We start from the raw sequence: 40,888 nt of genomic DNA, 5'->3' as shown, positions 1-40,888 counted from the left end.
GGCCTTTAAATTGTGCATGTCTACAAGATAACACAAAATATTTAATTGTAAAGCTTATTTTTTAACAAACCCTTAGCATGGTATCTCCCTTAATCCTGCGTCGATGGCGCCTCGGGGCCTTCACTGGCGACCTCATTCAGGACCGGCAATATACGCCGGAATAGATTCACATAGAAGGCATATTTGGCAATATTGGCGCAGTCGGCCAAGCGGGGCCGAGCGTTCCGGCAATGCCTCAAATTCTCAAAAAATTGTCTTGTTTGTTTCTGGGACAAGCACTATTGTTAGACGTACCTAAATTTTATTTTAGGTCATCGGCTAAAGAGACCCAAAAATGAGCTGCTCAGAATTATCGAACGGAATGAATGCTGGCAAGGACAGCCTGAACACAGTGTGACACGATGCTGCTTCGCTCAGTTGGAGCAACACAACACGATGCGGAGATGAAAAAATGATAGATCCATTATTTGCCCTGCTGGCAGCTCTCGGGCTGTTGGCGCTGGCGGGAACAGTCTTCTGGCCCAACTACGGGTTGGTCGCGCAATTGCACAAACTCAACCGCACCACGCAAAAGGTGTTGATCGAGGACGCGCTCAAGCATCTCTATCATCAGGAAGAGAAGGGCCGGAAGGCAACGCTGGAGAGCCTGTCCGGGGCGCTGAGCATCAGCCGCGACCATGCCGCCCGGCTGCTCACCAAGCTCGAAACCGTCGGTTTGATTGTCTCCCAGCAAAACGGCTTTGGCCTGACGCCGGAGGGCCGCTCCGATGCCCTGCGCATCATTCGCGTGCACCGCTTGTGGGAACGCTATTTTGCGGATGAAACCGGCTTGGCCGCCACCGAGTGGCACAACGAGGCGGAAAAGCGCGAGCACATCACCACCGCGGAAGAGGCGGAGGAACTGGCGCGGCAGATGAGCAATCCGCTGCACGATCCGCACGGCGATCCGATCCCGACTTCGGGCGGCGAGTTGCCGCCACAGGAAGATCAACCGCTCACTGACTTGGAGGCCGGCACGCTTTGCCGCATCGTGCACATCGAAGATGAGCCGGCAGTGATCTACGCGCAACTGGCCGCGCAGGGCTTGCATCCCGGCATGATCATCCGCGTGTTGGACAAATCGCCCGAGCGCATTCAATTCATCGCCAATGGCGAGGAAATCAAACTGGCGCCGGTGGCAGCCGCCAACGTGAGTGTGGTGCCGCTCGCCAACGGCCATGAGATGGAAGGCCCGTTCGAGTCGCTGAGCGCACTGCAGACCGGCGAGGCCGGGGTGGTGCTCGGCATCTCGCGGAATTGCCGCGGCCAGCAGCGCCGCCGCTTGATGGACCTGGGGATCGTGCCGGGCACGACGGTCTCCGCGGAGCTCTCCAGCGCCAGCGGCAACCCCATGGCCTACAACGTACGCGGCGCGCTCATCGCGCTGCGCCAGGATCAAGCGAGCTTCATCTACATTCAGCGAAAGGAGAAGGAGGCATGAGTCTGCCGGTCGCACAATCTGGCTGCGAAACCTGCCCGGTGCATCACACGGGGAATTTGATCAAGCTCGGCGTGAACATGGAATCGTTCGACTACGTCGTGGCGCTGGCGGGCAACCCCAACACCGGCAAGAGCACGGTGTTCAACGCCCTGACGGGCCTGCGGCAACACACTGGCAACTGGCCCGGCAAAACTGTGACGCGCGCCGAGGGCGGATTTGTCTATGCGGACAAGCGCTACAAGATCGTGGATTTGCCGGGCACCTATTCGCTGCTGTCCACCAGCACCGATGAGGAAGTCGCGCGCAATTTCATCCTGTTCGGCCAGCCCGACGTCACGGTGATCGTGGTGGATGCCACCCGGCTGGAGCGCAATCTCAATTTGGTTTTGCAGGTTTTGGAAATCACCAATCGCGCGGTAGTCTGCCTGAATCTCATCGACGAAGCGCGGCGGCACCGCTTGACGATCGACGAACGGCTGCTGGCCAAAGAACTGGGCGTGCCGGTGGTGCCGGCGGCCGCGCGCCGCGGCTTGGGCATGCCGGAATTGCTGCAGCAGTTGCAGGCGGTTGCCACCGGCGAATTCGTGTGCAAGCCGCGCCGCATCAAAAGCGAGTCGCGCGGATTGAAACATGCGCTGGAACAATTGACCGCCATGCTCGCCACGAGATTCCCCGGACTCTCCAACGCGCGCTGGGTGGCATTGCGGCTGCTCGAAGGCGATCCGCGCATCATCGAAGCCGTGCGCAGCGGTGAGATGACGGCGCTGGCCCAAGCCCAGCAACTGCAGCCGGCGGCCGCCCTGGCAAAAACCTGAAAGGCCAGCGATCCGCGCGGTAATCGCGAGGCAAATCGCAGCCGCGCAGCTCGCGCCAGCAGATGCAACCCAAACTCGCATTGACACAGGATATCCCGATGAGCACCGACAGCAAACCCGCTCCAGCGTCCTCCGAGACGATTCTGGCGACCGCCAACCACCTGCGTTGGGAGGTCGGCGAATATCTGCATGATTCCCTGATGGACACGATCTATCAGGAGGCCTCGCGCATCGCGACGAAAGTGGTGACGCCGGCCGGCGAAAAGCCGAGATTCAACTGGGATCGTGCCCTCGACCGGTTACTGACCAGCCGCCTGACCGGCGTGCCCGTGATGCTGCTGCTGTTGACGCTGGTGTTTTGGCTGACCATCGCGGGCGCCAATGTGCCCTCCGGTCTGATCGCCTCGTTTTTGATCGACACGATTCACCCAATGCTCAAAGGCCTGGCCACTACGATCGGCATGCCGTGGTGGCTCGACGGCCTGCTGTTCGACGGCATCTATCTCGCCGCGGCCTGGGTGATCAGCGTCATGCTGCCGCCCATGGCGATTTTCTTCCCGCTGTTCACGCTGCTGGAAGACTTCGGCTACCTGCCGCGCATCGCATTCAACCTGGATAATCTCTTCCGCAAATCCGGCGCGCACGGCAAGCAGGCGCTGACCATGAGCATGGGCTATGGCTGCAACGCCGCCGGCATCATCGCCACGCGCATCATCGACAGCCCGCGCGAGCGCTTGATTGCCATCATCACCAACAATTTTGCCCTGTGCAACGGCCGCTGGCCCACGCAGATTCTCATGGCTTCTCTCTTCATCGGCGCGATGGTGCCGGCCGCCTGGGCCGGGTTGGTGTCCGCGGCCGCGGTCGTGGGCGTGGCGCTGTTGGGTATCTTTTTGACATTCGTGACCTCCTGGTTTCTCTCGCGCACGATTCTCAAAGGCGAAGCCTCGACTTTCAGCCTGGAACTGCCGCCCTATCGCCCGCCGCAGATTCTGAAAACATTGTACACCTCGCTGATTGATCGCACGATCTTCGTGCTCTGGCGCGCGGTGGTGTTTGCGGTGCCGGCCGGCGCGGTGATTTGGCTGTTGAGCAATATCAGCCTCGGCCAAGCCAGCCTCGCCGAGCACGTGATTCACTTCTTCAACCCCTTCGGCCTGTTGATTGGGTTGAATGGCGTGATCCTGCTGGCCTACGTCATCGCGATTCCCGCCAACGAGATTGTCGTGCCCACGATTCTCATGCTGTCGGTGCTTACCGCCAAGATCGCGGGCTTTGGCGCCGGCGCCGGCGTGATGTTCGAGCTGGAAGACGCTTCCGCCTACATGGCCGTGTTCAACGCCGCCGGCTGGACGACAATGACCGCGGTCAATCTCATGCTGTTCAGCCTGGTGCACAATCCCTGCTCGACGACCATCTACACGATCTACAAGGAAACCGGTAGCGCCAAGTGGGCGGCCTTTTCCGCGCTCATGCCGATCGTATTGGGAATGGTGATTTGCTTCTTCGTGGCGCAGGTGTGGCGGTTGGTGGGTGGGATGTAAGAAAGCCGCGCGGCCGCATGGCCTGGAAGCCTCCTCAAACTGAATGAAACGCGCTACCGTTCAGGACGAAGTGCCCGGGCGATGGTGTTTTCTGACGGGCGCTCGACCAATTCCCAACTTGCCTTTCAGATTGAATTTTTGCATAATTTTGTCAGCAAATTGACAGAATTCATAAGAATCCGGTCCATGTACATAGCGCAAGCACAAATTGAGAACTTGAAGGCAGTACTCGAGCCGGGAAAGGTCGTTGTGCTCTATGGTGCTCGGCGAGTCGGCAAGACGACCTTGATCCGCAATTTCCTCGAGCACTGGCGGCGGGAAAATCCCGCCGAGGCTGAGCGTGTCTTGTTTGTGAATGGTGACGACATCGTCGTTCGCCAGTTTCTGGGCAGCCAGTCCCTCCAGCGACTGAGAGAGTTTGTTGGCGAACACTCGCTGCTGGTGGTGGATGAGGCCCAGTATGTCGAGCAGATTGGCCTCAACCTCAAGCTCATTGTCGATCACCTGCCCAGTATCAAGGTAATCGCCACCGGCTCGTCTTCATTTGAACTGGCCCGGGACGTCGGAGAGCCGCTGACCGGCCGCAGACACGTCTTGCGATTGTTCCCGCTGGCGCAAATGGAAATCGCCCGGTACGAGAAGCGTCATGAAACCGAGGCCAATCTCGAAACGCGGCTGCTTTATGGCTCCTATCCTGAAATCGTGACCATGGCAGGCAAGACGCAACGGGAAGAATATCTGCGGGAGCTGGTCAATGCTTATCTATTGAAGGATGTTCTTGTGCTCGAGGGGATTCGGCACGCCAACAAATTGGTGCAGCTTCTGCAATTGCTCGCCTTCCAGATCGGCAAACAGGTTTCTCAACAGGAGCTGGGCAGCCAACTGGGCATGTCGAAAAACACCGTTGCGCGTTACCTCGACCTGCTGGAAAAGGTGTTCGTGATCTATCCCCTGCCCGCCTTCAGCCGCAATTTGCGCAAAGAAATCGCCAAGAATCAGCGCTACTACTTCATTGACAACGGCATCCGCAACGCCGTGATCAGCAATTTCAATCCCTTCCCCATGCGAAACGACCTGGGTCAACTGTGGGAGAACTACCTGATCACAGAACGAATGAAACGGCAGGAGTATCTCAAGCAGTTTGCCCGTTTCTGTTTTTGGCGCACGTATGACAAGCGGGAGATCGATTTGATTGAAGAGCGGGAAGGCCGGTTGTTTGGCTATGAAATGAAATGGCAGCCGCAAGAGGCCAAGCCGCCCAAAGACTGGCTGTCCGCCTATCCCGAGGCGAGCTTCCACACCATCCACCGCGAAAACTACCTCGATTTCATCTGCTGAACCGCAGGCACACCGCCGCGCACTTGCCGCCCTCCCCTCACTTCCCCTTCACAATCGCCTGCGCCACCGCTGCGACGAACCGCTGGCGAAACTGATGCGAGCGCATGTTCATCAAGTCGCCGGAATTGGCGAGATTGGCGGCCTCCAGCAGCACCGAGGTCGGCACGCGGCTGTAGCGAATGATGCCGGGCGTCCACTTCCGGCCGCCGCGATAGACGTATTGTCGAATCGGCTCATAAGTGTGCACCGGCAGCCGCGCGCGCCGGAACGAGGCAATCAAGCTGCGGGCAAAGTCTTCGCTCGCGGCCTCCGCTTCATGATTGTCGCGCGCGGCATATGAAATCGTGCGATTGCGACTCTCCGCATACTTGTCGTACACGCCATCCCACCACGCGCCGTAACTCTCGATGCGTTCGCGCGCGCCGGGGTAATACACCATCGCGCCGTTCACCGCGGGATGCAGATGATCGAGATGAATGCTGATCAAAAGGATGTTGGCCTTAGGCACGCCCGAGCGCAGCAGCCGCTCGTAGATGGCATCGATGAGATTGATGCGCAGATTCAACGCGACGCGGCTGTCCTCGATAAAATAAGGCGGCGTGACCAGCACGTAGTTGTGGCGTTTGTCGCTGCCGCCGTTGCTCGTGGCGGCGTTGGCGCGGCTGCCCACCAGCGGATGCACCACCACGCCGGCCGGCTCGAGCTCGCGCTGCAGCCGGCGCATCAAATCAAACGCCAGATCGGCCTCGCGCCAGCCGCGCATCATGGTGCCGGGATCATTGCCGCCGTGGCCGGCATCCAGAATCACATGCAATTTGCCGGGCCGCCGCTGCAAGTGCGGCCCCGGCTCCTCCTCACCGTCCGCCAGCAGCGCTTCATCCACCAACCGCAGCGGAATGCGAATGGCGGTGCCGGCGGGAATCGCGGTCTCATCCCGGATGCCATTCAAGCGCATGAGCTGGCGCGCAATCTGGTTGACTTCATCGGCGTCGACGCGGCCGGTGAAGCGCACCACCACGGCGCTGTACAGCGCTTCGCCGCGTTGCAACTTGTAAACGCCAAACCATTCACCGCCGATTTTGCGGAATTTCAACGCCGGGTCGCGTGAAACCGGCCGCTCCGCTGAGCGCGTTGACCGCACCGGCACCGCCGCCGTGTCTTGCGGCAGCGCCACAAATTCCGGAAACGAAGTATTGCGCAATGACTTTGCCAGCAGGCTGGTGGGAATGCGCAGGCGCTGCCCGCGGCTCAAGGGCGTATGCGGCGCGAGATTGTTTTCCTTTTCCACCGCGGTGTAGTTCCGGCCGTCGCCGGTATAGGTTTCGGCGATCGCCCACAAGGTCTCGCCCTTGTAATGCACCACGTGCATCCACCCCTCTTCGTTTTCAACATTGGCCGGAAAGACCTGCAGCAGAGCCTTGCGCTTGTATTCATAATTCAACAGCGCGAACGGCACCTCGACAAAGTCGCCTGAATCAGTGCGGGTGAGGGTGGGCGAAATCGTTGACCACGTGGCAGGATCATACAAAATGCGATCGCCCAGCGCCGCATTTCGGCCTTCCGCCGAATTCACCTTGATCAAAACAGAAACGCGATTGTCCTTGAATTGCGCGACGATCTTGTCTTCGCTCGGCAAAGCCTCGGGCAAAAGCGTGTCGGGTTTGCTGGGAATTTCGACGGGAAGCTCGGCAGGCGCGACGGTATCAGCGACAACAGCGACGTGCAGACTGTCCGGCTGCGGGGCATGGGTTTGCGGCAGGCGCTGGTAGGGCTGCAGACAGCCCGCCAGGTTGAGAACAAAAACAAAGGCACCGCTCCACAGCGTGAGTGTTCTTATGAGAGTGGCCACCGGGGCATAACATTCCTTGAGCAGTTTCATGCCATCCTTGCTGCCTGAGTTCATCCTGAAGAAACGGGTTGATTATCGTAGAGCCGCCGGTGAAAGCGGCGAATTTCCTCCTGCCATTCCGCCTCCTGCGCATAGAAGCGAACCGCAAGATTGGGATCGGGATTGCCGGTAAGCATGCGCGTCAGAAAAATTCCCTGTTCGCACAGGCACAAGACCGGCCGCCGGTGCTGCAGCGCAATAGCAATCTCATAGCCCACGCCCAGCGAGGGTGTGCTGACTTCGGCGAGCAGGCCATCACTGCTCGCCACCAGGCTGAGGTCGCGGCGAAAGATCTCCGCCGCGCTGAGCTGCGCTTCCTGCTGCAGAACCTGGGCGTGCGCCACGTGTTCGCTCAACACCTCTTCTCCCATGTCCTTGAGAAAGGCGACCATGCGCTGGTAAAGCGGCTGGCGCTGCCGGCCGCCGCTGATGGCGCCGGAGAAGTAGATCTTCAATGGTCGAGTGATCGCAGCACCTCGTGGATTTCGTCATCGCTCATGTTGCGATTCATGCTTTTGGCGGCGCTGAATATCGCCTCGATGCGCGGCCGGCTCGGCTCGAAGCCGTGGGCGGTGAGCCAGTAGATCACGTTCGATTCGCCGCTCATGTGGCCGATCTCGATTTCCTGCCGGCGGCCGAACCAACTCGCGGGCACGCCGGAATAAACCAGATCCGCAAGCCAGTCCTGCCCCTTCTTGCGTGCTTTGATGATGGCTGCCGCATGCACGCCGGTGCCGGTGCGAAAGGCGTCGCGGCCAAACACCGGATAGTTGGCAGGCACCGGCACGCCGCAAGTGCGCGCGACCAAATCGCAGTATTCCTGCAGCGCGGTCAGATCATTGTCGATCCAGCCCAGCAGTTTGCAATTCACCAGCATGAGATCGAGCGGCGTATTGCCGACGCGTTCGCCGATGCCGAGAATCGTGCCGTGCACGCGATCGGCGCCCGCCTCGATGGCTGCCAGCGTGTTGCTCAGCGCCAGGCCGCGATCGCGATGACCGTGCCAGTCCACTTTCACCGCGGGATTGATCGCCTGCACGGCTGTGCGCACGAATTGCACCAGGCTGCGCACTCCGGCGGGCGTGGCGTGGCCGACAGTATCGCAGACCACCACCCGCGTCGCGCCGGCCCGCACCGCCGTGGTGTAGAGCAGCTCCACCGTGGCCGGATGGGAACGAATGGTATCTTCGGTGACGAACATCGAAGGCAGCCCCTGCTTGACGACGAACGACACCGCCTTCTCCACCGTGTGCTGCAGGAAATTGATGTCCCAATTTTCCGCGTAGAGGCGCACCGGGCTGGAGCCGAGAAAGGTCGCGGCTTCGATGGCAATGCCGGCCTGTTGCGCGATTTCGACGATGGGAATGATGTCAGTCTCCACCGTGCGCGCGGCGCAGTTGGGAAAGATGCCGAGATCATGGTTCGCGATCTCGCGGGCCAGGGCCAGCACGTCGGCGCGCGCGCGCGGGCCGGCGCCGGGCAGGCCAATGTTGGCGGCCTGCAGCCCCAGGCGGTGCATGAGATGCAGCATGCGCAGTTTCTCGGCAATCGGCGGATCGGTTACGGACGGCGATTGCAGCCCGTCGCGCAGCGTTTCATCATCGAATTCGACCGGCTGGCTGGGTTTGAAGCTGCCGGCGACGGTGTTCCAATCATAGATGAGTTCCTGTTCAGTGGGATTGGCCATGGCCTGCCTCGGTTGACATTTCGTGTCCGTCCGAAATCGTGAACTCTTGCGAAGATGCTCCTGCGACGGCTTGGCGGTGGCATCAAAATTCTCAAGATTTTCACGACACTAGAAGTTTGGGAACCTCGGCAACGCCGAGGGTGGAACAATTTCAGACAGACACCACTTGCACTGCCTGGCGGCCGCACGATGCGGCGCCGCCCGCTCGACCACACCATCAGGAATCAACGCGCCGACAATACTTCCTCATAGAACAATTGCCACTCGGGCATGATTTTTTCGATATCGAACTGCGCGGCGCGCGCGCGCGCGCTTTTGGAAAAGGCAATATGCCGCTCGGGATCGGAAAGCAGCTCCAGGGCGGCCTCGGCCATGGCCGCAGTTTCGCCGACCGGCAGCAGAAAGCCATTTTTGCCGTGTTCCACCACCTCCGGCAGGCCGCCGGCATTGGTGCCGATCACCGGCACGCCGCAATTCATCGCCTCCAGCGCCACCAACCCGAAGCTTTCCTGTTCGGTCGGCAGGAAAAACAAATCCGCGCAGCGCAGGATGTCTTCGAGATAATCCACCGCGCCGAGAAAGCTGACAGCGTCGCGCAGCCGCAATTCCTTCACAAGCTGCTGCACGAACAGGCGCTCCGGGCCTTCTCCCACCAGCAGGAGCTTGCAGGACAATTTTTCATGCAGCCGGGCGAAGATCCGCACCACGTCGCCGACCCGTTTCACCGGGCGGAAATTGGAGGCGTGCACCAGCAGCTTTTCGCCGGCGGGCGCAAACATCTCGCGCTTGCAAGGCCCGGCTTGGGCAGGCCGGCCTTTGCTCAGGTCAATGAAATTGTAGATGCGCCGGATCTCGCGCTGAATGTTGAATTCATCGCGCGTGCGCTGCACCAGGTAATCGGACACCGCGGTCACGCCGTCGGATTGCTCGATGCTGAATTTGATCACGTTGTAGAACGATTTGTCGGCGCCCACCAGCGTGATATCGGTGCCGTGCAGCGTGGTGATCACCTTCAGCCTGGTTGAATGGAGAATGTGCTTGGCGAGATACGCCGAGGTCGCGTGCGGCACGGCGTAGTGCGCATGAATCAGATCCAGGCCGTACTCCTGCACCACGTCCACGATCTTGTTGGCCAGGCCGATCTCATAGGGCGGATATTTGAAGAGCGGATAGGTGACGACATCGACCTCGTGAAAGAAGACGCGGGGATGAAACTCGCGCAGGCGAAAGGGAACGGCGTGACTGATAAAATGGACTTCGTGGCCGCGTTGCGCCAACGCCATGCCGAGTTCGGAAGCTACGACACCGGAGCCGCCCAGCGCCGGATGACTGACCATGCCGATTTTCATGCTGTTTCTCCCGGAGGCGGGAAGGCCTCGCCGTTGTTACTGCGCCCGCAGCGAGCGCGCCACCAAACCGATGCCGCCCGCCAGCAGGGTCAACATGATCAGGGTGTTGAACAGGCTGGTCGGACGAAAGTAAATGTCAATATGAGACAAAATGCCCGCAATAATGATCACGAAGCCGGCGCCGGTCAGCAGCCAGCCGATCATCGAACGGCCGTTGAAAAAAAGCATGCCAATGCCCACGATCAACGGCAGCAGCGACAAGCCGAACGCGTTGTATCCAAAAATCATCCAATAACCGCTGGTGACCGTGACCTGATTGAGCAGCAAGTAGCCGCCCGCCACCGCCATCATCATTCCAAGAAAGAATTTTCCGGCGCCGCCGGAAGTGCCGCCGGCGCCCTGGGGAAATTGCATCACCACCACTCCTGCCGATTTTGTGAAACAAATGCCAAACCACGGCTGCGGGCTGCCGCCTCAGGGAATCGTCTCGGCGCACCAGTCACCGAAAGCCGCCACCGGATCATCGAGGCGCACGCTTTCGCGCACGACGAAGGCCTCGCCGTATTGCACGCCAATCATCGCGCCCCACCTGCGGTTTTTCGCGGCAATGAATTCGAGGAAAGCCGGCCGCGAGATGACGGTCTGTTCCTCGCCATATTTGTGCATCTGCTCGCCGTGAAACTGCGATTCGTGCGCGCGAATCGCGGCCATCTTCTCTGCGAAGGTATCCGAAATGTCCACGATAAAACTCACCGGAACCTCGTAGCGTTCCGGCATGTAGAGCACGCGCAACGGCCGCCAGTGGTCCGGCGCTCCAGCGACTTCGCCGTTGGCTTGCAGCGGCCCCAGGTCGAGATTCTTCAGCCCGGAGATCAAAGCGGCATCGCGCACGAGATGCGCGGTGTGAATGTGATCCGGATGCCGTGCTTCCCAGTGCATGGTCGCGACCAGGCGCGGCCGCAATTGCCGCAGCAGGCGCACGATCTTCAGGCGGTTGAGCTGGGTTTCCTCGAGGCCGGCATCGGGAAGGTCGAGCATGCCGTAGCGGGCCACTTGCATGATTTTGGCCGCGGCGTGGTACTCCTGCTCGCGAATGGCCTGGGTGCCGCGCGTGCCGCTTTCGCCGCGGGTGAGCGTGTAGGCCGCGGTGCGATAGCCCAGGCGGGCGAGTTTGATCAACGTGCCGCCGCAGCCCAGCTCGATGTCATCGGGATGTGCGCCCAGAGCGAGGAAATCAATCGACATGGTTTGGTTCAATCCTGTTGGGAATCTCAGTCTTTAGGGCTGCGTGGCTTTCCGGCGCATACCATCGTCTGCCCGCCGCCTATGGTTCAGAGCGGCTCAGTCTCTTCGTTCAGAATCGCCAGATGGCGATCGTAGGCGAAGATGCGATGGCGGCGTTGGCCAGTCAACTCGCGCACCACGCCCAGCCGAACCAGATTCTCCACGCCTTTCGCAGCCGTGGGAAAAGTGATGCCGGCCCGGCTGCAAATCTGTGGCAGGGTCAAGAGGGGAGGTTCGCAGAACGTGCGGTGAACACGCAGCGTGTTGGCCGCCAACCGGCCGAGCTCCTCCAGCGTTTGCTCATCTTCCCGAAAAATCGTCACCAGCCGCTTTGCGGTTTGCACTGCTCGAGAAGCCGTCCGGTCAACACCTTCGAGAAAAAAATCCACCCAGGCCTCCCAATCTCCTTCGGAGCGGACCAAATCAAGCAAACGGTAGTACTCGCTGCGATGCTGTTTGAAAAAGAGACTCAAGTAAAGCAGCGGTTGCGAAAGCACGCCCTCAGCGTGCAGGACGAGAGCGATCAAGAGCCGCCCCAGCCGTCCATTGCCATCGAGAAAGGGGTGGATGGTTTCGAACTGTACATGGGTGAGCGCAGCCTTGATCAACGCCGAATACGGTGACTGCTTCTCATGAAGGAAACGCTCGAGCGCAGCCATGCCATCCTCCACCGCTCCGGGCGGCGGCGGCACGAAATGGGCATTGCCCGGTCGGGTACCGCCAATCCAGTTTTGTGTGCGGCGGAATTCTCCGGGAGCCTTGCTGCTGCCTATGCCGCGGGAGAGCAGCTCAACTTGCATCTCACGCAGCAGCCGGTTGGAAAGCGGAAAGCCTTCTTTCAGCCTTTTCAAACCATGATGGAGCGCGGCAACGTAGTTCGACACTTCACCGACATCATCGAGCGGCACGCCCGGCGTCTCTTCGAGCTCGAAAAGCAACAGGTCTGCCAAAGACGACTGCGTGCCCTCGATTTGGGAGGAGAGGACTGCTTCGCGACGCACATAGGAATAGAGAAACAAATCCGGGTTTGGCAGCAGAAGGGTAATACTGTCCAATCGCCCCAACGCCAGGGTGGCCCGTTCCAAACATTGCTGGCGGTCGGGCGTCATTTCCAGGGGCGGGTTGGGCGGCAACGGATACGGCAGAAAAGCTCGCACTTCCTCTCCGCCGATGGTGGTCACTTCGTAGTGGCCGGTCATACCACGCTGCATCGTCGGCACCTTGTTGATGTGCTGTTTCCGGTCTTCAAGCAAGACTGAACGTCAAATTGTGTGTGTGCCCGGATAGATTCTGCTTTTTCGACTAGCATTCACCTCGAATCACTCTCTTGGCGTATGCGACCGACAGTGCTCCCCAAAACTTCGTCTAGTCAAGACGAAACCAAACGGAAGTCTGCGGAGCTGCGATCATTGCAACCTCGTTCATCAGCGGCGCACTTCGTGAACCGCGCATATTAAAGATCCTTTAACACGTCCGGCGCCAATTAAAGGGAAAAACCGAATCGTCCAACTGACCTGGTGGCTGGCCGGCCACCCTTCCGCGTGGCCGCACGTCGTTTCATAAGCACACGGCCTGCTATCCTGCGTCGGCAAGTTCCGCCAGCAGCGTCTTCGCCTCCTGCAAATCGGCAGTGTCGAATCCTTCCGTGAACCAACCATAAATGCCCGATAGCAGATCGTGCGCTGCGCCGCTCCTTCCCTGCGTTTGCCACAGCCGGCTCAGGCTCATGGCCGCGCGCAATTCCCATGATTTTGCCTGTTGCTTGCGTGCAAGCGCCAGGGCCTGTTGGAAGCAGGCTTCTGCCTGGCGCTCATTCTCCTCGGGCGCGCGCGTCGGGTGCAGGCGATAAAGCTCGCCCTTGATCCGCCACTGCTCGGCCTCATCCTGGCGTTCGCCGCCACTGCGCGTGAGGGCGAGCGCCTCGTCGATCAAGGCCAGCCCTTCTTGCAGACGGCCCGTTTTGCCATAAGCTAGGGCACGCTGCGCCTTGCCGCCGGCCTCGCCGATCTGAGCGCCACCGGCCTGCAGGGAGGCAATGGCCCTGTCGATCATGCCAATGGCTTCTTGCTGCCGGCCTTGCTCGAACAGCAGAATGCCTTTTTGAATTTCTCCGCAGGCGCGCCAAAACGGAAACCCCTGTTCTTCCGCGAGCGCGATCAAGGCTTCGGCGCGCGCATGCATGAGATGACGTTCGCGCCGCAGCTCATGCGTACCGGCAGTGAAGTGGAGTGCGATCGCAAGCGTGAACGGATGCGCCAGCTTCTGTGCCAATTGCAGGGCTTCTTCGCTGTATTTCAGCGCCTGATCCGGATAGCCCAGCATCCAGGAAACGTGGGCAAGATAGATGAGCGCCACCACGCCGGGGTCTTCGCCGTAATCGTAAATGTCGGTGTGATGATCCGAGGGCAGGTAGAGATGAATGGCTTCGCGCAGATGCTCCTGGGCGGTGAGCAGCTCGCCGGCGCTGGCGGCAGAGACGCCCAAGGTCAGGTGCGCGGTCAAAAGTAGTTCGAGATCCTGCTTGGTTTCGGCGAGCAGCATGCATTCCTGCGCCAGCGCGTGCGCCTGTCGCAGATCGCCGCGCACCAACGCGGCTTTCCAGAGGCCGAGCATCGCCGAGGCCAGCCGCGGGGTTTGATTCAGGCGCTCGCACAACGTGCGCGCCCGGCTGTAGATCTTGCCCACCTCCGGCGAAGTGTAGCCCTGGCTGGCGGTCATCGCCACGCCCAGGTAAGTCAGCAATTCGACTTCCAACTGGTCGTGCTGGGCGTTTTCAGGGAGAAGCTGCAGCAGTTCCAAACCCTTGCTGAGATGGCCGATCGCCTCGGGATGCGCGGACCGCTGAATCGCTTTTTCACCGGCCCACTGCCAGTAGGCGATCGCGGTGTCATACAAGCCGGCCTCGGTATAGTGATGCGCCAGCAGCTCAGGCTGTTCGCAGGCCGTGTCATAGAACTTTTCCACCAGCGTTTGCGCGATGCGCTGATGGTATTGTTGCCGCCGGCTTTTCAGTAGCGATTGATAGGCGGCCTCTTGAATCAATGCGTGCTTGAAGGCATAGGTCACACTGCGGCTGCCGGCGCCGGTCTGCGGCTGCAGCAAACCGGCACTGGCCAACTGCGCCAGCCCCTGGCGCAGCGTCCTCTCCTCGACCAGGTCGACGGCGTTGATCAATTCGTAGGAAAATTCCCGGCCGATGGCCGCCGCCAGTTGCGCCACTTCTTTCACCGGCGCCAGACGATCCAGCCGCGCCATCAACCAATCCTGCAGCGTTGCCGGAATCGCCAACGGCGGCAGCGGGCCGATCAACTCGAAACGACGGCCTCCCTCGCGCAACAGGCCGGATTCGAGCACCATTCGCGTGAGTTCTTCCACGAACAGCGGAATGCCGTCCGTCTTGGTCACGATCTGTTTGAGCACGGGCGCAGGCAGAATTTTGTCGCCGGTGACCTGCGCTACCATCGTCTCGATCTGTTCCTGAGTCAAGCGATTCAGGTTGATCTGCGTGACGCGGGCATGGCCATGCCAGCCCGGCACGAACTCCGGCCGGGAAGTCAACAGCAACAGCAGGCGAGCAGGCGCTGGCATGTGCAGCATGCTCTCGAGCATGGCCAGCGTCGAGGGATCAGCCCAGTGCAGATCTTCAACTGCGAAGACCACCGGCTGCTGCTGCGCCATCTGCAGCAAGATGGCCTGCCAGGCTTCGAGGGTTTTCTGCTTCAGCCGTTGGGGGTTGAGGTTGGGCGCGACATAATCATCTGCCAGCGGCACCGCCAGCAAAGTGGCAAACAGGGGAAGAGCCTCGGCCACCGGTTGTTCTTGCTGCCGCAGCCAATCTTCGAGTTTGGTGATTCTGCGCTCGGCAGTGTCGTCCCGGCAGAAATCGAGCAGGCGCTGCAGCACTTCGATCAAGGGATGCAGCGCGCTGTTTTGATAGTAGGGCGAGCCTTGCGCTTCCAGCCAAACATGCGGCGTGCCTGCCAGGCTTTGCTTGAACGCCAACAGCAAGCGCGATTTGCCGATGCCGGCCTCACCATTCACCAGCACGGCCTGCGGCTCGCCGGTGATGACGCGCTGCCAGGCGGTCAGCAACTCCTGCATCTCCCGGTCTTTTCCCACCAGCGGCGTCAAACCCGACAGCATCGCCGCTTCCAGGCGGGTGTGCGCGCCGCTTTCATACAACACTCGATAGACCGCCAGCGGCGCGTTGAGGCCCTTGAGCAACTGCGTGCCCTGCGACTGCAGCTTGAAAAAGCCCTGCACGAGATGATGCGTGGCCGAGCTGATCACGACGGTGTTGGGCGCCGCCAGGGTCTGCAAGCGCGCGGCAATATTCGGCGCCGTGCCGAGTGCGAGCAGCTCGCGCTTGTCGCCGACGCCCATTTCGCCGATCACCACCAGGCCGGTATGCAAACTGACCCGCACCGCCAGGCTTTCGTTCTGGCGCGCGCGGAGCGACTGCATCTCCGCGACGATATCCAAACCCGCGCGCACCGCGCGGCGCGCATCATCCTCATGTGCCACGGGATAGCCGAAATAGACCATGATGCCATCGCCCAAATATTGTGCGATGTGGCCCTCATGGCGGCTGACGATCGCGGCGCACAGTGTTTGATAATGCCGCACCACTTCCCGCAGCTCTTCGGGATCGAGCCGGGCGGAGAGCGCGGTCGAGCCGACGAGATCGCAAAACATCACGGTGATTTGCCGGCGTTCCGGCTCGCGTGGCCGGAGGCGCTCGAAGGGCGCCGGCTCCGCCGCGGGGCCGAGCAAGCGCGTGCCGCATTGTCCGCAAAAGCGAAATTGTGGCGGATTCTCAAAATCGCAGTTTGCACAGCGCGCCGGCAGCGCCGCGCCGCACGCATCGCAGCATTTCACTGCCGCCGGATTTTCCTTGCCACAACTGGGACAGCGCATGCTCTGCACACTCCGGGTTGGGGGAGGCGCGCTTCCTGCCTTCGGAGAATCGCGCCTGCACCGCCGCCTACTTTCGAACTTGCGCCAAGCTCGCCGAAATAAAGCCCTGCTTGCCGTCGGGCAGCTTCACCTTGAACCACTCTTTGGAGGATTCCAACAGCTCCAGCTCGATGCCGCCCGGCACCTTCACCAGCGTGGCGCTCGCCGCGTTGGGCTCGGTTTTGATTTCGTGGCGCGTCGAGGTCGACCCCTTGGTGACCACTTTGGTCACCGTCGCCGAGGCCAATTCCACCGGGTTCGCGTTGAATTCATGCTCGGCCAGCACGATGCCGAGTGTGTTCAGTTGATCCCAAAAGGCGGCTTGTTTCGTCAGCCGCTTCTGCGCGTCGCGATATTTGCCCTCGTCGCTCTTCAGGCTGAAGGCGAAGCCGTATTTCTCCTGCGCCTTCTTGTAGTTGCCGACCGCTTCATGCAGCACGCCTAGATTGAAATTGGCCGCGTGATTGTAGGGATCCTGCTCGACGATGGCGGCAAATTGCAGAAAGGCGGTGTCAAGATCGTAGTCCTTGATCGCGCGCTTGGCGGTTTCGGTCTGGCGCTTGTAATCGTCGCCCATGTCATACTCGAACTTCAGCTTCTGCAGCACGAATTCCGGCGCGAAATAGTCCACCAGCTCATCGGCGACTTTCTCCAGGCACTGATCCACCATCGCTTCGGGCAGCGGCAGATCGCCGTAGTCGCCCTCGCATTTCTTCTTCTCCTGCTTGCTCTGGCTGTCATGCGTGCCGATCACCTCGCCGGTTTCCACTTTGATGAGGCGAATGCTGGCGCTGACGTTGGCGTCGCGCTTTTCACAATTGACTTGATATTTCTTCTTGTCCTTCTCGCGCTGTTCCTGGACCCAACGGTCTTGAAAAGAGACGTTCACGTTGCCCATCACGATGGCGTCGACGCCCAGCACCCGCCCGACTTGGGCGGCGGAGGATTCGTCCAGCAGGCCGGTTTGCGCAAGCTGCAGCTCGTTCATCACCTGCTGAATTTGCGAGCGCTCGATCACGCGGAAGATGTTGGTATAGGCGCCGGTTTGAAAGCTTTTGCCCTCTTTCGAACCCAGCCCGAGAAAGCCGGTGCTCACCGCGCCAACGCCGCGGTCTTTTTTAATGAGCGCCGCCGTCATCAAATCGGACAATTTGCGGCCGGCGTCATTGAAGCGGGCTTTGTTGCGCTCCGCGGCCGCGCCCTTTTCCACGGCGCCGAGAATCTTATCGAGCGTGTTCTTGCGGCCGGGCGCCTCATCCTCGGCAAAACTCGAGGTCACGTTGAAATCAGCAATCGCAATTTGCTTGACGCCGGTGAGGATTTGATCCGGCGGCGTCAAAACAAAACACTGCAGATCCTGGCCGGTTGCCCTTCCGGTCAAAAAAACCGCCAGCGTACAACACAGCCAGAAGTACCAAACGCGTTTGGGCTGAGACCACATAGCCTTCCTCCTTCGGTGTTTACAGGGATTTGTGATTCTGATATCTTGCGGGCGGGATTTGCCGCCGCCTGCACGGCCACACTTTCAAAACAACTCGATCACTTGATGGTCAAAACGCTGCACGTCCATCTGCTCGTAAAGCTGGCGCACCAAGCCCTTGCCGTGCTTGCTCAGGAAGGGCACGAGGCTGAATTCCCGCTCCTGCAGTTGCTGGCGGGGATAAAGCGCGTGCGCGGCTTTGAGTATCTGCTGCGTCAGCGTCTCATTCTGCCGTTTGGTCGCCTGCAGCAGTTTGTTTTCGATGATTTCGAGCTGGTGGAAAATCTTGCCGCGTTCCTTGTCGATGAAACCGGCCAGCGTGGCGTCCAGTGCGGTGGCGCGCTGTTTAAGCTCATCGAGGCGTTGGCCCAGGGCATCACGCGCCGCAGCCACCGGCTCGAACACGCCCTCGGGCGCGTGCTGCCGGGCAACCCGCGACACCAGTTCCTCCGGACGGCTCCAGAAGGCGGTGAGCGGCAGGTTGTATTTGTCCTGCACGCGTTTGATTCTGCCTTCCAGCAGCGTGAGCGACTTGCGCGGAAAGATGGCCGGCATGGGCACGCCGAATGCTTCATACACTCCGCGCAACTGGGCGAAGTAAGCGATCTCTCCCGGCCCGGCAATGTAGGCCACATTGGGCAGCAGCGCATCCTGCAGCAGGGGCCGCAAAATCACGTTGGGAGAGAATTGCTGGGGTGCGTCCTGCAAGCGATGCGCCAACTCGCGCACTGAAAACGCCACGCGGCCGTCCGTGCTGACCACGCGCTCTGCTTGCTTCTCGAGAGCATGCCGCACTTCATCGACATAGAAGGCATTGAAGCGGCCGGGCCGCAGCGGCACTTGCACACCGAAACCCGCCTGCTCCAGCCGCGCGCTGGCGCGCAAAGCGGCAGCAGTCGAGGGACTGTCCTGTTCAAACTCGCGCAACAGCAGCGGCCGCGCCAGGCGCCGGATCTCCAGGTCCGCGGGATTCAGCGGCACCAAGCCCCACTCGCCCAGGAGATAAAGCACCCAGCGCGCGAAGGCCTCCGGCAGCGAGCGGCCCGCGGCATAGGCCTGTGCCAGCGCCGTGAGGATCTCTCCTTTGAACTCCGATTCGCTCAAATTTTCCGCCAGCGCACGATGGCACTCGGTCATGGCCTCGGCCAGGTGAACCTGCGCCGCCGGCCGGCGCGCCGTGGCATCGAGTGGGCAGGAGAATGAAACCAACTCATTCTCCGGCGTCATCAGCAGCACGTGGTTCATCTCGGCAAGATCATCGTCATCTGCCGCCAACCAGAACACCGGTACCACCGGTTGCTGCCACCGGGCCTGCAAGGACTCGGCAAGCTTCACGCAAGTCAGCGCCTTGTAAAGTGTGAACAGTGGGCCGCCGAAGATGCCGACCTGCTGGCCGGTGACCACTGCCAAACTGCCCGGCTGCGCCAGCGCGGCAATGTTGGCAAGCACTTTCTCACCGGCACCCCAGTGGTGATTTTGGCGGTGGAGCGCATGGGCAAGCGCTTCCCGCGGATAGCTGTGCTTGGCGACCGTGCGCGCATGCGCCTCCAGGTTTTCCAGCGTGCGGTAATCCACTCCGAAAAACTCACGCACTGCCTCAAACTCCTGCAGATAAGTCAAAGCGAGCCGATTGAGGCCGGGCAACGCGGCCGCGGGTATGTGCATGCGCAGCAGTCCTTTCAAAGTTTGGTTTGATAAATAGTGAAAAATTGCTTAGGATACAAACGAATTTTGCCCGGCCTCAGAGGCGGCAGCGGAGCATGCCACCGCCAACGACTGCGATATCTTGCGCCGGCCAACCGGCACTCGTGCGGCAGGCCGTCCGCCGGCAATGATCTGAATTCTCGCGTGTGTGCTGTATGGTCAGGAATGGAGGTGGGCATGATCTTCCGTGAAGGCTTTGCCTGTGCCGGCCCGTGGTTGATCGAACAAGTGCATGAGATTGAACAGTTTCCCCGGGAAGGCGGCCACGCAACCGTCAACCATGAAGCAAAAGCAATCGGCGGGGTGTTCGGAGTGATCGCGGCCTTGCGGCGCTTGCAGGCCGAATTGCCGTTGTATGCCCTTGGCCTGCTGGGAGAAGACGACAACGGCCATGTGATTCTCGACGCCTGCCATGAGCTTGACGTCGACACTTTTCAGTTGCTGGTCGATGAGCAAGCGCGCACCGCCAGCGCCACGGTGATGCAGTCACTCCGCAGTGGCCGGCGCACCAGCTTTCACAGCGCCGGCGCCAACGACCTGCTCGACCTGGCGCATTTTGATTTTCGCCATTGCCTGGCGAGTTGGTTTCACCTGCACGATCTGGCGCAGCTTGCCATTCTCGGCGATTTGGATCGCGCCGGCATGCCGGCGCGCGCCCTCTTCCAGAGCGCGCAAGGTGCCGGAATGACGACTTCGCTTTTTTGCGGCGAGCTGCATGCGCCGGGCCAGGCCATGGGCATGCTCGCGATGCTCGATAATGTCGATTATCTGTTGCTCACTGCGAAGGCGCTGGCACAATGCACGGGCCTGCCGGCTGAACGCGCAGTTTCCTGGCCGCGCGCCGAATTGAATGCAGCCGCCGAAGAACTCGTCGCAACCGGTGGCTTGCGCAGCCTGGCGGTTGCCGGTGAGGCCGGCATTTGTATCGTGCACCGCGCCGGGCATTGTGAGTGGCAGGAAGGCAGGCCGGCCGGCGGGGAAGGGAGAGCGGCCGTGTGGTGTGCCGCGTTTATTTATGATTGCTATTGCCGCGAGCGCCAGGCGGTGACGGAATAGCGGAGCGCGCGTTCATCGGCGCGGCGGCACGACTGTGCGCGGCGGGATTACGATTGTTCGCCCGCCTGCGGCTGACCCAGGAATCTCACCATAATAAAAAAAGGCCACTCGCTTGCAGCAAGTGGCCTGATGATGGTCACGAACAAATCGGCCGGATTTCCCGGCGGGTGGCTACGACACCACGCCTTGCGCGACGCCTTCAGTGGGGGTCAACGCGATGACGCTGAGGATCCGGCTTTGCTCTTCCACGGAGAGCCCTTTTTCCAGGGCGTCCCACACGCGATCCTGCCGGTCTGCATCCTCCATGCCTTCAAAGTCTTGCGAGACAAAATAGCCGGTCACCTTGTGGCCCTCACGGTCGATGTCGAGCTTCAGCGTCTGCGCATCAGGGAATTCGTCGTAGAGCACCGTGCGGACGTGGCGCACGAGGCGGTCCCAATCGACGTTGTCATTGTTCAGAGGGTGGGCATTTTTTTCTTTCTGGAGCCGGTCGATGAGGTCCTGCCACGTGCTGCCCTCCTCCATCTGAGATATGATGTGTTGCGCTTTTTGCTTCGGGGTATCCAATGAAGCCTCCTCAATCATGCGAATTTTGTGAACTCAGCCATTTCGAAAGGACTTGCGACAAACAAGGTCGCCAAACGCGAATGAGCTTCCTTTCCTCCACGGTGCGCACCAGGCGCCGGTGGCGTGGCCCCATCCGTTTTAGACACGCATGGAATTTAATCCTCTGCCGGACAAATGCAAGGGAAAATCCAGACCGCGCGTGATTACTTCACAGATTCCGCGCACGGGTATTGCCCCGCCCTCTCGCCATCGCCGGCGGCCTGTGGAGAAATTGCGCCGCAGCGCGAATCTGCCCGGGCCGCCGATGACGCCCGGATTGATGCTGCAACAGCAAGCGCGCTGACACCATCGTTTGCCGGTGGAATAATGTGTTGACATTTGAGCTGCGAACATGTATAATTTTTCAATTCCGATAGAATTTGCGCGGCCACTGCGTTTCCTCCAGCCGGTTCATGACTGCCACCAGGACAGCACCGCCTCCAACCGGGCGCAGACCCGCACCAGCAGGATCGTTCTGGTCGAATCGTCAGCCGCCTCGAAGTCCTGTTCAAATTCCATCGCTGCACGTTCTCTGGCAGCGGTTTGCCGGCGCAGAATGCTCGTGATGAACCCAAAAGGCCCCGCATGTCCTACGTTCTACCAGGCAACGACACTGAGCGACGTTCATTCCCGACCACTGAGCTGAGCCGATTGACGCACAATCAACTCATCCAGCAGCTCGCCCTGCAGCCGCGGGACAATCTTCTCTGGCAGGAATTCAAGCATCGCTACGACCAACACCTCCGCCGCGTCATCTTCGTGGTGTGCCAGCGTAAGCGCTACGCCGGCATCGCCACGCTCGACGACTTTGCCGCAGAAGTGTATGCGAAGTTGATGGAAAACGACAATCACCGCATCAAGGAGTTCAACGGGCTCTTTGAAAACTCAATCTTCAATTATCTCAAGATCATCGCCATCAACGTGGTCTTGAACGGCGTCCGCCATGACCGCGCCAAGAAACGCCCGCCCGCCAGCCGGCGCGTGCCGCTCCAGGATGATTCGCCGGAACGTCCGAAAAACCTGGCCGAGATTCTGCCTTCGCCCGAAGCGCTGCGCCAGCATGAACTGATCGAACTGGAAGACGCGATCGAATTCTGCCTCAACCGCATCCTGCACGGCAAGAAGCACGCCCACCGTGACAAGCTCGTCTTCAAATTGCACTACTTCAAAGACTTCTCCGCTGAGCACATTGCCCAACTCCCCGCCATCAACCTTTCGGGCAAACGGACCTACGGCCTGCTCAAACTCCTGCTGGGAAAAGTGCGGGATTGTCTGCGCAAGCAATTGTAAGAATGGCCAGATTTCCTGAGAGAACTCCCGCGAATCTGCGTCTTCTAGTCCAGGATGAATAGGGTAGACACTGGCAGGGTGTCCAGGAAGCCCACTGAACCACGAGCCACCTGTTTTATTGGGAAGGAAATTTGATCATGGCAACGAAACCAGGCGAATCGGTGCGCGAGGGCCCGGACCTCTCGTCAAGCTGTCTCAGCGAGGCCCAGATGCTGAGCTACCTGGAAGACACACTGAAACCGCAGGAGAAGCTGCAAGTGGAAACGCATCTGAGCTCCTGCCGCGATTGTTTTGAACTGTTCAGCACCGTGCTGGAGTATGCGCTGCAGCCACCCACAACGGAAGAACAGGCGGCCGGGCCGAGCTCCAGGGATTCACTCGCCGGCCTGCCCCCGCCTTTTGTGCCGCAGACGCCGCGCTTGTTCAGCTATTGGCGGCCGCTGCTCGCTGCTGCCGCCGCACTGCTGGTGTTGTTCGCGGGCGTGCCGCAATATCGCCAATGGCAAAGCCGGAAGACGGTGGCGGAGACCCGCACGTTGCTCAATCAGCAGGATCGCATCACTTCGCGGGAAGAGCTGCGCCTCTCCGGCAATCTCGAATATGATGAATTCACCACGGTGATGGGACCGGAGCAATCGGCGCCGCTGCCGGCAATGCAGGAAAAGCTGCAACGGGCGCTGCAGTCCGATCCCAAAAACCACCAGGCCGAGCAACTTTTGGGCAGATTTCATCTGCGCGTGCTCAAAGACACGGCGCAAGCCGAGGTGCATTTCCGGCGCGCCCATGCGCTCGCGCCGGCGGAAGCGGCGGTGCTCAACGATCTGGGTGTGCTGGCGTGGTGCCGCGGCGATTATGAGCAAGCCCTGGACTGGTTCACGCAGGCGCTGCAGCAGAAACCGGAATTCGTCGAGGCGCAATTCAACAAGGCGAATCTGCTGCAGATGCAGGGCCAGACCGAGCAGGCGCGGCAGGAATGGCAAAACTACCGCAAACTGGCGAGCCGGGAGCAGGATGCGGACTGGCCGGCGGTGGCCAGCGATCGCGAGAATCAATTGCAGTAAGTCACGCGGCTGCCCACAGCGACGGGCGGCAGCCGGATTTCTTGTCTTCCTCCTCATTTTTGCTTCAATCCTTTGCCACGAGGTGTCAGTGTCTTCAAGACCACCACGCATGTTAACGGCCGGCGTCGCGGTGCTCTTGCCTTTGTGCTGCACTCTCCTGTGCGGATGCCAGTCCGAGCGGGTGTCCCGACGCACGCTCGTCGATCATTTCCAATCGCACCGGCTTGACGCCGCCAAGCAAAAGCTGCTGCGCGATTTTGCCGCGCTGCCCGCGCAGAACTCGGCCGCGGCACAACTCTTCGTAACGCACAACCGCGACAAATTGCGCTCGGCGTTCACGGAGATCGTCAACCAATTTCTCCTGGCCGCAATCGACAACGCCGCGCCACCACTGCCGATGAGCCTGGCGCAAGCCGAGCAGCTCGCAGCGCTTTTTCGAAAAGTGCATCATGAACCGGCGCCGTGGCAACGCTTGCAGCTCGTGCAGCAGTTCACGCACGCACAAAAACTGCAGAAGCTGGAAGCGGAGTACCTGATGTTCGTGGGCGATACGCTGCGCGACAAGCAGCAGGCGATCGGAAAATACCAGCAGGCGCTGCAACTGTACCAGCGCCTGGGTGATCAGCCCGGCCTTGCCAAGGCCTATTTTGACCTCGGAGACTCATACTCCGTCATCGGCCGGAAAAAGGAAAGCCTTCTTGCGCTGCAACGCAGTCTGGCGTTGGCGGGCGCGTTGCCGGATCCCTTTCGCGCGATGTGGGCGCTGCTCGTCATGGGCAACGTGCACGCGGATTTGCGGGACTATGCGCAAAGCGATTCGGCCTTTCGTCGCGTGATTGCCTTGAGCCAAACCCTGCAGAACCGCAAGCTGGAAGCACACGCGCGGAGCGGCCTGGGCCGCATCTACAACGAAAGCGGCCGCTTGTTGGAGGCGCAGGCGCAACTGCGGCAGGCGCTCGCCATTTACAGCAACCTCGAGGAAGAATTCGAACAGGCGCGGGTATTGCGCATGATGGGACTGGTGGAGCGCAACCTGGGCAATTATGCCGAGGCGTTGAAGCTGCAAAGCACGGCGCTGGCCACGCTCCAGGGATTGCAGCATCCCAAGCCCAAACAGGAAGCGGCACAATACACCATCATTGGGCTGGTCTACAACCTCCTGGGCCAGCATGAGCTGGCCAGAAAATACCACCGCGCGGCATACGAAAGATTCAAAGCCTGCCATGGCCGGCCGGCGGATATTGCCGCGGCGCTCGCCAACTTGGGGGAAACGCTGGTGTACTTGGACAGCCTGCCGCAAGCGCATGCCTGTCTGCAAGAGGCGCTGCAGCAGATTGCCGGCCCGGAAGACGCGGCCGTGCGCGCCGAGATGTTTCAAATGCTCGGCGATCTAAAGTTGAAACAGCGTGATTGGCAGGCCGGGCGGGAGATGTTTGAGCAGGCGCTGCAGATCAATGCCGAAAAGGGCTTCACGGCCAATCTCATTCTCAATCATCTCGGCCTGGGTCAGTTCAACCTGGCCGGCCGGAGCTGGGAAGCGGCCGACCGGGATTTCGAACAAGCCATCGCGCTGGCCGCAAACTCGGGAATCACCGCACACATTTGGAAGGGATTCTACGGCAGGGGCCGCGCGCTCAAGGCACAGGGCCGGGTGACGGAGGCGCTGCAGCAGTACGAAGCCGCGATTGACACCATCGAAGCAACGTTGACTCACCTCCATGAGGAAGGCTCAAAGCTCGGATATTTTGCCGAGAAACAGGACGTCTATGATGAAACCATTCTGACCTATTTGCAGGAACAACACGACGCCGTGCAGTCCTACAACTTCGTCGAACGCGCCAAAGCGCGGTCGTTTTTGGATCAACTGCACGGCGGCTTGGAGATTGTCAACCGCATTGACGCGCTCAATCCCAATCAGCCCAACTTGACGCTGTTGTCGTTGTCTGCTTCCGCCAGCCCGCGAGTGGAGGAGATTCAGGCTGCGCTGGGAGAGCACGATAAGATCATCGAGTATCGCGTGCTGCCCGATCGCCTCGCCATCTGGGTGGTGGATCGGGTCCACGTGACGAGCACGCAAGTCAACCTCCGCCGCGAGGAGTTGCGCCGGCTGGTGCGGGAATTCCGCCGGACAGCAGGCGCGGATGATTTCGCCGCGTTCAGCCGCCGCTGGAATCAAGACCGCGACGCCGCCTTTCAGGATTTCCTGGCCGTTGCGCAGCGGCTGTCCGCTCTGCTGATCAAGCCGGTGTGGCAGCATATTCGACCGGACCAGAACCTCTATTTCATACCCGATGATCTGCTGCACTATCTGCCTTTCGCCGCGCTCACCCTGCCCGGGCCTGACTCCACCCGCTTTTTGGTGGAAGCGGTGCCTTTGGCCACGGCGCCGAGTGCGGCGGTCTTGAAATATGCCCTGGAACGCGGACAGGAACAGGGAAACAGCGCCAGGCTGCGCGTGCTCGCAATCGCAAACCCGGAAGATCGTTCCGGCCGGCTCAAGGCGCTGCCCTGGGCTGATCAGGCAGCGCAATTCATCATGCAGCTTTCTTCCACCGGCTCCAAGCTGCTGGTGCGGGAGCAGGCACGCAAGGAAGCGTTGCTGCAAACGTTACAAGAGCCTTTCGACATTCTCCATTTCGCCGGTCATTGCAGCGTGGATGTCAAGAGTCCGTTGTACACCACGCTCTATCTTGCTTCTGGACTTCAGAGAGAGGCCGCGGCTTCGTCCGCCAGCGGGGCCGCTGGGCAGGCGGAATACGGCGCCGCGCATGAGCACTTGCGGATGTATGAGGTCTTTCGTTTGAATCTGCGCAAAACGCGGCTGGTCGTGCTGTCGGCCTGCAACACGGCGCTCGGTCAGTTTGCCATGGGCGAGGGCATCGTGGGTTTGCCGCGCGCTTTCTTTTGCGCCGGCGCTCCCTGTCTCATCACCACTCTGTGGGCCGTCGATGCGCGGACAGCCGGCAATGTCATGGAGAAATTCTATCTGAACTTGAAAACTGGCGGGCACAACGTGGCCGGCGCGCTGCGCAATGCTCAACGGGACGAGATCGCGCGCATTCGCAAGGACCCGGTGATGCGCTTCCATCCCCATCCCTATTTTTGGGCGCCATTTCAGGCAGTGGGCAATTCCTATTACGTGCAGTTCAATATGCCGTCAAATCAACCGGAAAGCATTGCCCAGAACCATTAACCCGAGGGAAAGCTATGGCGAAAAGCGGGAAGGATCCTCAAGGCGCAGAGGCGAAGCGCTTGAGTGATCTGATTAATCGCGACGTCCTGATCGCAGACCGCAAGTTGTTGCGCGTCGAGTCTGAGATCAAAACCAGAAATGTGGCGCTCGCGGCCTTCGTGGGCGGCTTGGTCGCCTACATCGTGTGGGTGCTGTTTCATCTGACTTCCAAGATGATTGGCGCGCTCGACAGCCTGGGGTGGGTGGCGGCGCTGGCGCAAACCTCGGAAGCGGGTGAAGCCGTGCTCGCCGGTGTGGCGGTGGCGGCCGGCGCGGCGGCTGCCGCCGAAGTCTACAAGCGCGTGCGCACCACCGACGCGCAGGGTATCGATCCCCATCCGCCCGAGCCTGCTGATGATGACTGAGGCCACCTGGCCGATCCGTGAAACACCGAAAAAGCGGCGCGCGGTTGGCGCCGCTTTTTTTACAGCATTCCCTGCCGCCGGCGGATGAACCATTCTGCACCGAGCGTGAGCAGGAGGACGATCAGCACCGTGGGCCGGCCCCAGAGTGCCAAATTGTAGGACTCACGCTTGACCGCCGGCTCCAGAGGCAGACGGTCAAGGTACGCCGCCAGACTGTCGGGCGGCAGATAAGCGCCGCCGCTGAGTTGCGCGATTTGTTGCAAGAGCGGCGCGTGCAGGCGCGTATCGAGAAACTCCAAACTGAAAGGCTCAACCGAGAAGCGGCCCCTTTCCTCGCCGAGCTTGCGCTCGCCGAATTCCGCTGTGCCGCGGTAGAAGTATTCCCCCCCACCCAACACCTGCAACCGGCCGCGATACAAGCCGCTGCCCACATCCTGCAGGGCAATTTCCTGATCGAATTGCGGTCCGGTCAAATGCGCCCGCACGCGCGCACCGGCAAAAGGCTGGTAGTCTTCATGATAGACCTGGGCGGTCAACTCGATCTGTTCGCCGCCACGGTAGATTTCTTTTTGGCTTTCAAAACGCACCAGCTTGCTGTCTTCCCGCGTCACCAACCAGCGCACCAGCCCGGTCATCATGGCATCATAAACGTCGCTGGACTTTCCCACCGCAGTGAGTAAACTCTTCCAGCGCCATATACCGTAAGTCAAGATCACGAGCGTTTTACGCGCAGCACTCTTCTGCGCCAGCCACAACGGTTCCGGTCGGCTGCCGGTGCCCAGCCCCGCGAGCAATTCCGCGCCCGCCGCCGGTTTTACGTTGTAGAGATTGCAGAAAAGCGGCGGCAATTCATCGCTGCCACGCACCGCCGCAGCGCCACCCGCCGCTTGTGCAAAACGCTCCGTGAGCGGCCGCGTAACCGGATGCGACAATCCCGCGGCAATGAATTGCAGCGAAATCACCTGCTCGCTCATGCTGTTGGGCAAGGCGGTGAACGGCAGCGCCGGCCGCAGCCGCCACAGCAAATTCAAATCCACGCCCGGACCATGGAGATAGAAAAGCGGTTTGCCTTTTTCCGCCAACTGCCGGGCCAGCATCTCGACCAGGGCACGGTTGCTGTCGCGCCGCGGGAAATCGATGAGCATGACCGCATCGACCGGCTGCCAAGCCTCCTCGCTCTCGAAAGCCGGCAGTGGCTGCTCCGGCGTTGCATAGAAACTGCCGCCCGGCCGCTGCACAAAACCCTGCACGGCAAAATTGCCATCGCTGCTGACCGCGCGCCGGAGAAAAGTGTAGTCGGCGGAAGGCGCACCGGCGAAGATCCAGATCTTGAGTTTGCTTTTCAGCACCTTGACGTAAAAGGTGCGGCGGTTGTTCTCCGCAGTCAACTCGCCCGGCAACGTCTCCAGCCGTGCGGTGTAGCGATTCAATCCCACCGTGGTCGGTGTCACTGCCAGCGTTGCCGTGACCTGCGTTTGATCCGCAGGCAGCCGGATCTCCTGCGCCGCCACTTCGCGCTCGCCTTCTGCGATATGCAGGCGAGCGGTGCGACCAGCCAAGCCGGTGGCCGATATCGTCACCTCCACCGGCAGTCTGGTTTCGGCATAGGCGATTTCATTGGTCACCACTTCTTGAATCAGAGCATCGCGCGTGAGCTGCGGCGCGCCCAGCCGCACCGTGAGAATCGGCAGGCCGTAACTCTCCGCCTGCCGGCTGGGATTGCTGCCCAGATTGTAGGCGCCGTCACTCAGCAAAATCGCCGCCTGATAATGGCGTTTGGCGAGCTGGCGTTTGGCCTCGCTCAACGCTTGTGCCAAATTGCTGCCGTCGCCATCGCAGCGCAGCGCCGCAAGCGACTCAGGCGGCAGGCTCTTCAGGCTGTCACTGAAGCTGAACAGGAAGACGTCGGCACGTTCGCGCAACTGCTCGAGCCAGGGCAGTGCCATCGTTTTTCGCATGGCTTCAGCGCGCGTTTGGAGCGAATCCGAGAGATTCATGCTGGCGGAGTGATCCAGGAGAATCGCAACGGCGGTTTTCTCGGTGCGGCGCAAGGCCAGGCTGAGGGTGGGTTCAAACAACAGCAGCAATGCCGCGGCCAGTGCCAGCGCACGCAGAAGGGCGAGCGCGCGGCGCAGCCAGGTGGCGACGGCGGGCGTGGTGACGCGATAGATGAAAAACGTGAAGACCAGGGCGAGCAGCAGCAGCAGCAGGAGCGGATAGATCGCCGCGGTGGCGAAGGTCAAATCAATTTGCATGAGACGAGGCCGGCGTGGTGGAGGTCAATTTCAGGCTGGGATCAGGAGCAAGCTCGCGCACAGCCGCAGGTAGAGGAGCGGCCTTGGTCAAATGGAACATGGCCGCGCGCGCAATCATGGCGGCGTTGTCGGTGCAGTAAATGGGCGGCGGATAGAACGCCGGCACGCCGTGCTGCCGGCCCAGCTCGGCCATCGCTGCACGCAGGGCCTTATTGCAGGCGACGCCGCCGGCCAGCGCAATTGCAGTCACGGGAAACCGTTCGAGGGCCCGGCCGGTGGTTTCCACCAGAGCACAAAGCAGGGCATGCTGAAACGAAGCCGCAACATCCGCGGTGGCAGCGTCGAGCCGCGGGGTCGCAGCCGCGCCCGGCTTTTGCACATGATACAGCACGGCAGTCTTCAGGCCGCTGAAGCTGAAATCAAACGGCGCGTCTTTGAGGCGGGCAACCGGGAAAGTGATGGCGTGGGGATCTCCCGCAGCCGCGAGCTTCTCGATCGGCGGGCCACCGGGATAGGGCAGACCGAGAATGCGGGCAACCTTGTCAAATGCTTCACCGGCCGCGTCGTCTTGGGTTTCACCCAAAATGCGATATTGCCCCCAATCTTCGACCAGGCTAAGAATGCTGTGGCCGCCGGAAACGATCAAAACGAGGAAGGGCGGCTGCGGCCCGTCCGGAGCAATGTTGTTCGAGACCAGATGCCCTTCGAGATGATTGATGCCCAGCAGCGGCACGTCAAGCTCGAGCGCCAGGCCTTTGGCAAAGTTGAGGCCCACCAACAGCGAGCCGACCAAGCCCGGGCCGCGCGTGACCGCGAGGGCATCGAGCTGGCGCGGCGCAAGCTGGGCGCGTTCCAGCGCTGCGCCCACCACCACGGCAATTTGCTTGAGGTGCGCGCGCGAAGCCAGCTCCGGCACGACGCCGCCATAGAGTTGGTGAATTTCCTGCGACGAGACCACGTTGGACAGCAGCCGGTCGTCTTCCATGACCGCGGCCGCGGTCTCGTCACACGAGGTTTCAATTGCGAGCAGCCGCATGATTCCCGCGCTCCAGCATCAGTTTAAAAGATGACGGTTTGACATTGCGATAGCTCACGCCTTCCGGCACTTTGATGATCGGCGTATAGCCCTCCTGCTGGCGCACGTCGCGAACCTGCTGATAGTCCAGGGCGGCCACGATATCTTCCCGCTTGAGGCCGAGCAGGAGTTGCTCACCGCCTTCCACGGTGAGCGAGAGCGTGGAGGGCAGCGGAGTTACGATAAGATTGCGCGGCGCATTTTTTACCTGCACTGGAATCTCCGGCAGGGTGATCTCGATGAGCTTTTGGATTTCCACCGCCAGCGTGACGGTCTTGACCGGCACGTCAATATGCAGCGAATCGGGAAAGGCCTGCACCGCGACTTCCTGTTTCAGATTCGTGCGTAGATTGCGGGCGCTGAAGGGCGCCGTGGCGAGGTGGCTGATGGCTTTGACATAAGCCTCCGGTCCGGCAATTCTCACGGAATCGGGCGTCGTGCGGATCTTGCCCACCACGGTGAATCCGTCCGCGGGGCGCACGTCCAGCTCCGGTTTGATGGCGACTTGCTTGTACAGCACATTGACCAGCATGATTTCCACCTCTGCCGGGGCCAGAATCTGCTTGGCCACCACCGGCAATCCCCACCGCCCGATCTGCACCAAATCGCGTTGCAGCCGCACGGTGCGAGAATCGCCGGCCTCGGCCAGATCGACCACCACTTTGGCATCACGCTGAAACAGCAAAGCGAAGAGTGCTTTGCCGCGGCCTTCGAAACGCACGCGCGCCTGGCTGGGCCGTTCGCCCACCAGGGTCTTGCCGATCGGCAGGTTGGTCACGACTATGGGCACTTCGAGATCATACTCATGGACATTCTCGGTGACCACGGCAAACCAAAACACCGTGGCGATGGTCACGACGATGATCTTGACGCGATAGTTTTCAAACAGATTGATTTTCACGATTCACGACGGGGTTGCGAATTCTACTGCCCAACAACAGAAATAGGGCACCCGCCGTCCGCTCGCCAATCCGCGCGTGATCGCAAGCGACGGCTGATGCCCTATTTCCGCAAAAGGTTCGAGGTGATTCGTCACCTGCGCCCGGGGCCGGCGCGGGCAGCTCACCGGCTCAGTCAAATCGATCGGCCAAGCCCATGCGGCGCTTGAAGGTCTCATCCGTTTGATACATGATCATTTCGCGGAAGGGGAAGTGGCGTTCCATCAAGAACCGCAGGGTGAGCGCGGAAGCATGGCGTTCGGGGAGCACGGCGGCCTGGCGGATCAACACGGCGAGATCCTGGTCATCGAGACTGCGAATGGCCTGCAGCCAAACCTCGGTAACCGCCTCATCAAGGTCGCCGAGCAACACACTGAGCGTCAGGCGCCACTCGATGTTCTCTCGCGTTTTTTCGCAGAGGTTCGTCATGGGGTATCCTCGGTCAAAATGACTTTGCACAGCAGTGGTGGACCATTCTGATCGCAAAGTTGCTCATGAAGCCGCGCGTTTCATGGAACACCGGGAATACGACGAGGTGACGACACGTTCCGAGCGACCCGGCCGGCAGGTTGCCTCAGGTCAATCGGAAGTGCGCAATATTAAGATTGTGGCGCATAAAAGTCAACAACGAAAACCACACGGGTGGGCGGGCAGGCGGGAGAAAATCGCAAAGGGGCGGCGCTGCGCGGCAGGAAAAGTGGAGCGTGCTCCACCTTTCCTCCACCGGCATGCGGCGCCAAAGCTTACTGCTTGACCACCCAGAGCTTGATGCGGCACTCCACCTCGGCATGCAGCTTGATGGGAATCTCATAGATGCCGAGCGCGCGAATCGGCTCATCGAGAGAGATCTTGCGCTTGTCGACTTCATAGCCCTTGGCGGCCAGCAAATCGGCGATGTCTTGATTGGTAACGGAGCCGAAGATGCGGTCGTCTTCGCCGACCGGCATGGCGGCGGTGATGGAGACGCCATCCATCTTGGCCTTGAGCGCCTCCGCGGCCTTTTTCTCGCGCAGCCGCAGGGCGGCGCCGCGCTTCTTTTCTTCCGCGAGGTATTTCAGGTTACCGGCGGTGGCTTCAAAAGCGATGCCGCGCGGAATGAGAAAATTGCGCGCATAACCGTCTTTGACCGTGACGATCTTGCCGGCCTCGCCGAGCGTGGGGAAATCCTGGCGCAATAATACTTTCATGGCGTGTATTCCTCAGTTGAATCGAATTACAGGGACAATGAGAACAGGCGGCCAGTTCGCCGGCCCGGCCTCAGCGCACTTGATCGTAAACAAACGGCATCAACGCCAGCAGGCGCGCGCGCTTGATGGCGGTGACCAGCATGCGCTGGTGCGCGGCACAGGTGCCGGAGGTGCGCCGGGGAATGATCTTGCCCTGCTCGGTGGTGAACCGCATCAGGCGTTTTTCGTCCTTGTAGTCGATATAGATTTCGCGTTCTTCACAGAAACGGCAAATACGGCGTTTTTTCAGCATGGTATGGGCACTCACAATTTGAGGTTATCGTAGCCAAAATTGAATTCACTCTTGGCGGCCGGACTGGCCGGCGGCGTGGAGGATTCGGGCTGGTTGCGCGACGGCTCATGGTGTTCCTCGCCCGCCGACTCGAATTCGTCGTCGGCAGCGGTGGCTTCCGTGGCTTCACTGCGGCGGTTGAGGAATTGAATCCGGCGCGCCTTGATTTCAACGACGTTGCGCGTGGTGCCGTCCTCATTTTTCCAGATGCGGCTCTGTAATTCCCCGTCGACCAGAACCGCGCTGCTCTTGTGAAGGTTTTCGGCACAGCTTTCGGCGAGTTTGTACCACGCCACCACGCCGACATAGCAGACATTCTCCCGCCATTGGCCCGTGTTGTCCTTAAAGCGACGATTGGAGGCGATGTAGAAGTTTGCCACCGGCGTCCCATTCGTGGTTCTGCGAAATGAAGGATCGCTGGTCAAATTGCCGGCAATCATCACCGAATTGATATCGGGCATCTTTAATTCTGCCATAGAGCATACTCCCGGGATGAAGAGAGGCCGGTCCGTACGGAATTAGACTTCCTCGCGTGCTTCTTCCAGCACCGGCGCCTCGATTGAATTGCCTTCCGTCTCCGCGGCGGGTCCTACCGACTCCGCAGCCGCTGTCGCTATGCGCTGGCGCTCCCGCTCTTCCCGCTTGAGCGCGCGCGCATCGATCTTGATGGTGAGATAGCGCAAGATCGATTCGTTCAGCCGATACTCCTTCTCCAGGAGCGCGGTGAGCGCGGGCGGCGCCTGGAAGCGCAGGTGAAGGTAATAGCCATATTGTTTCTTCTTGACCTCGTAGGCCAGGCGGCGCTTGCCCCACTCTTCGACCCGGACCACTTCACCGCCATTGTTGGAGATGAAGTTGGTAATGCGCTCGCCGAAGTTTTTCAGGTCTTCGGCGCGCAGGGCCGAATCGATAATCACGGTGGTTTCGTAAAGCTGCAATTTCAACCTCCATTGCAAGGTTCAACGTTTGATCAGTATTCTCGCGAGAGAAGCGGAAACGAAGGCGGCAAACTGCCCTCATTGCCCGCGACCCGCCTGCCGGTCGTCAACGTTGCCGCAACCACCTTATCTTTTACCCGGCCGGCGGACGGCGAGCTTCCGCGCGAGAGCTATTTGAGAATTGTCATTCCATAAACAACGGCGCCAATACCAGCGAAATGACCGCCATCAGCTTGATCAGAATGTTGATCGAAGGCCCGACCGTATCCTTGAGCGGATCGCCCACCGTGTCGCCAATCACCGTGGCCTTGTGCGTATCCGAGCCTTTGCCGCCGTAATGGCCTTCTTCCACGAATTTCTTGGCGTTGTCCATCGCGCCGCCGCTGTTGGCCATCTGAATGCCCAGCATGACGCCGGTGACCAGCGCGCCCAACAGCAGGCCGGCGAGCGCAGCCGGGCCGAGCAAGAAACCGGTGAGCACCGGCGCCAATAGCGCCAACACACCGGGCAGCAGCATGCCGTTGATCGCGCCGATGGTGCTGATGTCCACGCAGCGCGCCGAATCCGGCATCACTTTGCCCTCGCGCAAACCGGGGATCTCCTTGAATTGCCGCCGCACTTCGGCGATCATCTTGAACGCGGCCTTGCTCACGGCCTTGAACAGCATCGAAGAGAAAAAGAACGGCAGCATGCCGCCGATGATGACGCCCGCCAGCACTTTGGGCTCCTGAATGTCCGCACTCTGCAGCTTGATCGAGTGCATGTAAGCCACGATCAAGCCCATGGCCGCGAACGCCGCGGAACCGATGGCGAAACCCTTGCCGATCGCCGCCGTGGTATTGCCCACGGAATCCAAGCTGTCGGTGATTTTGCGCACGCCGGGATCAAGATGCGACATCTCGGCAATGCCGCCGGCATTGTCGGCAATGGGACCATAACTGTCAACCGACACCACCATGCCCGTGGTTGCCAGCATGCCCAAGCTCGCCATCGCCACGCCGTAGATCCCCGCCAACTCGTGCGACACGATCAGGGCAATTGCCAGCACAATGACCGGCACCGCGGTGGAAGCCATGCCCAGCGCCAAACCGCCGGTCACCGTAATCGCCGGCCCGCTTTGCGATTCATCCGCGAGATTCTTGACCGGCTTGTATTTGGAAGAAGTGTAGTATTCGCTGGTGAATCCGATGATAACGCCGGAGAGCACGCCCGCGATGGTGGCCCAAAACGGCCCCATGGCATCATAGTTCTCGAACGCAAAGCCGCTCTGTTTCACCATGAAGTACGTGCCAACAATAGTGAAGAAGGCGCTGACGTATAGGCCGCCCATCAGGGCGCTTTGGGGATTGCCGCGGCCGGCGGCTTTGACATAAATAATGCCTAGAATCGAAGAGAAGATGCCGATGCTGGCGATGTTGAGCGGCAGCACGGCCAAGGCGTGGTTGTGTTCGGGCGAAAGCAGAGTCATGCCCGCGGCAATCGCCATGGCGGCGATGATGGCCTCGACGTAGGACTCCAGCAAGTCCGCGCCCAAGCCGGCCACGTCACCGACGTTGTCACCGACATTGTCGGCAATCACGGCGGGGTTACGCGGGTCATCTTCGGGAATGTTGGCTTCGACCTTACCGACCAGATCGGCGCCCATGTCTGCGCCTTTGGTGAAGATGCCGCCGCCGCTGCGGGCGAAGAGGGCAACCAAACTCGCGCCCATGGCATAGCCATTGATGATGACGGGCTTGCCTTCGAAAATGAGATAGACCAGGCACAAGCCCAGCAGGGAGACGCCGACCACGCTCATCCCCATGACGGCGCCGCCGGACACGGCCACGCTCAGGGCGCCCTTGAGGCCGCCATCAACCGCGCCCTGCGTGGTGCGGGAATTGGCGCGCGTGGCGATGCTCATGCCGATGTAGCCGGCAATCGCGGAAGCGAGGCCACCGGCCATGAAGGCCACCGAAGTCTGCCAATTGAGGTCAACTTTGGAGAACAAAGGTGCCGCAGCAATCAGCGTGGCAATCACAATGACGAAAGCAGAAACGTACAGGTATTCACGCCGCAGAAACGCCTTGGCACCTTCCTGGACGGCGCGGGAAATCTGAACCATTCTTTCGTTGCCGGGGCTTTTGCGCAATACATCCATCGCCAAAAAGGCAACGAAGCCGAGTGCAAACAGACTCGCGATGCCGGGGATCAAAACGTCAGACAATGAGCCTCCTTCAGAATTCTTTTTTCTGCTTTTGGACCTGGTTGCGAATTCCGGCGTTGACCACGGCCTCCTCGCCGTCGCCAGCCGCCTGTTTGGTCATTCCTCAGGATTCGTTTTCAAGTTGTAGCGGTTCATCGTATGGGCAATTCCATGGCGGCAGAAGTCCACTGCCGCATCAGCGGCTTGGGCAATGAGGTCGGGCAGGGCTTCGCGTTCCACCTTGGAAAACCGGGAGAGCACGAACGTAGTGGCGGTTTGCTCCGAACCCTGGCCGATGCCGAGCCGCAGCCGCGGGAAGGCCTCGGTGCCGAGCGCCTGAATGATGGAGCGCAGCCCCTTCTGGCCGCCGTCGCTGCCCTTCGAGCGGAGTCTGAGCTTGCCGAAGGGCAACTGGAGATCATCCAGCACCACGAGCAAATGAGGCAATTCAAACTTGAAATAATGAACCACCTCGCGCACCGCCACGCCGCTGTTGTTCATGAAGGTCAGCGGCTTGAGCAGAACGATTTCCCGGTCACTGCCGGGCAGGGGATGGGGGGAGGAGATGCGATATTCCCCTCGGCCCGCATGCAACGCAATTCCCAGCCGTTCGGCGAGATGATCGATGACCATGAAACCGAGGTTGTGCCGGGTGCCGGCATATTCCCGGCCGGGGTTTCCCAAGCCGGTAATCAGATATCTGGCAGGCACAACGGCAGAGCTGGCCACGGGTCATCGTCACTTCTGGGATTCTTCGCCTTCTTCTTCCTCAGCCTTCTTGCCGTGGCCGATCACCTCCGGCTCAGCAGTTTCCGGCGCAGCAGCCGGGACTGGCGTCTCTTCCAGGCGTGGCGCCAGCACCGAGATCACCATTTGCTCGGGCTCGTTCAGGATCTCGAATTTTTCGGCGGGCAAATCACGCACATAGATAGCGTCATGAATGTTCAGATTGCTGACGTCGATGTCCACCGCGTCCGGGATATCGAGCGGAAGACATTTGATCTCGAGGCTGCGCAGCAGTTGTTGCAGAGTGCCGCCATCTTTCACGCCAGCCGCCGTGCCAGTCAGGCGGATCGGCACTTCCATGGTGATCTTCTCCGTCAGCTTCACGCCCATGAAATCGACATGCACCGGCGTGCCGTAGACCGGATGCCATTGCACTTCACGAATAATGCACTTGACGGGTTCGGCGGAGCCCAGGCGCACATCCATGATGCTGGACTTGTGCGCGAGTGCAGCGCGCAATTCCTTGGCATCGACGCTCAACGCCACAGGGTCGACGCCGCCGCTGTAATACACGCCCGGCACACGGCCCTCGCGCCGCAGACGTTTGGCCGCCTGCTTGCCGATATCATTGCGAACTTCGACATTGATAAGTGTTGAACTCATAACGCAACCTTTGCTTCAGGTGATGAATTCTAATCTGTAATCTGCTAGTCAAACAGCGAACTGATGGATTCTTCATTATGCGTGCGCATAATCGCGCGCCCGAACAACTCCGCCACCGAGAGCACCTTGATCTTGTCGATCAGCTTGTTGGGATGAATCTGCACGGTGTCGGTCACGATCATCTGGTCGATGGGCGATTTCATCAAGCGCGTCACCGCCGGCCCCGACAGGATGGCATGGGTGCAGGCGGCGTAGACGTGCTGCGCACCCATATCTTTCAGGCGAGAGGCGGCGTTGGTGAGCGTGCCGGCCGTATCGCAAATGTCGTCGATCAGCAGCGCATTCTTGCCTTCCACGTTGCCGATGACGTTCATGATCTCGACCATATTGGGCCCGGAGCGGCGCTTGTCGACGATGGCAATGGGCGCATTCAGCCGTTTGGCATAGGCGCGCGCCATGTGGGTGCCGCCGAGATCCGGAGCCACGACCACCAGGTTCGGGATTTTGATTTTTTGGAGGTACTCGACGAACACGGTGGCCGAATAGAGATGGTCGAGTGGAATATCAAAGAACCCCTGCAATTGCGGCGCATGCAGATCCATCGTGAGGATGCGATCCGCACCCGCCGTGGTCAGGAGATTGGCGACCAGCTTGGCGGTGATCGAAACGCGCGGCTGATCCTTGCGATCCTGGCGGGCATAGCCGAAGTACGGAATCACCGCGGTAATCCGCCGGGCGGAGGCGCGGCGGGCGGCATCCAGCATGATCAGCAGTTCGAGCAGGTTGCGCGGCGGCGAATTCGTCGGCTGGATGATGAAAACATCCTGGCCGCGAATATTCTCGGAGAACTTGACCCAGGTTTCACCGTCGCTAAACTCGCGGAACTCACTCTTGCCGAGCTCGAGGTTGAGGTAGGCGGCAATTTTTTGCGCCAGCTCGGGATGAGCTCTGCCGGAGAACAAGCGCGGATGTTGCAGCAGGGCATTCATAAACGACAAAAAAAATGACGATCCGTTCCGCCTCCTGCGTCATCTACCAGACGAGCAACTGAGCGGAGGACTCGCCATTTGAGCAATGATCTCAGAAGCATTAACCAAGGTTAGAGACTTGCTGGGGCGGAAGGATTCGAACCTTCGTATGCAGGAACCAAAGTCCTGTGCCTTGCCAGCTTGGCGACGCCCCAGAGAGAATCTCATGCCCGCCTAAAAAAATTCGTCCTGATTGGTTGGCTTGCCGCCCTTTTGCACTTCCTGCCGGTATTTTTCCAGAACGGCTTTTTCCAGCCGGTCCCGAAATTCATTGGTGATGGGATGTGCGATATCACGGAAAGTTCCGTCATTCATTTTACGGCTTGGCATGCTGACGAAATAACCGGTCACGCCCTTGATCACTTTCATGCCGCGCACGACGAAGCAGTCGTCGAAGGTCACATTGACAAAAGCCTTCAGTTTGTCCTCTTCGCGGATACTGACCGTGATTTCGGTTATCTCCATTCCTCCCTCCTTAAAAATTGATTTCACAGACCTGCCCCAAAGCCAGGTTGTGAGTCTGCGGCGCAACTCGACACATACTGGTCAAGTTCCCTTTTTCCCCATTGTACTGGTCGCGCTAAAAAGGTTTTATGCTGATCCTGGAAGAGTCGTTGCGTCTGCTGGGCTGCCTCCTGGGTCTCGAACACGCCGTAAACGGTTGACCCGCTCCCGCTCATACTGGCAGCCAGGGCCTTGCCGGAGAGCAACTGCTGCTTGATCGCCGCCAACTCCGGGTATCGCTCGAAGACTATCGCTTCAAAATCGTTGTGAACCCGTTCCCCCAAGTGTGAGGACTCGTTTATTTTCAATTTGAAAGCGCTGAATGTACTACTCTTTTGCCCGTTTGTCAAGCCGAATTTCACGTTTTGATAGGCCCATGACGTCGAGACAGACACCGGCGGAGCGACGACCAGAATCCAATACTCCGGCAACGGATCGATGGTGGATAGAATCTCACCGCGACCCTGACCGTGGCAGTATCCTCCCCGCAGAAAGAAAGGCACATCCGAACCGAGTTGCAGCGCCAACTCTTCCAGCCGGGAAACAGGAAGATCGAGTTGCCAGAGCTGATTGAGCGCCAGCAAAGTCACTGCCGCATCACTGCTGCCCCCTCCCAAGCCGGCACCCGTCGGTATTCTCTTTTCAAGTCGAAGCCGGACTCCGAGCGGTTGCCCGCTGGCCTCCACCAGCATACGGTAGGCGTGCTCGCAAAGGTTTGCGCCACCTGCCGCCAGCTCGGGCCAATTGCAGCTCAGTTCGAAAACCGGCGCGGCAGTCCTTTCAAAGAACAAGGTATCGTGCAGGCTGATCTGCAGGAAGTTCGTGTCGAGGTTGTGATAACCGTCCTCGCGCCGCCCGAGAATGCGAAGCCCAACATTGATCTTGGCATAGGCTGGAAACGGAAGAGCTTTCATTGCTCATTAGCGTCCTGACTGGGGTCCGCCCGCAGCGCTGGTCGCGCCATGCGCACCGCGAGTTGGCGGAGAACTTTGGTGGAGTGCAGGAAGAAGCCGTCACTGGGAAAGGTGGTCGGCTTCCGGAATGGGCTGGCCGCGAGGAGGGCGAGGCCTGATAAGATGCAAAGATTGCAGATCAATTGCCGGGGTTGCACAAGAAAAGATCGGTTATTTCCATTTTGCTCGCTCTGCTGGCGTGTAAACGATCGCCTCAGATTCGAGATGCGGATTCGGAATGATGTGGGTTGCAACGACTTCGCCGACTTTGGCTGCGGCCAGACGACCGGCCTCGACTGCCGCTCGCACGGCGCCAACTTCGCCTGCAACTTTCACGGTGACGAGTGCGGCGTCAGTGATTTCCCGGCCCGCCAAAACCACCTGCGCCGCCTTGACCATCGCGTCCGCGGCTTCCAGGGCGGCAACCAGGCCGCGTGTTTCGACCAGACCGAGCGCGCGTTCCGCCATGCGTTCTCAGGATTCCGTGGCCAGTTCAGCCCGTTTGGGCAGAATCAATTCGACTTCCGCATGCGGCCGCGGAATGACGTGAACGGAAACCAACTCGCCGACTTTCTCCGCGGCAGCAGCACCGGCGTCCGTGGCAGCCTTGACCGCACCGACATCGCCGCGCACCATCACGGTCACATAGCCGCCGCCGATCTTCTCTTTGCCGATCAACGTGACCTTGGCCGCTTTCACCATGGCGTCAGCCGCTTCAATCGCGCCGACCAGCCCACGCGTTTCGATCATGCCCAGCGCATCAAGGCTCATGACATTGGACTCCTTTGTGAGTTAAGGCTCGTCAGGACAAAGTCGTAAGTCGTGCAAAAAAGCGCGAAAAATCTACTAAAAAAATGACACGTTGTCAATTCATTTTTGCCAGGGCAGTCTGACTGCGCATTGGCTCATAAATATTGTTACCGAAGGTTTTTTGAAATGGCGTCGTTGCCTCATAATATGTGTTACCCAA

General features: G+C 60.1%; 35 protein-coding genes, 1 tRNA gene and 1 pseudogene. 9 read left to right on the top strand and 28 right to left on the bottom strand.

Annotated elements, in window-relative coordinates; all coding sequences use genetic code 11:
- The first annotated feature begins 451 nt into the window (after positions 1–451).
- The 4 genes and pseudogenes from L6R21_26865 (at position 452) to L6R21_26850 (ending at position 5,177) form a co-directional block, all read left to right on the top strand.
- Positions 452–1,480, top strand: coding sequence for a metal-dependent transcriptional regulator (locus tag L6R21_26865; protein MCK6562828.1), 1,029 nt, complete (start codon positions 452–454; stop codon positions 1,478–1,480).
- Positions 1,477–2,295: a 50S ribosome-binding GTPase gene (locus L6R21_26860; GenBank protein ID MCK6562827.1), complete on the top strand. Its 819-nt coding sequence runs from the start codon at positions 1,477–1,479 to the stop codon at positions 2,293–2,295. The genes L6R21_26865 and L6R21_26860 overlap by 4 nt, the downstream gene beginning before the upstream one ends.
- A 173-nt stretch (positions 2,296–2,468) precedes the next feature.
- Positions 2,469–3,839: pseudogene (locus L6R21_26855) on the top strand (ferrous iron transporter B).
- 186 nt (positions 3,840–4,025) lie between these two features.
- Entirely contained in the window at positions 4,026–5,177 is a 1,152-nt protein-coding gene (locus tag L6R21_26850) for an ATP-binding protein (GenBank protein ID MCK6562826.1), read from the top strand.
- 37 nt (positions 5,178–5,214) lie between these two features.
- Here the strand turns inward: L6R21_26850 and L6R21_26845 are convergent, their stop codons facing one another.
- The 10 genes from L6R21_26845 to bshC all read right to left on the bottom strand — a co-directional run bounded on the left by L6R21_26845 (position 5,215) and on the right by bshC (position 19,486).
- Positions 5,215–7,056: an N-acetylmuramoyl-L-alanine amidase gene (locus tag L6R21_26845; GenBank protein MCK6562825.1), complete on the bottom strand. Its 1,842-nt coding sequence runs from the start codon at positions 7,054–7,056 to the stop codon at positions 5,215–5,217.
- 20 nt (positions 7,057–7,076) lie between these two features.
- Positions 7,077–7,520 carry a nucleoside 2-deoxyribosyltransferase gene (locus tag L6R21_26840; GenBank protein MCK6562824.1) on the bottom strand — a complete coding sequence of 148 codons (444 nt, stop codon included), beginning with the start codon at positions 7,518–7,520 and terminating at the stop codon, positions 7,077–7,079.
- Positions 7,517–8,752 (bottom strand): LeuA family protein, encoded by a 1,236-nt coding sequence (locus L6R21_26835; GenBank protein MCK6562823.1) that lies wholly within the window; start codon positions 8,750–8,752, stop codon positions 7,517–7,519. Before L6R21_26835 ends, L6R21_26840 begins: the two co-directional genes overlap by 4 nt.
- 224 nt (positions 8,753–8,976) lie before the next feature.
- A complete protein-coding gene (bshA, locus tag L6R21_26830) occupies positions 8,977–10,101 on the bottom strand; it encodes an N-acetyl-alpha-D-glucosaminyl L-malate synthase BshA (protein ID MCK6562822.1) in 1,125 nt (374 codons plus the stop codon).
- Positions 10,102–10,137: 36 nt separating this feature from the next.
- On the bottom strand, positions 10,138–10,515 hold the full coding sequence (locus tag L6R21_26825) for a hypothetical protein (protein MCK6562821.1): 378 nt from the start codon (positions 10,513–10,515) through the stop codon (positions 10,138–10,140).
- Positions 10,516–10,575: 60 nt separating this feature from the next.
- Positions 10,576–11,346 (bottom strand): bacillithiol biosynthesis deacetylase BshB1, encoded by a 771-nt coding sequence (gene bshB1, locus L6R21_26820; protein ID MCK6562820.1) that lies wholly within the window; start codon positions 11,344–11,346, stop codon positions 10,576–10,578.
- A gap of 86 nt (positions 11,347–11,432) precedes the next feature.
- Positions 11,433–12,596 (bottom strand): Fic family protein, encoded by a 1,164-nt coding sequence (locus L6R21_26815; GenBank protein MCK6562819.1) that lies wholly within the window; start codon positions 12,594–12,596, stop codon positions 11,433–11,435.
- A 364-nt stretch (positions 12,597–12,960) separates the two neighbouring features.
- A complete protein-coding gene (locus L6R21_26810; GenBank protein MCK6562818.1) occupies positions 12,961–16,302 on the bottom strand; it encodes an AAA family ATPase in 3,342 nt (1,113 codons plus the stop codon).
- A gap of 67 nt (positions 16,303–16,369) precedes the next feature.
- On the bottom strand, positions 16,370–17,782 hold the full coding sequence (locus L6R21_26805) for a hypothetical protein (GenBank protein ID MCK6562817.1): 1,413 nt from the start codon (positions 17,780–17,782) through the stop codon (positions 16,370–16,372).
- Positions 17,783–17,866: 84 nt separating this feature from the next.
- Entirely contained in the window at positions 17,867–19,486 is a 1,620-nt protein-coding gene (bshC, locus tag L6R21_26800; protein ID MCK6562816.1) for a bacillithiol biosynthesis cysteine-adding enzyme BshC, read from the bottom strand.
- 216 nt (positions 19,487–19,702) lie between these two features.
- On the opposite strand from bshC, the gene L6R21_26795 reads away from it, so the two are divergent.
- The gene (locus L6R21_26795; GenBank protein MCK6562815.1) at positions 19,703–20,581 is read left to right on the top strand and encodes a PfkB family carbohydrate kinase; all 879 of its coding nucleotides are present in this window, start codon (positions 19,703–19,705) and stop codon (positions 20,579–20,581) included.
- A gap of 171 nt (positions 20,582–20,752) precedes the next feature.
- Here L6R21_26795 and L6R21_26790 read toward each other — a convergent pair whose 3' ends face one another.
- A complete protein-coding gene (locus L6R21_26790; protein MCK6562814.1) occupies positions 20,753–21,148 on the bottom strand; it encodes a hypothetical protein in 396 nt (131 codons plus the stop codon).
- Between the two features lie 624 nt (positions 21,149–21,772).
- On the opposite strand from L6R21_26790, the gene L6R21_26785 reads away from it, so the two are divergent.
- The 4 genes from L6R21_26785 to L6R21_26770 all read left to right on the top strand — a co-directional run bounded on the left by L6R21_26785 (position 21,773) and on the right by L6R21_26770 (position 27,135).
- Complete coding sequence (locus tag L6R21_26785) at positions 21,773–22,477, top strand: hypothetical protein (protein MCK6562813.1); 705 nt, start codon at positions 21,773–21,775, stop codon at positions 22,475–22,477.
- 137 nt (positions 22,478–22,614) lie between these two features.
- Positions 22,615–23,538, top strand: coding sequence for a tetratricopeptide repeat protein (locus tag L6R21_26780; protein ID MCK6562812.1), 924 nt, complete (start codon positions 22,615–22,617; stop codon positions 23,536–23,538).
- A 181-nt stretch (positions 23,539–23,719) separates the two neighbouring features.
- Positions 23,720–26,731 (top strand): CHAT domain-containing protein, encoded by a 3,012-nt coding sequence (locus L6R21_26775; protein ID MCK6562811.1) that lies wholly within the window; start codon positions 23,720–23,722, stop codon positions 26,729–26,731.
- A gap of 59 nt (positions 26,732–26,790) precedes the next feature.
- A complete protein-coding gene (locus L6R21_26770) occupies positions 26,791–27,135 on the top strand; it encodes a hypothetical protein (GenBank protein MCK6562810.1) in 345 nt (114 codons plus the stop codon).
- A gap of 59 nt (positions 27,136–27,194) precedes the next feature.
- Here the strand turns inward: L6R21_26770 and L6R21_26765 are convergent, their stop codons facing one another.
- From L6R21_26765 to eutM, 17 genes are all read right to left on the bottom strand, one after another.
- Positions 27,195–29,390 carry a VWA domain-containing protein gene (locus tag L6R21_26765; GenBank protein MCK6562809.1) on the bottom strand — a complete coding sequence of 732 codons (2,196 nt, stop codon included), beginning with the start codon at positions 29,388–29,390 and terminating at the stop codon, positions 27,195–27,197.
- Positions 29,380–30,426 carry a tRNA (adenosine(37)-N6)-threonylcarbamoyltransferase complex transferase subunit TsaD gene (gene tsaD, locus L6R21_26760; protein ID MCK6562808.1) on the bottom strand — a complete coding sequence of 349 codons (1,047 nt, stop codon included), beginning with the start codon at positions 30,424–30,426 and terminating at the stop codon, positions 29,380–29,382. The genes L6R21_26765 and tsaD overlap by 11 nt, the downstream gene beginning before the upstream one ends.
- Positions 30,407–31,366 carry a hypothetical protein gene (locus L6R21_26755; protein MCK6562807.1) on the bottom strand — a complete coding sequence of 320 codons (960 nt, stop codon included), beginning with the start codon at positions 31,364–31,366 and terminating at the stop codon, positions 30,407–30,409. The genes tsaD and L6R21_26755 overlap by 20 nt, the downstream gene beginning before the upstream one ends.
- 169 nt (positions 31,367–31,535) lie before the next feature.
- Positions 31,536–31,832 (bottom strand): hypothetical protein, encoded by a 297-nt coding sequence (locus L6R21_26750; GenBank protein MCK6562806.1) that lies wholly within the window; start codon positions 31,830–31,832, stop codon positions 31,536–31,538.
- A gap of 314 nt (positions 31,833–32,146) precedes the next feature.
- Entirely contained in the window at positions 32,147–32,590 is a 444-nt protein-coding gene (gene rplI / locus L6R21_26745; GenBank protein ID MCK6562805.1) for a 50S ribosomal protein L9, read from the bottom strand.
- Between the two features lie 70 nt (positions 32,591–32,660).
- The gene (rpsR, locus tag L6R21_26740) at positions 32,661–32,882 is read right to left on the bottom strand and encodes a 30S ribosomal protein S18 (GenBank protein MCK6562804.1); all 222 of its coding nucleotides are present in this window, start codon (positions 32,880–32,882) and stop codon (positions 32,661–32,663) included.
- An 11-nt stretch (positions 32,883–32,893) separates the two neighbouring features.
- The gene (locus tag L6R21_26735; protein ID MCK6562803.1) at positions 32,894–33,397 is read right to left on the bottom strand and encodes a single-stranded DNA-binding protein; all 504 of its coding nucleotides are present in this window, start codon (positions 33,395–33,397) and stop codon (positions 32,894–32,896) included.
- A gap of 42 nt (positions 33,398–33,439) precedes the next feature.
- Entirely contained in the window at positions 33,440–33,859 is a 420-nt protein-coding gene (gene rpsF / locus L6R21_26730) for a 30S ribosomal protein S6 (GenBank protein MCK6562802.1), read from the bottom strand.
- A gap of 184 nt (positions 33,860–34,043) precedes the next feature.
- Positions 34,044–36,065 carry a sodium-translocating pyrophosphatase gene (locus tag L6R21_26725; protein MCK6562801.1) on the bottom strand — a complete coding sequence of 674 codons (2,022 nt, stop codon included), beginning with the start codon at positions 36,063–36,065 and terminating at the stop codon, positions 34,044–34,046.
- A 96-nt stretch (positions 36,066–36,161) separates the two neighbouring features.
- Positions 36,162–36,773 carry an aminoacyl-tRNA hydrolase gene (gene pth, locus L6R21_26720; protein ID MCK6562800.1) on the bottom strand — a complete coding sequence of 204 codons (612 nt, stop codon included), beginning with the start codon at positions 36,771–36,773 and terminating at the stop codon, positions 36,162–36,164.
- A gap of 9 nt (positions 36,774–36,782) precedes the next feature.
- Positions 36,783–37,433: a 50S ribosomal protein L25 gene (locus L6R21_26715; protein MCK6562799.1), complete on the bottom strand. Its 651-nt coding sequence runs from the start codon at positions 37,431–37,433 to the stop codon at positions 36,783–36,785.
- Between the two features lie 44 nt (positions 37,434–37,477).
- A complete protein-coding gene (locus L6R21_26710; GenBank protein MCK6562798.1) occupies positions 37,478–38,422 on the bottom strand; it encodes a ribose-phosphate pyrophosphokinase in 945 nt (314 codons plus the stop codon).
- 121 nt (positions 38,423–38,543) lie between these two features.
- Positions 38,544–38,616: transfer RNA gene (locus L6R21_26705), tRNA-Gln, on the bottom strand.
- A 19-nt stretch (positions 38,617–38,635) separates the two neighbouring features.
- Positions 38,636–38,926: a SpoVG family protein gene (locus L6R21_26700; GenBank protein MCK6562797.1), complete on the bottom strand. Its 291-nt coding sequence runs from the start codon at positions 38,924–38,926 to the stop codon at positions 38,636–38,638.
- A 23-nt stretch (positions 38,927–38,949) separates the two neighbouring features.
- Positions 38,950–39,879, bottom strand: coding sequence for a 4-(cytidine 5'-diphospho)-2-C-methyl-D-erythritol kinase (ispE, locus tag L6R21_26695; GenBank protein ID MCK6562796.1), 930 nt, complete (start codon positions 39,877–39,879; stop codon positions 38,950–38,952).
- A 210-nt stretch (positions 39,880–40,089) separates the two neighbouring features.
- Positions 40,090–40,386 (bottom strand): BMC domain-containing protein, encoded by a 297-nt coding sequence (locus L6R21_26690; protein MCK6562795.1) that lies wholly within the window; start codon positions 40,384–40,386, stop codon positions 40,090–40,092.
- Positions 40,387–40,392: 6 nt separating this feature from the next.
- Entirely contained in the window at positions 40,393–40,689 is a 297-nt protein-coding gene (gene eutM / locus L6R21_26685; GenBank protein ID MCK6562794.1) for an ethanolamine utilization microcompartment protein EutM, read from the bottom strand.
- Between the last annotated feature and the right edge of the window lie 199 nt (positions 40,690–40,888).

Source organism: bacterium (assembly GCA_023150945.1).
Lineage (GTDB): Bacteria > Zhuqueibacterota > Zhuqueibacteria > Zhuqueibacterales > Zhuqueibacteraceae > Coneutiohabitans.
This window is presented reverse-complemented; position numbering and strand designations above follow the sequence as displayed.

Bases quoted from the DNA above. Each gene is read 5' to 3' on its own strand.
- L6R21_26805 (MCK6562817.1), bottom strand. From the start codon at position 17,782: ATGTGGTCTCAGCCCAAACGCGTTTGGTACTTCTGGCTGTGTTGTACG.
- L6R21_26750 (MCK6562806.1), bottom strand. From the start codon at position 31,832: ATGACGAACCTCTGCGAAAAAACGCGAGAGAACATCGAGTGGCGCCTG.
- L6R21_26715 (MCK6562799.1), bottom strand. From the start codon at position 37,433: ATGAGTTCAACACTTATCAATGTCGAAGTTCGCAATGATATCGGCAAG.
- L6R21_26810 (MCK6562818.1), bottom strand. From the start codon at position 16,302: ATGCGCTGTCCCAGTTGTGGCAAGGAAAATCCGGCGGCAGTGAAATGC.
- bshA (MCK6562822.1), bottom strand. From the start codon at position 10,101: ATGAAAATCGGCATGGTCAGTCATCCGGCGCTGGGCGGCTCCGGTGTC.
- L6R21_26860 (MCK6562827.1), top strand. From the start codon at position 1,477: ATGAGTCTGCCGGTCGCACAATCTGGCTGCGAAACCTGCCCGGTGCAT.
- L6R21_26765 (MCK6562809.1), bottom strand. From the start codon at position 29,390: ATGCAAATTGATTTGACCTTCGCCACCGCGGCGATCTATCCGCTCCTG.
- ispE (MCK6562796.1), bottom strand. From the start codon at position 39,879: ATGAAAGCTCTTCCGTTTCCAGCCTATGCCAAGATCAATGTTGGGCTT.
- tsaD (MCK6562808.1), bottom strand. From the start codon at position 30,426: ATGCGGCTGCTCGCAATTGAAACCTCGTGTGACGAGACCGCGGCCGCG.
- L6R21_26865 (MCK6562828.1), top strand. From the start codon at position 452: ATGATAGATCCATTATTTGCCCTGCTGGCAGCTCTCGGGCTGTTGGCG.
- bshC (MCK6562816.1), bottom strand. From the start codon at position 19,486: ATGCACATACCCGCGGCCGCGTTGCCCGGCCTCAATCGGCTCGCTTTG.
- L6R21_26710 (MCK6562798.1), bottom strand. From the start codon at position 38,422: ATGAATGCCCTGCTGCAACATCCGCGCTTGTTCTCCGGCAGAGCTCAT.
- L6R21_26795 (MCK6562815.1), top strand. From the start codon at position 19,703: ATGATCTTCCGTGAAGGCTTTGCCTGTGCCGGCCCGTGGTTGATCGAA.
- L6R21_26815 (MCK6562819.1), bottom strand. From the start codon at position 12,596: ATGCAGCGTGGTATGACCGGCCACTACGAAGTGACCACCATCGGCGGA.
- L6R21_26845 (MCK6562825.1), bottom strand. From the start codon at position 7,056: ATGAAACTGCTCAAGGAATGTTATGCCCCGGTGGCCACTCTCATAAGA.
- L6R21_26690 (MCK6562795.1), bottom strand. From the start codon at position 40,386: ATGGCGGAACGCGCGCTCGGTCTGGTCGAAACACGCGGCCTGGTTGCC.
- rpsR (MCK6562804.1), bottom strand. From the start codon at position 32,882: ATGCTGAAAAAACGCCGTATTTGCCGTTTCTGTGAAGAACGCGAAATC.
- L6R21_26850 (MCK6562826.1), top strand. From the start codon at position 4,026: ATGTACATAGCGCAAGCACAAATTGAGAACTTGAAGGCAGTACTCGAG.
- L6R21_26835 (MCK6562823.1), bottom strand. From the start codon at position 8,752: ATGGCCAATCCCACTGAACAGGAACTCATCTATGATTGGAACACCGTC.
- bshB1 (MCK6562820.1), bottom strand. From the start codon at position 11,346: ATGTCGATTGATTTCCTCGCTCTGGGCGCACATCCCGATGACATCGAG.
- L6R21_26785 (MCK6562813.1), top strand. From the start codon at position 21,773: ATGTCCTACGTTCTACCAGGCAACGACACTGAGCGACGTTCATTCCCG.
- L6R21_26780 (MCK6562812.1), top strand. From the start codon at position 22,615: ATGGCAACGAAACCAGGCGAATCGGTGCGCGAGGGCCCGGACCTCTCG.
- rplI (MCK6562805.1), bottom strand. From the start codon at position 32,590: ATGAAAGTATTATTGCGCCAGGATTTCCCCACGCTCGGCGAGGCCGGC.
- L6R21_26735 (MCK6562803.1), bottom strand. From the start codon at position 33,397: ATGGCAGAATTAAAGATGCCCGATATCAATTCGGTGATGATTGCCGGC.
- L6R21_26825 (MCK6562821.1), bottom strand. From the start codon at position 10,515: ATGCAATTTCCCCAGGGCGCCGGCGGCACTTCCGGCGGCGCCGGAAAA.
- L6R21_26700 (MCK6562797.1), bottom strand. From the start codon at position 38,926: ATGGAGATAACCGAAATCACGGTCAGTATCCGCGAAGAGGACAAACTG.
- eutM (MCK6562794.1), bottom strand. From the start codon at position 40,689: ATGAGCCTTGATGCGCTGGGCATGATCGAAACGCGTGGGCTGGTCGGC.